Origin of the sequence: Microlunatus soli (genome assembly GCF_900105385.1) — a bacterium.
Classification (GTDB): domain Bacteria; phylum Actinomycetota; class Actinomycetes; order Propionibacteriales; family Propionibacteriaceae; genus Microlunatus; species Microlunatus soli.
Genome location: NZ_LT629772.1, coordinates 3,784,267 through 3,841,937, shown reverse-complemented (window position 1 = coordinate 3,841,937; position 57,671 = coordinate 3,784,267). Strand labels below are relative to the sequence as shown.

Genomic DNA, 57,671 nt, shown 5'->3' with positions numbered 1-57,671 from the left:
TCGCTGGCCGGCAGGCAGGAAATGATGCCGGGACGGCACAGCTTTCCGACCGGCTTCTCCCCCTTCGTCGACGACCCGACCGGTCGCCGCGAGGGGTCGCTGCTGCCCGGCATCCACGACCGGCCGCTGGTCGACGTCGGCTGCGGCGACGGCGGGGTGATGAGCTACGGCTACCGGGTCTGCCTGACGCAGGCCGCCGACCGGATCGAACCGGAGCGACGCCCGGGCTACGATCCGGCCGATTTCGAACTGGTCCGCCGACTGCTCGACCACTATCGACGGACCGGCTTCGAGCTGACCGCCGGCTGGCTGATCGGCCTGACGCCGAATCTTCCGGGCGGCAAGTGCGACGGCAACTCCCTCGGCCCGTTCTCGCTGTCGGTGCTGGACGGCAGCAACTGGAGCTATCCCGACGCCGATTCCGACCAGCGGGAGCTGATCAGACAGCACCATCTCGATCACACCCGCGACTTCCTCTACTTCCTCGGTCATGACCCGGCGGTACCGTCGCGGGTGCGCGAGGAGTTCCTGACCTGGGGGCTGCCGCCGGACGAGTTCGTCGACACCGACCATCTGCCGCATCAGCTGTATGTCCGCGAAGCCCGCCGGATGACGTCGCAGGTGCTGCTCACCCAACACGACCTCGCCACCGGGCGGCGGTGGCCCGATGTGGTGGCGCTCGGCAGCTATCACCTCGACATCCGCGAGGTGCAACGCTGTTGGCGATGGGCCTACGAACACCCGGATCCGGTGGCACACGTCTTCAACGAGGGCTACCTGTCGGTGGCCGTGCCGCCGTATCCGATCCCGTACCGGGCGATGCTCCCCGACCGGATCGACAACCTCATCGTGCCGGTCTGTCTGTCGGCCTCGCATGTTGCCTTCTCCTCGATCAGGATGGAGCCGCAGTATCAGATGCTCGGCCACGCTGCCGGTATCGCCGCCGCCTTGACCGTCGCCGATCCGACCGCCCACGGTGACGTGCATCAGGTCCGGATCGACGCCCTGCAAGAGAAACTTCACGACGACGGGCAGGTCCTCGACCTGCCGGGAAGCAGCCGGGTATGACGTGGCGAGAGATCGTTCCTGGCGTATTCGCCGTCGACGACACCTGCACCGTGTACGCGATCAGGTCCGGCGGCCCGGGCAGCACCGCGATCTGCATCGACTTCGGCTCCGGAGCCGTGCTGGACCTGCTGGCGGAGTTGCAGATCGGTGCGCTCACCCACGTCCTCATCACCCATCACCATCGCGACCAGGCCCAGGGATTGCCGCGCGCGGTCGACGCCGGGATCGAGATCTGGGTGCCGCCGGTGGAGATCGAGCTGTTCAGTGCGGCCGAAGCGTTCTGGAACGGTCGCCGCGTCGTCAACGACTATCAGATGCGCTCCGACCGGCAGACGCTGCTGTCCTCGGTCCCGGTCACCGGTACCGTTGCCGAATACCGCAGCCAGGATTTCGGCGGCATCGCCGTCCGCACCCGGCCGACGCCGGGTCACACCACCGGATCGGTCAGCTACCTGATCGAACGCGACGGACGCCGACTGGCCTTCACCGGCGATCTGATCTTCGCCCCGGGCAAGGTGTGGTCGCTGATGGCGACCCAGTGGACCTACACCGGCAACGAAGGGCCGGCGATGACCATGATCAGCGCCCTCGCCCTACAGCGAGAACAGCCCGATCTGCTGCTGCCCAGCCACGGTGTCGTGATGGACGATCCGCAACCTGCGCTCGAGCTGCTGGTCGACCGGCTGCAGGCCTACGTCGACTCCCGCCGACCCAGCGGATCGATGGACATCCGCGATCGGCTGATCGATCCGTTCCGCCGGATCACCGAGCATCTGCTGGTGAACACCAGTTCGGAGTCGCGCAGCTACGTACTGCTGTCCGAGACCGGCAACGCGTTGATCATCGACTACGGCTACGACCAGACCACCTGGTATCCGCTCGGCGGCGAACGCGCGTCGCAGCGTCCCTGGCTGGAGTCCCTTCCTGCCTTGCGATCCCGGTACGGCGTCGAGCACGTGGAGGTGGCGATGGCCACCCATTATCACGATGATCACTGCGCCGCGTTCAACCTGCTCCGCGAGGTCGAGGGGACCGCGATCTGGTTGCCCGAGAACGTCGCGCCGATCATGGCCGACCCGTTGCGCTACGACCTGCCCTGTCAGTGGTTCGAGCCGATCCCGGCCGATCGGGTGCTGCCGCTGGAGACCGCGTTCGACTGGCACGAATACACCATCACCGCGCACCCGCTGCCGGGGCACACCCGCCATGCGGCGGCGTACGAGGTCACCGTGGACGGCATCCGGGTGCTGGCCACCGGTGATCAACAGGAGGCGCTCGGCGATCGCCGCATCGGCCGCCGGCACCTGCTCAATTACGAATACCGCAACGTCACCCGCCCGGAGGACTTCGTCGCCTCGGCGGCGTTGTACCGGCGTCTGGGCAGCCAGCTGTTGATCACCGGACACTGGGCGGAACGCTGGGTCGACGAGGAGTTGCTGACCGGTCTGGCCGAGGCCGCCGAGCGGACCGTCGAGCTGCACCGGGACCTGCTGCCCGCCATCGCGGGCTGGCCGACGAACTCCGTCCTCGCCCGATTGACCCCGTATCGGAGGGAGGCCCGGCCGGGCGAACGACTGAGTTATCGAGTCGAGGTGGACAATCCGTTCGACGAACCGATCACGGCAACACTGAATCCGGCCGCCCCGCCCGGGTGGCCGGCGGAGGCGTCTACGATCCGGCTAGCGGTCGCCGCCCGGGCGACCGAGGTGACGACGATCGAGTTCACCGTGCCGGAGTCGCTGACCGGTCCACGGCAGATCCCGATCGCGGTCGACGTGCTGCTCGGACCGCTCCGGCTGGGACAGCACGCCGAGGCCGTCATCGCCGTGCACTGATTGCAGGAGATCCAGGTGAGCCCAGCCTCCGCCCGTCCGACCATCACCGACGTCGCCCAGGCTGCCGGCGCCTCCCGATCGACCACGTCGCGAGCGCTGTCCGGGACCGGCTACGTGTCGCCCGAGGTGCGGGACCGGGTGCGCAAGGCGGCCAAACGGTTGGGTTACGTGCCGGACGCGATGGCCCGCGGGTTGAAGCAACGGACCTCGACCACGATCGGGCTGCTGGTCTCGGACCTGCGGAACTCCTTCTATGCCCAGCTCGCCTCCGGCGCCTCCCAGGCCGCCCGGCAGCGTGGCTTCGCGATCATGCTCACCGACACCGGTGGGCATCGGCACGACGACGACCCGGCGGCGACGGCGACCGACGAGGTCGAGGCGGCCGACATCTTCCTCGGCCAGCGGGTGGCGGGCGTGATCGTGACCCCGGTTTCTGCGACCGTCACCCGTCATCTGACCGATCGGCAGCTGGCGGTCGTCGAGGTGGACCGCAGCTTCGGCTCGAAGGCGGCCGACGCGGTGATGGTCAGCAACGCCGACGGCGCGGGCGAGGCGACCGAGCATCTGATCGGACTCGGCCACCGGCGGATCGCGTTGATCATCGACGAGCTGGACTGGACTACCGGTCGACAGCGGCACGCCGGTTACGAGGCGGCGTTGCGGGCGGCCGGGCTGCCGGTGTCGGAGGATCTCGTGGTCGCCAGTGGTTGGAACGCCGACGACGCCCGGCGGGCGGTCAGCAAGCTGCTGCAGCGACCGGATCGGCCGACCGCGGTTTTCGCGGCGAACAACGTGATCGCCGAAGGCGCCTGGCGGGCGGCAGCCGACCTCGAGCTCGCCATCCCCGGGGAGTTGTCGTTGATCGGCTTCGACGACGCGCCCTGGATGAGCATGGTGTCGCCGCCGGTCAGCACCGTCACGCAGAATCCGTACGCCCTCGGCGAGGCAGCGGTCCGGCAGCTGCTGGAGCGGATCGCCGAACCGGACGCACCGCGGCGCCAGATCGTGCTGGGCACCGAATTGCTCGGTCGCGGCTCGACCGGTCCGGTGCCAGCCGATCACTGACGCCGAGCCGAGCGCGAATCGTTCCCAGGTCCTTTGCCCTTCTGACCACCAGGGCCCGCCGTCCACCTGCCGAACACCCGTTGACAGCACCGTTGAGCGGTGTGTTCAATGACATGGCATCGATCCCACAAACAAGGGCGTTCCGACCGTGCACAGTCCACCCGCTGCCGCCTCCGTGCTGGCACTCGATCTCGGCGGGACCAAGATCGCCACCGCACTGCTCACGCCGGACGGTGACCTGATCGGCGAACAAGTCCTCGGCACCGAACCCGAACGCGGCCCGGACGAGGTGATCAAGCGAATCTTCGAGTTGGGCCACCGATCCCTCGACGCGGCCGGTCTGAGCCGTCCCGCCGCTGTCGGCATCACCTCCGGCGGCCCGCTCGACCCGATCCGCGGCATCCTGCACGAGCCGTTGCACCTGCCGAACTGGCACGCGGTGCCGATCGGACCGCTGGCGGCAGCGGAGTTCGACGCACCGTCGACACTGGCCAACGACGGCTACGCCGCGGCCTGGGGCGAATACTGCTTCGGGGTCGGCCGCGGTGCCCGCACGCTGCTCTATCTGACGCTGTCCACCGGTGTCGGCGGTGGTGCGGTCATCGAGGGCGTCCCCTATCGCGGCGCGACCGGCAACGGCGGCGAATTCGGCCACCTCACCGTCCGGTCCGGCGGCAGGCAGTGCAGCTGCCCGCGGCGCGGCTGCCTTGAGGCCTACTGCTCGGGCACCTCGATCGCTGCCCGGGCACGCGAACTGGCCCCGGACCGGCCGACGATCACCGCGCGGGAGCTGGTCGCCCTGGCCGGGTCCGGCGTCCCGTGGGCCTTCGACCTCTGGGACGAGACGATCGCCCTGCTGGCCGACGGGCTGACCTCCTTGATCAACATCTTCGAACCCGATCGGGTCGTCCTCGGCGGCGGCGTCGCGAACGCCGGCCCGATGCTGCTCGATCCGCTGTCCGAGCTGGTCGCCGAGCTGTCGCTGTCGGCGACCGCCGGTTCCGCGATCATGATCGCCGACCGTCCGGGGCGCTCCGGCCTGCTCGGCGCCGGCTCCATCGCCCTCCGCCCCGTCCCACGACCCGATCTTCCGACACAACCCCAGGTGAGTCATGTCTGAGCATCCCGTCCTGAACGCTCCCGCGCCTCTCCCCGCCGCACTGACCGTTCCCGGCTGGGCCCGCGACCAGCTCACCGACTACATCGACGCCGGCCGGGCCGTGCAGCCGCTGCTGCCGGACGTGTTGTCCGTCGGCCGGCTGTTGTGTGACCGGTTCGCGGCCGGCCGCTCGGTCTGGACCTTCGGCAACGGCGGCAGCGCGGCCGACGCCCAGCATCTGTCCGGAGAGCTGATCGGGCACTACCGACGGGACCGGCGACCGCTGCCCTGCCTCACCCTCGGCACCGACGCGGTCGTCCTGACCTGCACGGCCAACGACTACGCCTTCGACGACGTGTTCGCCCGCCAGGTCACCGCCGTGGTGCGACCCGGCGACGTGGTGTGTGCCTTCAGCACCAGTGGCCGGTCGACCAACGTGCTCGAAGGGCTGCGCGCCGCCGGTGCTGCGCGGGCCACTACCGTGTTGTTCGGCGGCGGTGACGGCGGTCCGGCCGCCGACCTGGCCGATCACGTTCTGCTGTCCCCCGAAACCGCGACGGCGCGGATCCAGGAGGTCCACACCCTGATGATTCATCTGATCAGCGAGCAGGTCGACGCATGGGCGGCCGGAGAGCAGCTGCCGTCATGATCGACCCCGACCCAGCTCCCGGCCTGCCGGGCACACCGCCGCTGGCCGCCCCCGCCCGCACCATCCATATGATCGGGAACGCGCACCTGGACCCGGTCTGGCTGTGGCCCTGGCAGGAGGGCTATGCCGAAGCCCGCGCCACCTTCGCCTCGGCGATCGCCCGGATGGACGAATACGACGACTTCATCTTCACCTGCGACCAGATCGTCCTGCTGGCCTGGGTGAAGGAGTCCGATCCCGACCTGTTCGAACGGATCCGGACCCGGGTCGCAGAAGGACGCTGGGTGAACACCGGCGGCTGGTGGGTCGAACCGGACTGCAACGCCCCGATGGGCGAGTCGTTCGTCCGCCAAGGCCTGTACGGGCAGCGGTTCCTGCTCGCCGAGTTCGGCCGGCAGGCGACGGTCGGGATGAACGTCGATCCGTTCGGCCACAACGCGATGATCCCGGCGATCCTGCGCGGACAGGGCATCGACAGCTACACCTTCCTGCGGCCGGGACCGCACGAGGCGGACCTCTTCGACACCCCGTTCTGGTGGCAGGCACCCGACGGCTCCCGGGTGCTGGCCTCACGGATCCCGTTCGAATACTGCTCGCCCCCGGGTGAGGTGTCCGGGCAGACCGAGAAGGCACTCGGTCAGCTCGACCGGTCCCGCGACGTGCTGATGGTCTTCTACGGCGTCGGCAACCACGGCGGCGGCCCGACCAAGGCCAACATCGATTCGATCCATCGCTTCCACCGGATGGGCACCTTCGGGAAGATGATCATGAGCTCACCGCGGACCTTCTTCGACGAGGTGCTGGCCGCCGGCACCGACGATCTCCCGGTCTGGACCGCCGACCTGCAACATCACGCGGCCGGCTGCTACTCCGCACATTCCGGGATCAAGGCCTGGCAGCGTCGGGCGCAGCACGCCGTCCTCGGCGCCGAACGGTGGGCAGCGGTCGCCGAGCACCTTGCAGGACAGGACAATCCCGCGCTGGCCTATCCGCGCGACGATCTGGGCCGTGCCTGGCAGCAGGTGCTGTTCAACCAGTTCCACGACGTCCTTCCCGGCTCGGCGATCGCGTCCGGCTACGACGACGCCCGTGATCAGCTCGGCGAGGCGGTGGCGATCAGCAAGCGGATCGTCGTCCGGTCGCACAACGTGATCGCCCGACAGATCGACATCCCGATGATCGAGGGCACCCAGCCGGTCGTCGTGTTCAATCCGCATCCGTGGCCGGTGTCGGCACCACTGGAGATCAACTACGGCGGCCAGCCGCACGGTGCCCATCTCACCGACGACGCCGGGACCAAGATCATCAGCCAGCCGGTCCCGACGATGGCGACGACGAACGACCGCAACCGCGGCGCCGTGCTCTTCACAGCCGAACTGCCCGCCCTCGGCTACCGGCTCTACCGCGTCCGCTCCGGATCGCACACCCCGGACACCGACCTGTCGGCCGAGGTCGCCGACGATGGCCGGGTGATCATCGGCAACCGGACGTTGCGGGCAGAGATCGACCCGGACACCGGATGGCTGTCGTCCCTGGTCGACCTGCGGACCGGTGTCGATCTTGCGGGTCGCGGACCGCATCTGCAGCTCTGTGAGGATCCCACCGACACCTGGGGCCATCGCGTGGTGTCCTATGCCTGGCCGGGAGACACGATGCCGGTGACCCGGATCCGGCTGGTCGAGTCCGGCCCGTTGCGCGCCGCGATCCGCGTCGAACGGGCCTGGGGCCGGTCGACCATGATCGAGACCTACCGGCTCGGCGCGGACAGCGACGCACTCGAACTCAAGATCACCATCGACTGGCGGGAGCCGGCGCACCTGTTGAAGGTGCGTTTCCCGGTGGCCGTCAGCGACCCGGAGTCGACCTTCGAGATCCCGTACGCGACCCTGCGACGCCCCGTCGACGGTGCGGAGGAACCGGCCCAGTCCTGGGTCGACCTCACCGGCACCGTCGGCAAACAGCGGGCCGGCCTGGTGGTGATCAACAACGCCAAGCACGGCTATGACGCCTCGCCCGCCGGCTCGCCCGCCGCCGACTCCGATCCGAGCATCGGAATCACCGCGGTCCGCAGCCCGGTCTACGCCTGGCACGATCCCAAGGAGCTGGATCCGGACGGGATCTATGCCTACCAATCCCAAGGGGAGCAGGAATTCAGCTGCCTACTGGTCCCGCACGCCGGTGACTGGCGGACCGTCCACCCGACCCGCCGCGCGGCCGAGCTCGGCGCCCGACCGCGGGCGATGCTGGAGACCTTCCACCCCGGCCCGTTGCCGCCCCAGCAGAGCTTCGCCGAGGTGATCACCACCGGCGGTGACGGTCAAGTGATCGGCACCGCCGTCAAAGGCGCCGAGGACGGTGACCATGAGGACCGTGCGGGCGGCCCCTGCGATCTCGTCGTCCGGCTGTCGGAGACAACCGGGTCCCCGGCGCAGGCCGAGGTCCGACTGCCGATCATCGGCCGGACGATCAGCTGCGAGCTGACGCCGTACCAGCTCCGGACCTTCCGGGTGCCGGCCGACCGACGGCGCCGGATCACCGAGACCAACCTGACCGAATTGGAGGACCACAGCACCAACGCCGAGCAACCGTTCCGCTCAGGCCGCTGCTGAGCCACTCGGAATCGGCATGGTCACGTGGCCCAGATCAGGAAACAGTGGGCCGCCATCATCCCCGACAGCAGCGCCAGCCGAGCGATGGTCGGACGACGGGCCAGCAGGGGGTAGCCGACCACCACCGGGACCCAGGCGACAAGCTCGTACCAGGTGAGGCTGATCCGGGCGAAGGTGCCGGTGGTGAGGAAGATCAGGTACAGCGTGACCGAGGCGATCCAGAGCACCGTGCCGAGCCGATACGTCGCCTGCTCACCGAGGGCCACGGCGGTGGTCCGGATGCCGACCTCGTCATCGGCGGCCCGATCCATCACCGTCGTCGGCAGGTAGAGGGCAGCGATCGTCAACGTACACAACGATCCGAGTTGCCAGGGCAGGGTCCCGGGCGATCCGGCCAGCAGCCATCCGGCGACCGGAGCCAGGAACCCGACCGGCACGGCGTTGGCGATCACATCCAGCCCGGGACGGCCCTTCAGCCGCGCCGGCGGCACGCTGTACAGCCAGCCGATCACCAGCACCAGGGCAGTGCCGAGCGCGAACAGCGCGCCGAGTGTGATGGCCACCACCAACAGGTCCGCGGCGGTGACCGCCAGTGCCAGCCGAATCAGTTGTGCCTTCCCCATCCGGCGGGCGATCCGCAGGATCCTGGTGTGTCTCGGGTTGCACAGGTCGGTCCGGCCGTCGTAGGCGTCGTTGATCATGGCGACTGCGGTCCAGGTCAGCGCAAAGCTGATCAGCGCCCACCAGGTCGACGGGTCGAGCAGCGCCGCCGTCAGGCCACCGACCGGATCGGCCAGTACTCGTGCGGCCAGCAACGGTGCCATCGGGATCGGCGCGAACCACGGTCTGATGATCAGCACCAGGTCGACCAGGAGCGTGCGGACGGCATCGCGTCGACCGGCGTCCACGGTTGTGGTCATGATCGTCGTCTGCCGAGTCGCGCCATGACTCCAGGATCTCGCATCGCGGGGCCGTCCGGATCCCTCCGGAGAGTGATCTTCGTCCCTCTCGGTCAGGAACGGTCAGCCCTTCAGGCCGACGCTGGCGGCACCCTCGATGAAATAGCGCTGGCCGAAGGCGAAGATGATCATCATCGGCACAGTGACGACCAGTGAGGCGACCATCACATATTGATAGTCGCCGTGGCCACCTGCCGTCGGGCTGTACATCGTCATCGCGTAATTGATACCCAGCGGTACGGTGAACTGCTTCGGATCTCCGAGGTTGAGGTAGATGAGCGGACCGACGAAGTTGCTCCAGGACGCCTGGAACTCGAAGATCCAGACGATGATGGTGGACGGGATCGCCAACGGGAACGCGATCCGGGCGAACAGGCCGAAGAACGAACAGCCGTCCACCCGGGCCGCCTCGAACAGGTCCCGCGGCAGTGACATGTAGAACTGTCGCATCAGGAAGATGTAGAAGGCGGAGCCGAACAGGTTTGCTCCCCACAGCGGGACGGTGGTTCCGAGCCAGCCGGTCGTCTTCCAGATCAGATAGTTGGGGATCAGGGTGACCGCACCGGGCAACATCATCGATGCCACTACCAGCCCGAACAGCAGCCGCCGACCGGGAAACCGGAAGTAGGCGAAGCCGAAGGCGACCAACGCGCTGGACAGAGTGACCAGGCTCGCCGCCAACACCGCGATCATCATCGAGTTGCCGATCCAGGACAGCAGCGGCAACTGATGCCAGACCTCGACGAAGTTGTCGAACCGCCAGGTCTTCGGGATCAGCCTGTTGTCGAAGACCTCGCCGCGCGGTTTGAGGCTGGCGGCGATCAGCCACGCGAACGGATACAGGAAGAGGACGGCGAACCCGATCATCAACAGCCACCGGACGACCTGGCCGACCCGGAGCGGCAGCGCGCTAGTCATCGCGACCACCGCCGTAGAAGACCAGCCTGTTGCCGATCTTCATCTGGATCAGCGTGATGATCAGGATGATCACGAACAACAGCCAGGACATCGCTGCCGCCAGCCCGAAGTTGAACTGTTGGAACGCCTGCTGGAACAGGTAGACGCCGTAGAACAGCGCGGCGTCCGGTGCGGAACTGTTCGCGTCCCGATAGAACAGCAGGTAGGCCTGGTCGAAGACCTGCAGCGCGGCGATGGTGTTGACGATCACCAGGAAGAACAGCGTCGGTGAGATCATCGGCAGCGTCACCCGCCAGAACTGTTGCCACCGGTCGGCGCCGTCGGTCTGGGCGGCCTCGTACAGTTCCCGTGGCACATTCTGCACGGCGGCGAGCAGGATCACCATCGATCCTGCGGCGCCCCACATCGTCATCAACACGATGGAGGGTTTGACCCAGGTCGGGTCGTTCAGCCATTGCGGGCCGTCGATGCCGAAGATCGCCAGGAACTGGTTGATCGCGCCGACGTTGCCGTTCAGCAGCAGCAGGAAGACCGAGGCGGTGGCCACGTGTGGCGTCATCTTCGGCAGGTAGAAGACGGTACGGAAGAAGCCGCTGCCTTTGATCATCCCGTTCAGCAGCAACGCCAGTACCATCGCGAAGGCCAGCTCCAGTGGCACCGCCAGCACGGCGTAGGAGAAGGTGTTGATCAGTGAGGTGAGCACCTTCGGGTCGTCGAAGATCAGCTTGTAGTTGTCCACCCCGGCGGGCGTCGCGGAGTTCGTCGCCAGATCGAAGTGGGTGAACGACAGCCCGAGACTCCAGGACATCGAGAGCACCGTGAAGATCACGAAGCCGATGATCCAGGGCGAGATGAACAGGTAGCCGGCCAGCACCTCCCGCTTGTTGTACGGCTCCCGGACGGCCTTGCGCCGGCGACGACCGGACAGCGCCCGACCGACGGCAGCATCGCGGATCGTCGCTGCCACCGGCGATCAGCCCTTCTTGCCGGCGTTGGACTGGTCCCAGGCCCGCATCGCCGCCGACTGCGCCTGTGCCAGAGCCTGCTGCGGTGTCTTGTCACCGGAGAGCGCCACGATGACGGCATTGTTCAGACTGTCGGTGATCGACTGGCCGACCGCGGACGAGCCGGTCGACCGGTTCTGCGGCAGGATGTCGTAGTAGGTGTTGATCACCTGGTCGAAGTCGGCGTCCCCGCTGGGCTTCACGTACTGCTTGCGGTTCGCCTGATCGGCGACCGGTGATCCGGTGAACAGACCGGTGTTGATCGCCTTGGTCTTCGTGACTGTCTGTTGCCGCGCGTCACTTGCCTGTTGCCAGGCCTCGGGCGAGGCGACCTTGATCGCCCAGGCGCAGGCGGCCGACGGGTTCCCGCTCTTGGTCGGGATCGCCAGTGCGCTGCCGCCTGCCATCGCCAGCGTCTTGCCGTCCAGGGTCTTGATCGGGACAGCCTCGATGTCGACGTCGGACTTGTATTCGGCCAGCACATTGACATACCACTGCGCCCACACCTGGACGCCGACCTGGTCCTTGACGTACTGGTTCTTGGCTCCGAAGACGTCCATCGAGTCCAACAGGCTCTTGTTCTTGGCGTAGCCACCCTGCGCATCGGTCAGCTTCTTCAACCACGACAAAGCCTTCACGTTCTTCGGATCATCCAGGGTCGGTTTGCCGCTGCCGTCGTTGATCCGTCCGCCGAACACGGTGAACCAGGTGCTCGTCGAGCCCGGAACATCGGGGGCGAATCCGATCACGGTCGGCTTGCCACCCTCGGCCTTGGTCATCCTCTTCGCCGCCGCCACCAGTTGGTCGGGCTTGGAGGTGTCCAGCTGATCGAGTGAGACACCCGCCTTCTTCAGCACCCGCTTGTCGACCAGCAACGCCGAGGCCTGGAAGAACTGCGGCACCGCGTAGACGTGTCCCTGATAGGTCACGTCGGCGATGGTCGAGGGATAGTAGCGGTCGGTCGGCTTGACACCCCAGAGCGCGTAGCACTGGTCCATCGGCATGATCAGCTTCTTGTCCGCCAGCGTCGCGATCACATTCCGGTCCGCCTGGATCAGGTCCGGCACCTGGCCGGCGGCCGCCTGGGCGGCGAACTTCTGAGTGTCGAAGTTGGACGTGTCCATGGTGACCTTGACGCCCTTCAGCTCACCCGTGGCGTAGTCCGACCGGGACTTGCCGACCTCGTCCGACGGGTTGTAGCCGTAGGTCTTCAGGTCCCCGCTGAGGGTCTTGCTGAAGGCGGAACTGCTGGACGCCTTGCCACTGCCGCTGTTGCCGTTGGTGTTCGGACCGCATGCCACCAGGGCCGCCCCCAGGGACAACGCCGCCACCACCGCCCCGACCTGCTTCAGCCTCATCGCTGACTCTCCTCGTGTCGCCGAACGTCGACCGCATCACCGGAATGTGGGCACAATGTGCAACCGTTCCCACATCCGGGAGCATAGGTGTCATTCACGAATCCGTCACCCCCTCGCGCGTAGAAATGGGCAAAATGTGGGATCGCTGCCACATACAAGAGGCGGCGCCCGACGCAGCACGTCGCCCAAACCCTGCGACGCCCGAGGAGATCGTGGGCACGCTCGTGATAGGCAATGCACCATGGACTCAACCCCGTTGGTGGACCGGATGCGCGGCTTCGGGACCACGATCTTCGCCCAGATGTCGGCACTGGCCCTGGAGACCGACGCAGTCAATCTCGGCCAGGGATTCCCCGACACCGACGGCCCCGACGAGATCCTGGACGGCGCGGTCGCGGCCATCAAGGGCGGCCACAACCAGTACCCGCCCGGCCCGGGCATCCTGCCGCTGCGGGAGGCGATCGCCGATCACCAGCGTGCCTACTACGGGCTGGACTACGACCCGAACGGTGAGGTGCTGGTCACTGCCGGAGCGACCGAGGCGATCACCGCGTCGATCCTGGCGTTGTGCGAGCCGGGCGACGAGGTGATCGCGTTCGAGCCGACCTACGACTCCTACGCCGCCTCGATCGCGTTGGCCCACGCCGTCCTCAAGCCGGTCCGGCTGGACGGCCCCGACTTCACTCTGGACCGGGATCGACTGCTCGCCCAGGTGACCGACCGGACCAAGCTGCTGCTGATCAACTCGCCACACAATCCGACCGGTCACGTGCTCACCGAGACCGAGCTGGGCTGGATCGCCGAGCTGGCCATCGAGCGGGACCTGATCGTGATCACCGACGAGGTGTACGAGCACTTGGTCTTCGACGGAGTCCATCGCCCGCTGGCCACCTTCCCGGGGATGCGCGAGCGGACCATCCAGATCTCCTCGGCGGGCAAGACCTTCTCGGTCACCGGCTGGAAGATCGGCTGGGCCTGCTCGACGCCGGAATTGATCAGTGCCGTGACCACCACGAAGCAGTTCCTCACCTACGTCAACGGCGGCCCCTTCCAGTACGCCGTCGCCGAGGCCCTGCGGCTGCCGAAGGAGCGGATCGCCGAGGTCACGGACCGACTGCGCGCCGGTCGTGATCAACTTCGTGCCGGCCTGACGGCCGCCGGGCTGGAACCCTTCGCCTGTCAGGGCACCTATTTCCTGACCACCGATGTCGCCGAGCTCGGCTACACCGACGGCGTCGACTTCTGTCTCGAGCTGCCCAAGAAGGTCGGCGTGGTCGCCGTACCCAGCCGGGTGTTCTACCTCGACCCGGGCCCGGCGAAGACCTACGTCCGTTTCGCCTTCTGCAAACGGCCCGAACTGCTCGCCGAGGCCTCCGACCGGTTGGCGAAGCTGGCACGGTGAGCGGGGACGACGATGCCCGCGACGTCGAGCACGACGAGGGCGCCGACGAGCGGTCGGAAGACGATGACGGCGACGACGGCGCGCCGCCACGGTCGGTCCGCGATTGGCTGACCTGGCTGCGCCGGACCATCTTCGGCTGACCGCCCACTGGGACTTCGCCGGAAGATGCATTGACAGGGTCATCAGACCTCATGCAGCATGAACAACGTCGTTGCATTCTCCGCAACACGTTCCCCTCATGAAGGTGCGCAATGCTGCTCACACCCCAGCAGGTCATCGATCTCACTCCGCTCTGGGACGGTGACCGCTCCGACGACGGCCGCCCGAAGGTCCCTGATGCCGACCTCGAAGGCCTGGCCACCGCGACGCCCGAACACGCCTGGTCGATCCTGGACAGCAATGGCTATCCGCGGCAGTACGTCGGCGGCTGGATCCAGTCCAGTCCCGGCCGGTCGTTCGTCGGCCGCGCGCTGACCTGCGGCTTCGTCCCGGCCCGGCCCGATCACCACGAAGCCGTCGTCCGGGACGGCCGGCAACACGGCTTCACCGTCGGCGAGCGGCAGAACACCTGGGTGATCGAGTCCCTGACCACCGGCGACTGCCTGGTCGCCGACATCTTCGGCAAGGTGTTCAACGGGACCGTCGTCGGCGATAACCTCGGCACCGCCGTCGCGATCCGAACCGGCGTCGGCGCCGTGATCGACGGCGGCGTCCGGGACCTGTCGGGCCTTCGTGATCTTGACGCCAACTTCTACTTCCGCGACACCGACCCGTCGCCGATCCGCGAGGTGGTGCTGAACTCGATGAACTCGGTAGTCACCATCGGCGGCGCGACCGTGCTGCCCGGCGACATCGTGCTGGGCACCGAGCTCGGCGTCACGTTCATCCCACCGCACCTGGCTGCCGAGGTCGCCGCGGTCAGCAAACGCACCCAGCACCGTGACCTGTTCGGCAAGCAGCGGCTCGCCGAACGCGTTTACACCACCACCGAGATCGACGTCGGCACCTGGCCGGAGCACATCGAGGCCGACTACGCCGAGTGGTCCCGCAGCAACCCGCTCTGAGCCACTCCGTCGAAGAAGGTCAGATGAAGATCGCAGAGATCCTGCCCGGTGATCAGGCCGACAGCCCGCTGTGGCACCTGATGCGGCAGGCCGGTGTCACCGATGCCGTCGGTACGGTACCGGCCGACACCCCGCTGGAATACCTTCCGCTGCAACAATTGAAGGATCGTTACAACCGATTCGGATTTGATCTTGGTGTGATCGAGTGGCGACCGCCACTCAATCTGGCCAAGCGCGGCCTGCCGGGACGCGATGAGGAGATCGACGCGGTCTGCGCGTTGATCAAGAACATGGGCAGGCTGGATATCCCGGTCTGGTGCTATGAGTGGATGACGGACCGCAACTGGGTCCGGACCAGCACCTCGACCCGAGCCCGCGGCGACTCGTTGGTGACCGGCTTCGACCGGGCGGTGTTCGAGGCCGGCCCGAGCAGCGAGGATCCGATCGGCGAAGATCAACTCTGGGACAACCTGGAGTATTTCCTGCGCCGGGTGGTCCCGGTCGCCGAGGACGCCGGCGTCCGACTCGCCATGCATCCCGACGATCCGCCGGTCTCACCGCTGGGTGGGATCGGCCGGATCATGTCCAGCCTGGACGGCTACCGTCGACTGCTGCAGACGGTGCCGAGCCCGGTCAACGGGATCACCTTCTGCCAGGGCAACTTCCGGCTGATGACCGACGATCTCCCCGCTGCGATCACCGAGCTCGGCGCGGACGGCAAGATCTTCTTCGTGCACTTCCGGGACACAGAAGGCACCAAGGACCGCTTCGTCGAGACCTGGCACGATGCCGGCCCGACCGACATGTACGCCTGCATCGAGGCCTACCGCGACATCGGTTTCGACGGGCTGATGCGCTGCGATCACGTACCCACCATGTACGGCGAACCACTCACCGACGTCGGCTACGGCACCCTCGGCCGGCTCTATGCGGTCGGCTACATGCGCGGACTGATCGAGGCCGCGGTCAAAGACGACAAGAACAGGAACTGATCATGACCAGCGCCACCAATTCGATCACCGAACAGAACATCAACACCGCCTCCCGACCGAGCCAACTGCGGATCACCGACGTCAAGATCACCAACCTGGTCGGCGTACCGTTCCGCTCCACGATCCTGCGGGTGGAGACCAACCAGGGCATCGTCGGCTACGGCGAAGTCCGCGACGGCGCGTCTCCGGCGTACGCGTTGATGTTGAAGAGCCGGATCGTCGGTGAGAACCCGTGCAACCTGGACAAGATCTTCCGCAAGATCAAACAGTTCGGCCACCACGGCCGTCAGGGCGGCGGTGTCTGCGGCATCGAGATGGCGCTGATGGATCTGGCCGGCAAGGCCTACGGCGTCCCGGCTTATGCCCTGGTCGGTGGCCAGTTCCGTGATCGGATCCGTTGCTACGCCGACACTCCGACCGAGCTGGACCCGGAGGCCATGGGCGAGCGGCTGCTGGAACGCCGGCAGCGCGGCTACACGATGCTCAAGATGGACGTCGGGATCAACCTGCTACGGGACACGCCCGGCACACTGATCGCCCCCGACGGAGCACTGGACGGATCCGACCACCACAAGGATCTGATGCACCCGTTCACCGGCATCCAGGTGACACAGAAGGGCGTAGAACAGCTGGCGGGGTTCGTCGAACAGGTCCGTTCGATCGTCGGCTACGACATCGCGTTGGCCGCCGATCATTTCGGGCACATCGCGCTCGATTCCTGTATCCGGATCGGCCGCGCACTGGAGCCGTACACACTGGCCTGGATCGAGGACCTGATCCCCTGGCAGTTCACCGACCAGTGGCGCCAGCTCACCGAGGCGGTTGCGGTGCCGACCTGCACCGGCGAGGACATCTACCTGGCGGAGAATTTCGAGCCGCTGTTGGCCGCCGGCGCGATCCGGGTCGTGCATCCGGACCCGGCCACCTCCGGCGGCATCGCCGAGACCAAGCGGCTGGGCGATCGGGCCGAGCAGCACGGGATCGCGATGGCATTGCACCTGGCGGCCTCACCGGTCGCCACCATGGCGTCGGTGCATCTGGCCGCCGCGACCCACAACTTCCTTGCCCTGGAACACCATGCGGCCGATGTGCCGTTCTGGAACGATCTTGTCACCGGGCTGCCGAATCCGATCATCGCCGACGGCCACATCCAGGTGCCGGAAAAGCCCGGGCTGGGATTCGACGACGTCAACACCGAGCTGTTCGCCGAGCATCTCGACCCGCAGGCACCGCTGCTGTGGGCCGACACGAACGAGTGGGATGCCGAGCATTCCCATGATCGGCTGTGGAGCTGACCGAGGATGACGTCATGGCACCCTCGGGTAAGCAGACCTCGTCGCTGAAACGCGGGCTGGCGGTCCTGGAACTGGTCGCCCAGGCCGGCGAGCATGGCGTCACGGTCACCGAGGTGGCCGCCCAGCTCGGGCTGGACAAGTCGACCGGGTCGAGGATCCTGGCCACCCTGCGGGAGGCCGGCTATGTCCGGCAGGACGTCAACCGGCGGTATCTGTCGACACCGCGGTTGGGCAAGCTGGCGCATCGCCGACCGGGTGCGCAGGACGTCGCGGCACTGGCCCGGGATCGGCTGGAGCAGCTGCACGCCGCGCACGACGAGGCGATCCACCTGGCCGTGGTGAACGGCGGCGAGATGCTGTTCCTGGATTATCTGCAGACCACCAAGGCGGTCCGCACCGAGATCCCGATGATCCCCCGACCGATCCACGAGGTGGCGGTCGGCGTCGCCGTCCTGGCCGCCGTTGATCATGACGAGCGGGCGCTGCTGATGCGCGAGTCGATGGCCGCCGCCAGCGTCCGGCTCGGTCAGCCCGAACGGCTCCGGCTGTCCGAACAGATCGAGCGTGCCCAGCAACGCGGCTGGGCCAGCATCGACTCCGACGACGACATCACCCGGGTCGCGGTCGCGTTGGTCGACGCTCAGCGCCGACCGGTCGGCGCGATCTGCATGTCCGGTCCGAGCTATCGGATCGATGCCGTCCTGGATGCGATCGTCGCCGACACGACGGCCGCCGCGGCCGATATCAGCGCGGTCCTGCCGCACTGACACCGCCCGTCACGGCGTGAGCCCGAGGGCGGCCAGCACCTCGATCAGGGTGTCCGGTCCGCCGACGTTGCCGGGCACGACGACGTAGAGCACCCGCCGCCCGTCGCGGGTCTGCAACTCCCAGACCGAGACGCCGACGAGCACCTGGCCGAGCACCCGAGCCGACGTCGCTCCGAGCCCGGTGTGTGCGACCTCGGCCGAGGTGATGCCGCCCTTGGCGATGACGGCTCCGATCGGGGCGGGCTCGTGATCCGGGCCGCTGAGCTGCTCGACGGCCGTGGTCAGCGCGGCCATCACCTTTTCGCCGTGATCAAGGGTTGAGTCCTCGGCCCGGCGGACCCGGGCGCTGGTGATCACCGCCAGCAGCCCGCGCCGAAGTTGATCATCCGCGCCGGACACCGCGGCTGCGCCGGCCCGGGTCGGGTCGTCGAAGGCATTATCGGTGTCGACGACGGTCGCCGCTCCCCAGGCCTTGATCACCGGCTCCAGCTGTGCGGTCGCGCCGGCGGTGTGCGAACCGCAGACCAGCAGCGTCGGCACCGGTTGGGTCAGCAGCGGCCGGTCCAGCAGGCCGGTGCTGGTGACCCCGGCCAGAGCCGCTGCCAACGGTGCCGCGGACCGGATCACGACCCGCCGGCCGGTGGACTCGGCTGCCTCGATGGCCGCCGCGATCGCGTCGATGTCGTCCTGGCTGACCACATCGGGCAGCACGACGCTGCCCGGCTCGGCGTCGATCAACGCCTGCGCCAGCCCGCCGGACCGGACGGTTTCACGATCAACAGGCACCGGGGTCCGGTCGGACTTCTCGGCGACATAGTCGGCCAGATTGCCGGTGGAATAGCCGAACACCGGATCGTCGGCGTACTCGGTGCGGTGTGCCGGCAGCACCTCCTCGCCGATCCGGACGTAGTGGATGCCGCCCTCGGTGGTCCGGCCGCCGGCCGGGAACGCCGGCACGAAGATCATCACCGCATCGCCGTCGATGAACTGCTCGGTCTCGGCGAACACGTGGCCGCGCAGCGTCGAGTCGCCACGCAGTACGTAGCGGACCTGCTCACCGAGACGGCGACCCGCCTCCTCCCCATCGGTACGGATCCGGCGCACCAGGTCGACCGCGTCGGCCTCGTACAAGGCACGGCTGTTGGTCTGCACGTAGACGCTGTCGGACTCGCGCAGCGCCTCGGTCAGCAGGTCGGCGTCGGACTCCAGCAACACCGTCACGCCGGAGGCGGACTGGGTCCCGGTCGGGTCGTCGTCGAGAACGATGGTTTTCACCGGGCCAGTGTCTCGTGTCAGGCCTCGCTTGCCCGAGGCGGGCGGGCCAGGTCTTCGATCTCATGCACCAGCCCGGGCGCCGCGCGGACTCCGGCGACCGGATCGGCCGCCCACTCCAGGGCGTCGAAGGGGCATTCCTCGACACAGATCCCGCAGAACATGCACAGCGACCAGTCGATGGCGAAACGGTCCAGCACGTTGCTGGTCCGCTCCCGCGCGCCCGGCGGCAGATCGGGGATCGGTTCGGTGTGGGAATCGAGGCTGATGCACCAGCTCGGGCACTCCCGAGCGCAGATCATGCAGGAGGTGCAGTCGGCCTCGATCAGCTTGATCGCACCGTGCGAGCCGGTCACAGAATGCTCCTCCGGCCGAGCCGCAGCGCGCAGGGGTCAGCCAACCTGCCGCACCTCCTGTGGCCAGCCGCAGGCCTCGGCGATCTTGCCCGCCCACATCTTCGCCGCATCGTCATCGGCGACGTCGATGATGGTCAGGCCGCCCAGGAACTCCCGGTTCTCGGTGTACGGGCCCTCGGTGACGACGACCGTGCCGCTGGTCGCATCGGCGCTGAAGGCCTTGCTGAGGTCCTCCTCGACGCCGGCTGCGAACACGTAGACCCCGGCGTCCTTCATCTCCTCGACCACAGCGCCTGCCAGCGGTCCACGCTCGATGAACCACTCCTCGCTGTGCTCGCCCACCCATTCCTGGTTGAAGTAGATGATGTACTTCATCGCTTCCTCCTCCGCACCCGGCCACCGAGCGCGGACTCGGCGACCTCCTCCGATTCCGGCGCCGGTAGCGCCGGATCACGATCTCCCCACACCTCGGGCTCCGGTACGCCGGGCGGCACCATCCGCCGCCGGCTCGGAGCGCCGCCGGGCTCCTTCGTACCCGGCCAGTCGACCCCGGCCCGGGCGGCCAGCACCGTGTCCTTGCGCAGCGGCGCCCCGACGTAGTCGTCGGGTAGCAACAGCCGACGGTCGTCGCCACCGGTGAACGTGATCGCGAAGAGTTCGGCGGACTCGCGTTCGTGCCAGCCGGCGCCGGCGAAGATGTCGGCGATGCTCGTCAGCTGCGGCGCGGCCCGCGGCACCTCGGTCCGCAGCCGGATCGCGCCGCCGGGCGACAGGTCGATCAATCGGACCAGCACCGCGAAGGTGTCGGTCCGGCCGATCTGGTCGACCGCGCCGAGCCAGTCGAAGTAGCCGAAGCCCTGCTGCTCTGCCTCGGCCACCGCGCCGTGCCAGTCGGCCGGTGCGACGTCGCGCAGCAGGTCCTCGGCCGGAGCGGACGTTCCTTCGACAGGCTCAGGACCCGGGATCGGAGGCTCAGACATGGGCGCGCTCGGTGAGGTCGTCGACGATCGCGGTCAGGGCCTGCGGTGGCGGCGGGCAGCCGGGGACGTAGGCGTTCACCTCGGTCAACTGGTCGATGCCCTTGGTGACGACATAGGAGTCCCAATAGGGCCCGCCGGCCGACGCACAGGCGCCGAACGCGACCACCTTCGCCTCGGGTGCGCTGCGGCGTACCCGGTCGATGACGGTGAGCACCGGCTCGGTGAGCCGGTCGGTGACGGTGCCGGAGACCACCACGACCACGGTCGCGGCAGCGGGCAACTCCTCCGGGGTGCTGAAATCAGCCGGCCGGCGTTCGTGGGCGGCGGCCTCGAACTCCAGCGTGCAGCAGGCCAGGCCGACATCGACGACGTAGGCCGAACCGTCGCCGTACCAGTCCCAGAACTGCATTCCCACCACGACCGCCAACCCTATCCTTCCGGGAGCGCCGATTTGATGCTCAAGTTTGCTTGAGGTTTACCCTGGACACCGGGTGACCGTTCTCCGGACGAACAAGGGCCACACCGTAGGTGGCCCTTACTATGGATCGGGTTGCCACGACAACCTATGAGAAGGGTGTTGAACACCCTCCTAGCAATATCGCTCCAGGAAGGCAGCCTTGTCCGCACCAACCAAGGACCGCACCGGCGACAACGGCGAGGTCAAGACCCTCGATCGGGTCGTGATCCGGTTCGCCGGCGACTCCGGCGACGGGATGCAGCTGACCGGTGACCGGTTCACCGCCGAGACGGCGATCTTCGGCAACGACATCTCGACGCTGCCGAACTTCCCCGCCGAGATCCGGGCACCCGCCGGTACCCTTCCCGGCGTCTCCAGCTTCCAGCTGCACTTCGCCAACTACGACATCATGACGCCGGGCGACCGGCCCGACGTGCTGGTGGCGATGAATCCCGCCGCGTTGAAGGCCAACGTCGCCGACGTCGCGCGCGGCGGCGTGATCATCGCCGACACCGCCGACTTCACCAAGCGCAACCTGGCCAAGGTCGGCTATGAGTCCAATCCGCTGGAGGACGACTCGCTGTCGGACTACCAGGTGCATGCGATCGACCTGACCGGGATGACCACCGAGGCGGTCAAGGAGTTCGGGCTGACCCGCAAGGACGCCGGCCGCAGCAAGAACATGTTCGCGCTCGGGCTGCTGTCCTGGCTCTACCATCGGCCGACCGAGGGCACGGTTTCCTTCCTGGAAAGCAAGTTCGCCAAGAAGCCGGAGATCCGGGACGCCAACATCAAGGCGTTCCAGACCGGGTACGCCTTCGGTGAGACCACCGAGGTCTTCGCCTACAGCTACGAGGTCGCGCCGGCGCCGATGCCGCAGGGCACCTACCGGCAGATCACCGGCAACGCGGCGCTGGCGTACGGGTTGATCGCCGGTGCGCAGAAGGCCGGCCTGCCGCTGTTCCTGGGTGCCTACCCGATCACGCCGGCCTCCGACGTGCTGCACGAGCTGAGCAAGCACAAGCGGTTCGGTGTCACCACCTTCCAGGCCGAGGACGAGATCGCCGGCGTCGGCGCGGCGCTGGGCGCCAGCTTCGCCGGCCAGATCGGCGTCACCACCAGCTCCGGGCCGGGTGTCTCGCTGAAGATGGAGACGATCAGCCTCGGCGTGATGACCGAGTTGCCGCTGATCGTCTGCGACATCCAGCGGGCCGGCCCGTCCACCGGGATGCCGACCAAGACCGAGCAGGCCGACCTGCTGCAGGTGCTCTACGGCCGCAACGGGGAGGCACCGGTGCCGGTGCTGGCGGCCCAGTCGCCGTCGGACTGTTTCGACACCGCGGTGGAGGCGACCCGGATCGCGATCACCTACCGGACACCGGTGATCGTGTTGTCCGACGGCTACCTCGCCAACGGCGCCGAGCCGTGGAACGTGCCCGACCTGTCGGCCATCCCGCCGATCGATCCGGACTTCGCCACCGGGCCGAACGCCACCCAGGGTGAGGAGGAGATCTTCCTTCCCTACAAGCGGGATCCGGAGACCCTGGCTCGTCCGTGGGCGATCCCGGGGACGGCCGGTCTGGAGCATCGGATCGGCGGCATCGAGAAGGCCAAGGACACCGGCAACGTCTCCTACGATCCGACCAACCACGACGACATGGTGCGGATCCGGCAGGCCAAGGTGGACGGCATCGTCCGGGACATCCCCGATGTCACGGTCGACGATCCGAGCGACGCGGCCAAGGTGTTGGTACTCGGCTGGGGTTCGACCTTCGGGCCGATCACCGCTGCGGTCCGCCGGGTCCGGGCGACCGGCCGGCAGGTCGCCCAGGCCCACATCCGTCATCTGAATCCGTTCCCGGCCAACCTGGGCGAGGTGCTGCGGGCCTACGACCGGGTGATCGTGCCGGAGATGAATCTCGGCCAGTTGGCACTGCTGCTGCGCGGCAAGTACCTGGTCGACGTGCATTCCTACTCACGGGTCCGCGGACTTCCGATCTCGCTGTCGGAGCTGGCCGAGGACCTTCAGATCGAAATCGATTCTCTTGGAGACAACGCGTGAGCGTCGAGATCAAGACCACAACGAACGGCTCCAACGGTCAGGGCGGTGATCATCGGGGCGGCCTGGCCGGCGTCCCGTTGGCGCTGGAACCCCTGAACCGCAAGGACTTCACCAGTGATCAGGAAGTGCGCTGGTGCCCCGGCTGCGGCGACTACGCGGTGCTGTCGGCGTTCCAGGGATTCATGCCCGACGCCGGCATCAAGCGTGAAAACACCGTGATCATCTCCGGCATCGGGTGCTCCTCGCGATTCCCGTACTACGTCGACTCCTACGGGATGCACTCGATCCACGGTCGGGCGCCGGCGATCGCCACCGGCGTGGCCACCGCCCGGCCCGATCTTGGTGTTTGGGTGGTGACCGGCGACGGTGACGCGCTGTCGATCGGCGGCAACCACCTGATCCACGCGCTGCGCCGCAACGTCAACTTCACCATCCTGTTGTTCAACAATCGGATCTACGGACTGACCAAGGGCCAGTACTCGCCGACCAGCGAGCTGGGCAAGATCACCAAGTCCACCCCGATGGGCTCGCTGGACAACCCGTTCAACCCGATCTCGCTGGCATTGGGCGCCGAGGCGACCTTCGTCGCGCGGACGGTCGACTCCGACCGCAAGCACCTGACCGCGATGTTGACCGCCGCCGCCGAACACCGTGGGGCGTCGTTCATCGAGATCTACCAGAACTGCCCGATCTTCAACGACGACGCCTTCGCCGCGGTCAAGGAGAAGGACAGCAAGGCCGAGGCGATCATCCCGCTGACCCACGGCGAGCCGATCCTGTACGGGGTCGACAACCGGCTCGGCGTGATCCGTGATCAGCAGACCGGCGAACTCAAGGTCGCCGAGGTGGCCGAGGTCGGGCTGGAGAACATTGTCGTCCACGACGCGCACAACCAGGATCCGTCGTACGCCTTCGGGCTGTCCCGGCTGACCACGCCGGGGGTGCTGGAGCGGGCGCCGATCGGTATCTTCCGGCAGGTCGATGCGCCCGCCTACGATGATCTTGCTCGGGATCAGGTCGAGCAGGCCCAACGCGGACCGCACGATGATGACGCGCTGCAAGAGATGATCAACGGCAAGGACACCTGGACCGTAGGGTCCTGAGCTTGTCGAAGCAACGCCCTGAGCCTGTCGAAGGGGATCCTGGAACCACATCGACCTCGACAACCGCACCGGACTCCCCGGCCAACCGCGGCATCCTCTTCGGCCTCAGCGCCTACGGCATCTGGGGCCTGGTCCCGCTGTTCTGGAATCTGGTCAAGAGCGCGTCGGCGTTGGAGATCCTGGCCATGCGGATGGCGTGGTCACTGGTCTTTGCGATCATCCTGGCGTTGTTCACGCTGCCCCGTGGCTGGCTGCGGGCGATCGCCACCCGACGGAACCTGTTCATGCTGGCTGCGGCCGCCGTGCTGGTGTCGATCAACTGGGGCGTCTACATCTGGGCGACCACCAACGGTCACGTCACCGAGGCCGCCCTCGGCTACTACATCAACCCGATCTTTTCGATCTTGGTCGGCGTAGCGTTCCTGAAGGAGCAGCTGCGGCGCTATCAATGGGCCGCGGTCGGGCTCGCCGCGCTGGCGGTGATCGTGCTGACCGTCGCGTACGGCAAGCCACCATGGATCGCCCTGACACTGGCGGTCAGCTTCGGCAGTTACGGACTGTTGAAGAACCTGGTCCGCAAGGGAGCCGTCGAGACCCTCGTGATCGAGTCCGCCTTCATGTTCGCCCCGGCGGTGGCGTACGTGATCTATCTGCAGGCGACCGGCGGGCTGACCTTCGGCCACTTCGGTCTGGTGCACAGCCTGCTGCTGGCGGCCGGCGGGCTGGTGACGCTGATCCCGCTGCTGCTCTTCGCCGCCGCGGCCACCCGGATCCCACTGAGCATGATCGGGCTGCTGCAGTACATCACCCCGACCACCCAGTTCCTGCTCGGCGTGCTCTACTTCGGTGAACGGATGCCGACCGGCCGCTGGATCGGCTTCGGCCTGGTCTGGGCGGCGTTGATCATCCTGTCCACCGGGATGCTGATCACGCTCCGTCGTCGACGGCGGCAACCCACTCCGGTCGGATGATCGACATCATCACGTCGTCGATCCGCTGATCATCGAAGCGGAACGCCGCGCGACGGGTGCCCTCGACGACGAAGCCCACCTTCTCATACACCCGGACCGCCCGCGGATTGAAGGCGAAGACACCGAGCTCCAGCCGATAGAGATCGGTACTTGAGAAGGCGTGATCGACCATCAGTCGCATCGCCTCGGTGCCCAGTCCGCGGTCCCGACCCTGCGGCCCGATCAGGATCCGGATGTTGCAGCTGTCGTTGTCCGGATCGAGTTCGTTGAGCACCACCTCGCCGACAAGTCGATCATGGGCACGATCGACCAGCGCCAGATCGAGCCGGTCGGCATGATCTTGACGGGTGCCGTACCACTGCCGCAGTCGGTCGTCCGGTTCACCGGTCTCGTCGGAGCTGTGCACCGAGCCGGTCAGCCGCAGCAACTCCGGGTCGGCAAGGATCTCGGCCATGATCGGCACATCGTCGACACCGAACGGGCGCAGCACAACCCGCTCCCCGGTCAGAGTCGGCTTGTCGCGAAACGGTTCGCTGTCCATGATCACCGACGATAGCCGCCAGGATCCGAGGGATGACAACGAATATTGCCGGTCAGGGGCGACGTAACCGCAGCGCGAGCAGGGACGGGCTTCGCGTGAGGTTGTGGTAGCTGTCCGGATCGAGGTCCCGCAACGCCTCGACCGGACGCGGCTCGACCAGTTGTTCCAGCACGAAGCCGGCGGTGAGCAGTTCGGTGACGATGGTCTCGATCGACATCCGTTGATAGCGGATCGCGTGCACACCGTCGCGCATCATCAGCTGCACCCACTCCGAGGAGAAGTACGAGTCCTCGAAATGGCGCCAGTCACTGGTGGGATGCGTGGTGGACAGGATGAACCAGCCGCCCGGGCGGAGCACCCGGAACACCTCACGCAGGAAGGCCGGCCGATCCGCCAGGTGGTGCAGCACCAGAGCACACAGCACACCGTCGAACGACGCGTCGGCCGGACTGAGCGGCTCGTTCAGGTCGTGCTGCCGGATCTCTGCACGATCACCGAGCCGGGCCCGAGCATGCTCGACCAGGACTGCGCTGCCCTCCAGTCCCAACACCGACGCCCCACGCTCCACCAGCCCGACGGCATGATGTCCAGCCCCGCAGCCCGCGTCGAGGATCCGCAGCCCGTCGACGTCGCCGGCCAGCGCCGCGATCGCGGGTCTGTCGATGAGCGAATTCCAGGTGCCGTTCTCGGCGTGATCGGCGAAGTAGTCCCCGGCGGAGCCGTGATAGGCGAGATTGGCGGGCATGCTGCAACATTGTCACGAACCCGGCCAGGTCATCCAGGAGTGGGGGCGGGCAGAAAGCTCGGCCCGGTCGCCGTGGTCAAGCGCCAGATGCCGGGCAGTCCGAACTACTTCGCCGGCTCCTGAGCAGCCCAGTTGGGATCCGGCTGCGGGCATTTGTTGATCTTGATCGAAGTCCGGCGGAGGGCCCATGACTGTGCCGGTGGAGGAACGTCATACGGTCGCCGAGTTTGGTGTCAGCCCGGTGCTGGTTTGAGAAATTCTCGGGCGCCTCGTAGCTGCGTCCGCAGCCCTTGCTGGGTTTCTGTTGAGTCCAGGCGGACGTCGACCGGGCCGCGGATATTGGCGTCGGTTCGCGAGCCGTGGCGGAGCCCACTGGTGGCGGGGTCGTCGCGTTGCGCGATCAGGAGTCCGAGCTCGTATCGGCTGATGGCGTCAGCTCCAGCGAGGTGGTGGATCCCGGATCGGTTACCGACTCCAAGCTCGAGCAGAGCGGCAGCAAGGTCGTCTACGTGCACCGGGCAGCGGATGTCATCGCTGAACAGGGTTCCTGGCTGTTGTCCGGTGGCGAGTGCGTGGACAAATCGCTCGTGTGAGGATGATCCGTGCCCGATGATCAACGAAGTTCGGGCGATCACGGCTGACGGGTGGACCGCTGTGGTCGCGGTCTCGGCTGCTGCTTTGGCTGCTCCGTAGGGGGTGACCGGGTCTGGTGTTGCGGTCTCGCGGTAGTGGATGGCGTCGCCGGAGAAGACCGCATCGCTTGATACGTGCACGAGTCGGACCGATCGATCGCGGAGTGCTTGTGCGAGGTTCGCTGGTGCCACGGCGGTGCTGATCCAGTCGCCCTGCTGGAACGCGGTGTTGATGATCAGTTGCGGATCGATTCGCTCGATCAGACGTTCCGTTTGTTGCTGATCACGAAGATCGAGCTGGTGTTTCTCGGCGCCAGATATCTGGTGTGGTCGGGTTCGGTAGGTGGCGGCAACCTGGTGGCCATCCTTTGTGGCGCAGCGCACGAGCTGCCTGCCGAGGTGGCCGCTGCCGCCGACGATGAGGACCCTCATCGGCCTTGGTGTCGTCACTCGTAGCCGAGGATCGTCCGGCGCTTGTCTGCCCATCGCAGTGCCGAGGAGATGCCATCGGCGATGGAAAGTTGGCTCTGCCATCCGAGAAGCTTCCTGGCGCGATCGACGTTGGCGTAGGCACCGATGGCGTCGCCCGGGCGCGGTGCCGATTCAAGGGTCGGCACAGGCACCCCGTAGACGGACTCGAACGCTGCGATCAACTCGCGCACGGTGATTCCCTCACCGCGTCCGAGATTGATGATGGTGCTCGGCTTGCCGGCTTGGTCGAGGACGGCGTCAAACTGTTCGACGGCTGCGACGTGGGCTTGGGCGAGATCCCAGACGTGGATGTAGTCCCGGATTCCGGTTCCATCGACCGTCGGCAGGTCGGTGCCGGTGATGGTGAAGGCCGGGATCTGGCCGCGGGCTGCCAGCACCAACTGGCCGAGGACGTGGCTGGGTTCGCGGGCATAGATCCCGGTTGTCAGGTCGGGGTCGGACCCGATCGGGTTGAAATATCGCAGGATGATGGCCCGCAGCGGCGTTGCGGCTGTCATGTCCTGCAGGATCTGCTCCATCATCAGCTTGGTTCGCGCATAGGGCGACGTCGGAGCGACCGGGTCGGCCTCGCTGACCTCGAATCCGTCTGCTGGTGGGGCGTAGAGGCTGGCTGAGGATGAGAACAACACGTTGGGTTTGCCGAGTTCGACGAGTTGGTCGAACAGGGTCAATGACTTGGCCACGTTGTCGCGGTAGTACGCCGAAGGTTCGGCGACCGACTCTGGAACGACGATTCTGGCGGCCATGTGGATCGTGGCCTGGATGTCTGGATGGTCGTTGAAGACCCGGCGGAGGAGATCACAGTCGGCGATGTCACCGTGGTAGAAGGCGCGGTTGCCGACGAATGCCCGAGGTCCGGTCAGGAGCGAGTCCAGGATCACGGGCACATGTCCCGCCGCTTCTAGAGCTCGGACGGTCGTTGATCCGATGTAGCCAGCACCACCGGTCACCAGAATCTTCACGCCGCAGACCCTATCGGTAGCCCGTACACAGTTCTGCAGTACTAGGACTCCGATCGGCTCGCGAACTGCCGATGAGGCACTTGGCGCGCCCTCCGGTCACCAAGCTCTGGCCGTGAAGCCTGCTCGGTGAGGGATCCTCTGCGGACACGCCGGACTGCGCCCGGTTCACTGCCTGGGGAGGCTGCCCGGTGTCCGGCGCGACCTGCTATCGGGCGGGAATCGGCGGTGTCCGCCAATGCCGGTCAATGCACGCCTGGGGTTACGGTCATGGTGGCTGATCTTGGGTCGATCGTTGTCGTGGTCCCCAGCGGGACGGTCACGGGGTTTCGGCCGTGTCCGATCGGAAGTCCACCGAGGACAGGTACGGCGAGTTTGGCGAACCAGTCGGCCAGGACACCGGCGAGTGTCTGCCCGCCGGCGGTGGCGGTTTCGAACTCACCGAATGTGCCGACCGCGACCCCGGCGATGTTGTCGAGTTGGCCGGAGTTGGTGAGTTGGGCGAGGCAGCGGTCGACTTGGCCGAGTCCGGTGCCGCTGTTGCCTTCGATGAGAAGAATTGCCCCGTTCAGGTCGGGGAGCGCCCAGCCGACTGAGTGAGCAAGGCTGTCCAGGTTTCCGCCGACGAGGACCCCGGTGGCGGGGTTGCCGGCGGTGAGTGTTGCGGTGTAGTCGGTGGGATTGCTGCGGACCACGATTGGTTCATCGACCGTGAGCGCTCGGTGGAGGGCTTCAGCGCATTCGGTGTCGTAGTAGTCGTCGCTCCAACTGGCGGCGGGCCCGTGGAAGCCGACCGGGGCTCCTGCGCAGTGCAGGGCGAGGTGTAGGTAGGTGATGTCGCTGAATCCGACCAGGGGTTTGGGGTCTCTTCGTGCCGCCTCGAAGTCGAGCTTGGCGGCGATCCGGTAGGCACCTTTGCCTCCGCGGGTGGCGAAGATGGCCCGGATGTTGGGGTCGCGAAGTGCGTCGTTCAGATCCGCGAGCCGGTCCGGGTCGTTGCCTGCCAGGTAGCCGGCGCGGTCGAAGGCGTGTTGACCAATTTCGACCTGGAGTCCCCACTGTCGAAGAAGGGCGACGCCGCGGGCGACCAGATCCTCATCCGGTGTACTGGCAGGAGACAGGAGTCGAACACGATCGCCAGCTTGCAGCCGAGGGACAGACATGGGCTCCATAGTGTCCGAACGCCGCCCATGAACATAGCGGCGCGCGGAGGTCCGTCGGGCCCGGTCAAGGATCCTCGACCGGGCAGTCGGCCTGCACCCTGGCGCTGCGGATGGGTGCTGCCGTGCCGGGTTTCGGGTTGCTCACCGTGCCTGTCGACGGGCAGACGAGGATCTACCAGACGAGCCCGTCGAGGTAGTTATGACCGGACAGCAAGCGGACGATGCGGTCGTGGGCCGCTTTGCGATCGTCAGCATAGGGATGCTGCGCGTAGAGCGTGAGCTCTCCGAACATGTCGTAGAAGTTCAACCGTTCACGCAGATGCTCGCGCTCAAACAACTCCGGATACGCCCCGTGCAGCCATCGGGGAACCTCGGTGAGGGTGGACTCATCGAGCCCTGGTTCGTCGGGAGTCGGTGGGATCTCTCGCGCCTTCGCGCACCAGCGCAGAATGAGATCCAGCTCGACATCGGCCGGCTGAGCCAACGCCTCGGCGAAGTCGATCAGACCGGTGACCCGTCCTTGATCGACCATCAGGTTGGCTCCGTGCAAATCACCATGGACGAGGACCTGCTCGTCGGTGGCGAACAACGGCTGCCGCTCCTGGACCCAATCGGCAACATCGTCGAGCAGACGCGCGTCGTGATCAGACGCGCGACGGGCAGCCTCGACCTGCCGAAGCGTCGCACCTACCACGGGTGGGTGGAACGCGGCCCAGGGCTTCGTGCCGTCGAGGGCGGCGGCCAGCCAGGGCGGCAGCAGATCGGCCGGGACCCGAACCTGGTGCAGGGCGCGCAACGCTGAGCCCAGGCTTTCGATCATTGCTTGTCGGGTAGCCGAGTCCGCCGTGGGCCATGCTTCGTGCAGCGTTCGGCCGGGCAGACGTTCAGAGATGTACCACGGGCCGTCCGGCCCCTCGCCGTGGGCAAGGAGTCTGGCGTGTGGGACCCCACTGCCCGCCAGCAAGTTGATGACGGTTGCCTCGTGGCGGTACGCATCGCGGAACCGTCCGTCGGTGTTCAGTCGTACGACATAGTCGTCGCCGACCCACACCCGGCTGACCCAGCCGGCCTTGAGCAAGAAGCGCCCGGTGGCTGGCAGATCGGCGTCGGTCAGCGTCCTCAGCAACACTGGGTCGGTAGCCGGTTCGACGAGTGATGTTGATCCGGTGATCGCGGTGCTCCTCAGAACGACTGGCAAGAACATCAACGTACTGGCGTGATCGGAGCTGAACTATTGGTTTTGCCCGAGCGGAACTCCTGGCGCGGATCGATCGAAACCAGTTGACGGTCGATGGTCCAATCGCTCGAATGGGCCCCGTGAGCCCCCTCGCTGACCAGGCCGCCATTGACACCCCGCTCGTTCGAGAGCTGGTGGATTCTCAGTTCCCGCAGTGGGCCGCATTACCGCTGGAACCGGTCACCTCCGGTGGAAAATGCAACGCGATCTACCGACTCGGTCCTGCTCTCTCCGTGCGACTGTCGCTGTGGTCCCCGGGAGCTGATGTCGTCCACCGGGAGCAGGAGAAGCTCGCCACACTCGCGCCGTTCCTGCCCGTAGCCATCCCTGCTGTGGAGGCGATCGGCTCAGCCACCGACGCATTCCCGGGCGAGTGGTCGGTGCACCGCTGGCTGACCGGCACGCACCCCGCCCTCGACGCCCTGGTCGATCCGCACGGGCTGGCCACGGACCTCGCAACATTCGTCCAAGCGTTCCGCCGGATCGACCTGCCGGACCGGCCGCCGACCTATCCAGGCGAGCGACGCACACGCGCCCCGATGGACTCGATGGACTCTGCGACACGCGAAGCGATCGGTGGCCTGGACGGACTGATCGACACTCGCGCGGCGCTGGCCTCCTGGGAGGAGTCGCTCGCCGCGCCGTACGACGGGCACGAGGTGTGGGTGCACTCGGACCTAATGCCAAGCAACATGCTCGTGTCGCCAGAAGGCCGACTAACCGCAGTGCTCGACTTCGAAACGTCCGGCCTCGGCGACCCGGCCTGCGACCTGTTTCCCGCGTGGTACCTCCTACCTGCGAACCTCCGCGGCAACTTCCGTGCTGCCCTGGACGTGGACGACGCGTCGTGGATCCGCGGACGCGGACGCGTGCTGTCCCAGGCTTTGATCGTGTTGCAACACTCCAAGGACACCAATCCGGCGTACGCGAACAACGCACGGCACGCCATCCGCGAAGTGCTCGCGACACCACTATGACGAACTCCTGAGGCAAGGCCAGGCCGACGTTTCCCTTGCCCGATAGCCGTTCCAGCAGCGGGCCGGGGCGAACTCTGTCCCGCCGCGTTTGACGAGGATTACCGTATGCCTCGCCCGGCTCCGAAGCCCGCAAAGGGGCGACCTACGGACACATACACGCGGTTCGAGTTCTGCGTGCCACCAGTGTCAGTGGGGCAGATCCGACCCAGACCTGATTCTCGATGGCGACGCGTTTTGTCAGAGGCCGTCCGTAGAGTTCTTGTATGGAGACGGACACCGGGGTCGGGCTGGAGCGGCGGGCAGTTCTTGCCCGTGGTTCGCGCGCCGAGCGGGTCCGTATCGGCGCGGGCTGCGTCCTGTTGGAGGTGGCGGCCGACTGGGCCGCAATCAACCCCGGCGACGGCCTGATGCCGCAGGACACCCTCCTGGAGGCTGCGACGGAGCGGGCGATGGTGATCGCCGGTGAAGGGACTCCGACGGTCGCCGAGGCATCACTTGCCGAGTTGGGGTTGGAGATCCGCAGGAATCCCTGGCAGGCCGCCAGCCTTGTCGCCGACGCCCTCGATCTGCAATACCGGCTGCCGCGGACCTGGCAGCTGGTCCAACAGCATCGGGTGGAGGCGGAGCGGGCGCGACGACTGGCCTATCGGACCCGGTTGTTGACTCCCCTGCAGGCCGACCAGGTCGACGCCGAGATCGTCGTGTCGATCATGGTGGTCGGCCGGTATCGGCTGGAGAAGTTGATCGACGCCGCGATCAAGACCGCCGATCCGGAGGGGACTCAGAAGCGGGAAGAAGCAGCCGCTCGGTGGCGTGGAGTGCGGCTGGGCAGCCAGACCGAAGACGGTCTGGTCGAGGTGTTGTTCCGGGTCAATGCCGATGCCGGTCAGGCGATCTACGCGATGTGTGATCATCTGGCTGATTTGTTGATCACCCATCGCGACCACCTGCCCGGCGGTGTACCGGATCGGGGCGCAGAGTCCAAGGACGAGTGGCGGGCGGTCGCGGCAGAGGTGCTGAAGAATCCGTTCCTCGGCGCCCGGGTGCTGATCGAGCTGGATCAGCCCGATCTGTTCCAGGACCTTGTCGACAGTTTCGGACCGCTGCCCGCCGACCCTCGCCGTACCGGCGGTGGCAGCGACCGTGGCGCCGGGACGCCCGATTATCGAGACATCGACGCCGATCTCGAGCCGCAGTCCGACAGCCATGTCGATCACCACGACGGTGCAACCCCGACCCACTCGGAGCGAGCGACCTCCGACAGTCCCGACACCGCCGCTCCAAAGGCGACAGACCGGCGAGATCAGCCAGACGGTGACAAGGAGCGATTCGAGAGCCACACCGACCAGAGGTCACCAGCCGGCAGCGGCAATGCAGCTGACAGCGCCAGAGTTCAGAGCTTCCGCGATCATGGAACCGGTGATCATAGAGCCGGTGATCATAGAGCCGGTGATCATGGAGCCGGTGATCATGGAGCCGGTGATCATGGTTGCGATGATCACGACCCTGCCCATGACAATCCGCCCCGTCATGATTCCGATGATCACGACTCCGGCGATCACCGCCCCGTGGAGCACAGTCCCGTAGAGCACGGTTCTGTCGATCATGGCGCTGGCGACCATGTTCCCGGTGATCATACTTCCGGCGATGTTCGGCCCGTTGATGATGATTCGGGCGATCATGATCCCGGTCCCGGTGATCACGCTCCGGCGGGACACGGTTCTGTTGATCACACTGCTCACGATCATCAGTTCGGCGACCAAGCGCCCGACGACCACGATGCCATCGGACAGCCGGGCGACGGACCGTTTGATCAACAAAGTCGGGCAGCTGCCCGCGACGCAGCAATGGAGGCGCTGATCAGGGCGTTGGACCCGGAGCGGCTGCTGCCCCGGGTCCGGCTGAACATCCACCTCAGCTACGCCGCGCTCCGCGGCGGACACCCCGTCGCTCGGGTGGAGGAGCTCGGCCCGCAACTGGTCAGCACCGTCCGCGAGTGGTTGCGGGCGGGCGTCCGCATCGACCTGCGTCCGGTCATCGACTCCGACGGCATCCCTGCCGTGGACAGCTACGAGACACCGGCCGCGATGCGGATGGCGCTCTTCGCCCGCACTCCGGCCAGCGTCTTCCCGTACTCCAACAGCCTGCAGGGACCGATGGACGTCGACCATTCGATCCCCTATCGGCCGCCACCGGTCGGACCACCCGGCCAGACCGGGCTGCACGGACTCGGTCAACTGAACCGTCGCGAACACCGCTCGCGGACGTTCGGTCGGCTGGGCGTGCGGCAACCCGAGCCGGGCACCTTCCTCTGGCGCACCCAGACCGGACGCTTGATCATCAGCAACCCGGCCGGCACCCTCGACCTCGGCAGCGGCCGGCTCGCCCGTACACTCTGGGACGCCTGCCGAATACCCACCGCGTTGGAAACCGTCGTCCACAATCTCGTCCGAAAGCATCCTGTTCCGGTACTCGGCAGTGGTTGATCGGAAGAGGAGGAACAAGCACATGCCGGAGCCGGCTCAGCTGTCGATCGATGCTGTCGGCAACGCACTGACCGCCCTCCTCGACCGTCACGTCACGGACGTGAAGCCGCTCGGTGCCGGCGCATGGTCTCGTGCGTACGCCTTCGACGATCCATTGGGAACGGGCGAGACGGGTCAACTGGTGGCTCGGTTCGGGCGACACCTGTACGACTTCGAGGCCGATCGGGATGCGATGGCGTTCGCGAGTCCGGATCTGCCGGTGCCGAAGACGATCTTGATCGCCCCGACCGACCCGTTCGGGATCGACGGGTACGTGTCGGTCACCGAGCGAGCGAGCGGCGACTTCCCGGACCAGCGCGACGGCGACGGCTGGCGCGCGCTGGTGCCGGCGTGGTCATCGATGCTGCGGACGCTGTGGCGGCAGCAGCCGCAGACCTGGCCGGACCACCTTCGGCAACGTTTCGGCGCAGCGACCTCCTGGTCGGATCGGCTGCTGTCGGTCGCCGACGAGCCGGCCGATGCCGACGAACGCAATCGCGGCTGGAAGGCGGCACTGCAGGCCGCGCCCGGCGGCGACGCAGCGTTCGTCGAGGGGTTCGCGGTGCTCCGCGAAGTGGTCGATGCGCCGGCGATCGCCGACCTCTCCAGCACCATGCTGCACTCGGACCTGATCAACCGCAACGTGCTGGTCGACGGCGACCGGATCACCGCCGTCTTCGACTGGGGATGCGGGATCGTCGGCGACCCGCTGTACGACCTGGCCTGGTTGGACTTCTGGTCCCCCTGGCACCCGGGACTGAAGGCGTTGGACGTCCGTCAAGCGTTCGCTCCGTTGATCGACGAGCTCGGCCGCCCCGACGAGGAGATCGACCTGCGCTGGCGGGCCGGCTGCCTGCACATCGGGCTCGGGCACCTTGCCTACAACGCCAACATCGGTGATCATGACAATCTCGCCGGCACCACTCGTCGGCTGGCCGAGTACCTCTGAGCCCGGACAGTTCCGGGGTTGTGCCTCGGAGCCGGTTCCCCGGCGTCGTTCATCGAAGAACGTGGAGGAAGCATGCGAGTCCTGCGGGCTGTCATCGGCACGTTCATGATCGCCGCCCTCGGCATCGTCGCCCCGACGGTTCACGGGACGTCGACCGCGCACGCGGCCTCGACAAGACCACCTGCGCCGACGAAACCGCCTGCGCCGACCAAGGGCCCGTGTGCGTACACCCCACTCGCCGACCAGACCTACTCGACCTGGGTCGGCCTCCCGCCCGATCCGCAGCACACCCCCGATCACGGCAGCCAGCCGGTCACCCTGCAGACCGATCAGGGCGACATCCCGATCGTGCTCGACCGAGGCCTGGCGCCCTGCACGGTGCAGTCCTTCCGCTACCTCGTTCACAAGAAGTACTTCGACGACACCATCTGCCATCGACTGACCGCCTACCAGACGCCACCGGCCGCGTTGTCGGTGCTGCAGTGCGGCGATCCGTTGGGCTCCGGCTGGGGCGACCCCGGCTACAGCTTCGCCGACGAACTCGACTCCGTGCAGGCCCTGGAACCGTGGCCGGACGCACCGGACCGCCGCAACTACGCCCGCGGCACGCTGGCGATGGCCAACGCGGGCCCGGACACCAACGGCAGCCAGTTCTTCCTGGTCTATGAGGACTCCCGCCTGAAGCCCGACTACACCGTCTTCGGACACGTCACTGCCGCCGGACTGCAGACCCTGGACCGGATCGCCGCTGGCGGCATCGATCCGGGTCCGGACGGCACCCCGGAGGACGGCGCTCCGGCGATCGGCGTCACGATCGAACGGGCCAAGACCGGCCGTTGATCGGCCGCGCTCCCCGACCGGGACGCACGATCTCTTGCGGACCGGGCGAACCTGTGACAAATTTCCCTCAGACAATCCGTTGCAGGTAAATATTGTCGTTCCGGGTGAACGCCGTCGTCGAGGGAGACGCCCATGCCTGAGGTGCCCATGCCTGTGCCGCCCAGTCCGAACCGCCGTCGCTTCCTTGCCGCCGCAGCTGCGACGACTGCGGGCGTCGCGATCTCCGCCACGGCCCGACCGGCTGCGGCCGGTCAACACGGCTGGGTGAGGAGCACGCTGGCCCGGATGACCCGCGACGAGATCATCGGCCAGTTGATCATCAGCTACGTCTACGGCGCCACCGCCGACACCAGCGACGACCGCAACACCGAGTTGTACGGCGTCGCCACCCCGGCCGAGGTGGTGCAGACCTACCATCTCGGCGGCGTCATCTACTTCGCCTGGTCGGACAATCTGGCCGACCCGCAACAGATCGGCGCACTGTCCAACGACCTGCAGGCCGCGTCGCTGACCGGTGGCACCAAGGTCCGGATACCGCTGCAGATCACCACCGATCAGGAGATGGGCGTGGTGACCCGGGTCGGGCCGCCGGCCACGCAGTTCCCCGGTTCGATGGCCGTCGCCGCCACCCGCAACGAGACGTCGGCCCGGACCGCTGCCAGGATCACCGGCGCCGAGCTCAAGGCGATCGGGATCACCACCGATCACGCACCGGATGCCGACGTCAACGTCAATCCGCTCAACCCGGTGATCGGCGTCCGGTCGTTCTCCTCCGATCCGACCCTGGCCGCCGCTCTGGTGTCGGCCCAGGTCAAGGGCTATCAGGACGACGGCGGGATCATCGCCACCGTCAAACACTTTCCGGGCCACGGCGACACCGTCGACGACAGCCACACCGGGTTGCCGGTGATCCATCACAGCCGGGCGGAGTGGGAACGGATCGACCGCCCGCCGTTCGCAGCGGCGATCACCGCCGGGGTGGACATGATCATGACTGCGCACATCGTCGTGCCGTCGCTCGACCCAGCTGAGGATCCCGCGACGCTGAGCAGGCCGATCATGACCGGCATCCTGCGTCAACAGCTGGGATTCGACGGCGTGGTGATCACCGACTCGATGGCGATGGAAGGTGTCCGCGAAAAGTACGGCGATGCCGAGGCCACCGTCCGCGCTCTGGAAGCCGGTGTTGATCAACTGCTGATGGCACCGGCACCACAGGTCGCCACCCGGGCGATCAACGAGGCACTCGACTCCGGCCGACTGACCATGGCCGAGTTGCGGGCCAAGGTCGCCAGGGTCCTCAATCTCAAGTATCGCAACGGCCTGGTCGCCAACCCCACCGTCGATCTGGGCGCGATCGACCGGGTGGTCGGGACACCGGATCACCTCGCGGCCGCCGACGACATCACCGATCACACCCACACCCTGCTGGTGAACAGCGACGCGACCCTCCCGATCAGACCGAAGGAGACAAAGATCCTGGTCACCGGCTACGGCGTCACCACCGGCAAGACGCTGTCCGCCGCACTGACCGACCTCGGAGCGACGACCACCCTCCTGACGACCGGCTCCGCCCCGACGGATGCCGCGATCACGGCAGCGGCCGACGCGGCAACCGATCATGACGTGGTGGTGGTGACCAGCTACAAGATCAGGGACGGCGACAACTCCCAGATCAAGCTGATCGCTGCCCTGCAGCGGACCGGTGTCCCGGTCGTGGTGATCGCCGTCGCCGAGCCGTACGACATCGCCCACCTGCCCGACGTCACGACCTACCTGGCGACCTACTCCTACAACCCGGTGTCGATGCGTTCGGTCGTCCGGGTGATCACCGGAGCAGTCAACCCTGCCGGCAGGCTCCCGGTGGACATTCCCGCGGCGGACGGCTCCGGCGACCTGCTGTTCCGGCTCGGTGACGGCGGAGGTTTCTAGGAAAGGCACGACGGGCCGAGCAGCGCCTTCAGATCACCCTTCAGCTCAGGGTTCACGGTGACGTTCAATTCGGCCGCCAACCGGAGCAGGTAGCGCTTCTCTTTCGTCACCAGCCGGATCCGGACCTCGGTCGGCCCGGTGTGGGCGAGCAGGATGCTGCGCAGATCCTCGACGACCTCGGGGGTGCAGCGCGTCGACGGCAGCAGGATCGTCAGCGGCTCGACGTCCGTGGGCTGATCGACATCGGGCAGGGTCAACTCGTCGGCGTGGATCTCGACCGTGCTCTCCTTGACCGCGATCTTGCCGCGCACCGTGACCACGGTGTCGGTCTGCAGCACGGTGGAGACCAGGTCGTAGCTGCGCGGGAAGAGCAATACGTCAACCGAAGCCTCCAGATCCTCCACCGCGATGATCGCCCAGACGTCGCCACGCTTGGTGGTCTTCCGGGTCACCGAGGTGATCATCCCGGCAATGGTGATCATGCCGTCCCGCGGGCCGTCGTCGGCGATCAGCCGGCCGATCGACAGATCCCGTTCCCGCTCCAGCAGATGATCCAGGCCGAGCAGCGGATGATCACTGACGTACAGCCCGAGCATCTCCCGCTCCAGGCCCAGCTTGGTCCGCTTGTCCCACTCCTCCAACGCGGCAACCTCACCCTGCACCGGCGCGGCATCGGCCGGCAGCTCGCCGAACAGGTCGGACTGGCCGTTCGCCTCGTTGCGTTTGAGCTCCAGCACACCGTCGATCGCCGATTCGTAGACCGCCATCAGCCCGCGCCGGCTGTCACCGAAGGAGTCGAAGGCGCCGGCCTTGATCAACGACTCGGTGACCCGCTTGTTGGCCGCGACCAGCGGGATCCGGTCCAGATAGTCGTAGAAGCCGGTCGCCTTGCCCTTCTCCTTGCGCGCGGCGACGATCCCCTCGACGACGTTGCCGCCGACGTTGCGGATCGCGGTCAGCCCGAAGCGGATGTCGGACCCGACCGGGGTGAAGCGGGCCTCGGATTCGTTGACGTCCGGCGGCAGCACCTGGATCCCCATCCGGCGGCACTCCGACAGGTAGATCGCGATCTTGTCCTTGTCGTCCTTCACCGACTCCAACACCGCGGCCATGTACTCGCACGGATAGTGCACCTTCAGGTAGGCCGTCCAATACGACACCAGCCCGTACGCCGCCGCATGCGCCTTGCCGAAGCCGTAGTCGGCGAACGGCATCATCGCATCCCAGACCGCCTGGACCGCGGCCTCGGAGAAGCCGCGTTCTGTCATCCCGGCGGCGAACGGCTCGTACTCCGCGTCCAGTACCGCCTTCTTCTTCTTGCCCATCGCCCGACGCAGCATGTCGGCACGGCCGAGGGTGTAGCCGGCCAACTGCCGGGCCACCTCGATCACGTCCTCCTGATAGACGATCAGCCCGTAGTTGTCCTCGATCACCGGCCGCAGGGCTTCCTCGACCTCGGGATGCGGGTACGCGGTGGGCTGTTCTCCCTTGCGCCGCAGGGCGTAGTTCACATGCGAATTGATACCCATCGGCCCCGGACGGTAGAGCGCGATCGTCGCCATGATGTCCTGGATCCGTTTCGGCTCCATCAACCGCAGCAGGGATCGGGCACCGGCACCGTCCAGCTGGAAGACACCGAGAGTGTCGCCGCGGCTGAGCATCCGATAGGTCGCCTCGTCACTGGGATCACGGCCGAGCTCGTCAAGATCGACATCGATGTCCCGGTTCAACTTCACGTTCTGCACGGCATCGCCGAGAATGGTCAGGTTGCGCAGACCGAGGAAGTCCATCTTGACCAGACCGAGCGATTCACAGGTCGGATAGTCGAACTGGGTGATGATCGCGCCGTCCTGCTCCCGCCGCATCAGCGGGATGATGTCGATCAACGGGTCCGACGACATGATCACGCCGGCGGCATGCACCCCCGGTTGGCGGATCAGGCCTTCGATCCCCATCGCGGTGTCGATCACCGTCTTGTGATCGGCATCGGAATCGTAGAGCTGCCGCAACTCACCACCCTCGGAGAAGCGTTCATGATCGCGGTCGAACACCTTCGGCAGCGGAAGATCCTTGCCCATCACCGGCGGCGGCATCGCCTTGGTCAGCCGATCCCCTACCGCATACGGGAATCCCAGCACACGGGACGCATCCTTCAGCGCTTGCTTGGCCTTGATCTTGCCGTAGGTGACGATCTGCGCGACGCGCTCTGATCCGTACTTGTCGGTGACGTAGGTGATCACTTCTCCGCGGCGCCGCTCGTCGAAGTCGACGTCGAAGTCGGGCAGTGACTGCCGTTCGGGATTGAGGAAGCGTTCGAAGGTGAGTTTGTACTGCAACGGATCGAGATCGGTGATCCGCATCGCGTAGGCGCACAGCGATCCAGCTCCGGAGCCGCGGACGCCGGTCCGGATGCCGCGGTCCTTGGCCCACTGCATGAAGTCGGCCACCACCAGGTAGTAGCCCGGGAAGCCCTTGCCGATGATCACCTCCGACTCGTATTCGGCACGCTTCCTGATCTCCGGCGTGACGCCGCCCGGATAGCGTTCTACGAGTCCCTGTTCGACCTCGTGCAGGAACCAGCTGGTCTCGTCGTGTCCCTCCGGCACCGGGAACCGCGGCATGTAGCGACCCTCGCCGTGCTGGAAGTCGGACTGGCAGCGTTCGGCGATCGCCAGCGTGTTGTCGCAGGCCTCGGGCAGTTCGGAGAAGAGCTCCCGCATCTCCTGCGGCGACTTCAGGTAGTAGCCGCCACCGTCCAGCTTGAAGCGATTCGCATCGGCCATCGTCGACCCCGACTGGACACACAACAGCACCTCATGCGCGTCGGCGTCCTGGGCGTGCGCGTAGTGCAGGTCGTTGGTCGCCACCAGCGGCAGCTGCAGGTCCTTGGCCAGCCGCAGCAGATCCTCGCGGACCCGCTTCTCGATGGTCAGCCCGTGGTCCATCAGCTCGACGTAGTAGTTGCCGGCGCCGAAGATGTCGCGGAACTCGGCCGCCGACGCGACCGCCTCGTCGTACTTACCGAGCCGCAGGTAGGTCTGCACCTCACCCGACGGACAACCGGTCGTCGCGATCAGGCCGCCGGCGTACTCGGCGAGTAGTTCCCGGTCGGCGCGCGGCTTGTAGAAGAACCCTTCGGTGGACGATCTGGTGCCGAGCCGGAACAGGTTGTGCATCCCCTCGGTCGACTCCGACCACAAGGTCATATGCGTGTAGGCACCGCCGCCGGACACGTCGTCGCCGCCGCCGTCGCCCCAGCGCACCCGCTTGCGCTCACTGCGATGGGTCTTCGGCGTCAGGTACGCCTCCAGCCCGATGATCGGCTTCACCCCGGCCTTGGTCGCCGCCGCATGGAACTCGTGCGCGCCGAACAGGAAACCGTGATCGGTCAGCCCGATCGCCGGCATCTCCATCTGCTCGCAACCGGCCATCAGATCATCGATCCGGGCCGCACCGTCCAACATCGAATACTCCGAATGGACGTGCAGATGGACGAACGAATCGCTCGTCGGTCGAGCTGTCATCTCGCCTCCCAAGGACACAGCAGTGGATCGTCGACAGCGACCCAAGACCTCGAGGTCCTTTTGCCTCCTGGAGCTGATCTGCGCTGGGGGTAGATCTGCGGAGGTTGGGCGTGAGTCACGCCGTGGAGATCCGACGCTAGTCCCCGGCACCGACACTCCTCGGTTCTGCGGCTTCGCGTCGACACAGGCACAACCGAAGGTGTCGCATACGGGCAGCGAACCAGCAACGATCAGCCGTCGACAAACAACCGGTGAGCTGTCGCGCCACAACCATCTGTCGGGTCGGCTCGAACTACTGTGTCGCCATGGATTTCGACGCCGTCCGTACCTTCGTGGTGGCGGCCGACGTCGGTCAGTTCCAGCTGGCCGCGGCGGAGCTGTCGTTGAGCCAGCAGGCGGTGTCCAAGCGAATCGCCGCTTTGGAACGTCGGCTCGGCGTCCGGCTGTTCACACGGACACCGCGTGGCATTGAGCTGACCGTCGACGGGCGAGCATTCCTGCCACACGCCCGCGAGGTGGTCCGGGTCGCCGGAGTTGCCGCGGCCGCGGTACGGGCCGACACCCGTCCGTTCCGGATCGACGTCCCCAACCGCCGAGTGCTGCCCGGACGGCTGGTCCGGGACTTCCATCGATCCCATCCCGAGGTGTCGCTGGACGTCGTCGAGTTACCCGACGTCACGGCGGCGATCGCGGCGATCGCGGCCGGCACCCTGGACGTCTCGCTGCGGGCCGTTCCGCTGCCGGCTCGACGACTACCTCGCGGTGTCACCGCCACAAGGGTGCTGGACGAGCAGGTCACGGCCCTGATCGGACCGCGCCATCGGCTGGCCGCCGAGGCGGCCGTCCGCCCGACCCAGCTGGCGGATTATCCGATCTGGATGCCTGGCAACGTCGACGGTGGCGAGTGGACGATCTACTACGAGGAGTTCGCGGCGATGTTCGGACTGCGGATCGATCGACTCGACCCGACACACGGCGCGGAGCCGTTGCTGGAGGCCGTCGCGGAGTCGAGCACGCTGGTCACCGTGATCGGCGACGTGGGCAATCTGCTGTGGCCACCGGCCTACGACCTGCGCTGCCTCCGGTTGGTCCGACCGGTGCCGATCTATCCGCATTCGTTGATCGTCCGCAGGGACAATCGGCATCCGGCGGTGGATCTCCTGCGCACACAGGGATTTCCGGCCCGTCGCCAGCCGCTGGAGGGCAGCTGGGAACCCTCCTGGTCGATCATCGGCCGGCCATGACGAATCATCAATCGGCCGACACGATGTCCACCGCGTGCCGGCGGTGGGCCGCGAACAACGCGCGGGCGGTGTCGGGATCGCGAGCGCGCAGAGCCGCGGCCAGCGCCTGGTGTTCCGGCGGGATGCTGCCGAGGTAGTCCTCGGTACTCAGACCGATGCGGGTCAGCAGGAACAGGTGGACCTGACAGCGGATCGCGTCCCAACCCGCGACCAGGCGTCGGTGGCCGGTGGCGACGAAGACGGCGTCGTGGAAGGCGATGTCCTGACTGACCATGGTGTGCGGGTCCGTGGTCCCGTCCATGCCGCCGGCGGCTCGCTCGATGACGGCCAGGTCGTCGTCCGAGGCGTGCGCGATCACCTGCTGCACGGCCAGGTCTTCCAGCGCGCCGCGCAGGCTGTCCAACTCGGCAACATCCTTGGCGGACAGTGTCGTGACCACCGTCCCGCGGTGCCAGCCGGAGTGTACGAGGCCTTCGTGCTCCAACCCCCGCAGAGCCTCACGCACCGGTCCCCTGCTGACCTGCAGCACCGCGGAGAGCTCGACCTCGCGCAGCGGCGCCCCGGGCGGGTAGGCACCGGTGAAGATCGCCTCCCGGATCCGGTCGGCGACCTCGTCCGCCAGCCCACGACGACGCGCCGGAGCCATTGCGCGGTCGTCGCTGGCTTGGGTCGCCTCCATGTCGCAATGTTAACATTCACGCTAATGTCAACATTGCGACATCAGCCCGGTGCGGGTCGCCAGACGGAAGGAACTCACCCCGATGACAGTCCTCGACTCCCCGATCCCCCGTTTCCATCTCGCCGTCCCGGTCGACGACCTGGACGCCGCCCGCCGCTTCTACGGCGAGACGCTCGGCCTCCAACAGGGCCGCAGCTCCGACACCTGGGTGGACTGGAACCTGCACGGCCACCAGTTCGTCACCCACCTGGCCCCGGCCCGCGCCGAACGGATCCACAACCCCGTCGACGGCCACGACGTCCCGGTGCCGCACTTCGGGCTGGTCCTGACCGTCGAGGCCTTCGAAGAACTCGCCGACCGGCTGCGCGCCGCGGATACCGAATTCGTCATCGAGCCCTACGTGCGCTTCGCCGGTGAGACCGGCGAACAACGGACGATGTTCCTGCTCGATCCGGCCGGCAACGCGCTGGAGTTCAAGGCATTCGTCGACGACTCCCAGGTGTTCGCCGTCTGATAGCTGCTGCCGGGCCGCTCAGGGCGCGTCGATCACGACCTTGAGCCGGCCGGGTTCGGACCGGCTGGCGGTCTCGTACGCGGTCTGGGCGGCGTCGATCCCGAACCGGTGGGTGATGTAGCCGTCGGCCAGCGCCGGCCGCTCGGCCAGATAGCGGGCGGCGGCGGCCAGCGACGGCGCCCATTCGCCGGTGACACCGGTCAGCAGAGTCGCGGCCTTGCCGAAGAAGCCGCGGAACGGCAACTCATAATGATCATGGTCGGGTACGCCGAACGCGTACACCTGACCACCGGGCGCAACCGCCTCGAACGCGGCCGGCAGGGTCGCGGTCTGGTGACCGACCGCCTCGACACACACGTCGAAACGCTGCGCCGGCGGGAGCCCGGTCGCCCAGGCCTCGGCGGTCGTGGTCGCCAGCTCACCGATCCCGAACTGCTCGGCGACGGCGACGCGATCAATGGGGTCGACGCCGGTGACCTGCGCACCACGGGCCGACAGCACCGCGGCGAACAACAACCCGATCGAGCCGAGGCCGAGGACTGCGGCCCGCTTGCCGGCCACATCACCGAGCCGGTCGACGGCGTACAACACGGTGGCCAACGGCTGGATGACGACGGCGCGTTCGGCCGCCACGTCGGCCGGGACCGGCACCAGCTGGGCGGCGTCGCAGAGCGGATACTCCGCCAGCCCGGCCGCCCCACGGACGAAGCCGACCACCCGATCGCCGGTTGCGAACCGCGGCGAGCGGGACAGCGCAACGGTGCCGGTCAGTTCGTGCAGCGGCCAGCCCGGACCGACCAGATCCCGGCCGGAATGCAGTTCGGCACGATGGAATTTCGGCACATCGCTGCCGCAGATGCCGCCGGTGCCGAAGCGGACCACCACGTCCCCGTCGGCAGGGTCATCCGGTTCGGCGACCTCGATCCGTTCCAAGCGTTCGGGCCCGGACAGTCGATACGCCCACATCCGTAACTCACCTTCCGGCCACCTCGTCGTCGACACCGCCGTCCTGAGAGGTTACTCGGTCAGTTGCTGGGTGCCGACGACCCCCAGCAGCCGCAACGCGTCGCGGTCAGGCGTCCCGGGTCGGGCGGTGTAGATGATCATCCACTGGTCGCGGTCGGGATCGTGCAACGCCTCGCAGTCCAGTGTCAGCGGGCCGACGGCAGGATGGTCGATCCGCTTGATCGTCGAGTGCGACGAGCCGACATCCTGGGCCTCCCACAACGTACGGAACTCCTCGCTGTGCTGCTGCAGCCTTTCGACCAGTCCGGTCACCGCGGGATCGCTGCGATAGCGTGCCGCCGCGACGCGGAGCTGCGCGACGAGCTCGCGCCCGAAGCGGGCACGGTCCACGGGGTCGATCCGTTCGGTGCCGCCGTCGTCGGCGAAGTGCCGCCAGATCACGTTGCGGTCCGTCGCCGACGGCGCCAGGAAGTCGGGCAGCAACGCCGCGGCCATCCGGTTCCAGGCCAGCGCGTCGAACACCGCATCGCAGACCAATGCCGGGGCGTCGGTGAGTTGGTCCAACACGTGCAGGATGCCGGGACGGACCTCGCGACGCATCCAGTCCGGCCGCCGTGGTTGCACGCCGACCAGCCGGGAAGCGTAGCCGCGCTCATCGTCGGACATTCGCAACGCCCGAGCCAGTGCTTCGACGATCTGTGCGGACGGCCGTGGTCCTCGCCCCTGCTCCAACTGGATGTAGTAGCCGATCGACATCCCGGCGAGCTGCGCCACCTCCTGCCGACGAAGGCCCGGGGTCCGGCGTCGACCGGTGATCTCCAGGCCGACGTCGCCGGGACGGATCCTCTCCCGGCATCGGCGCAGGAAGGATCCCAGCTCGGTGCGATCGATAGCGTCCACGCCCGCCATCCTGCCCCCGACCCGGCGATCGCACCATGGCATCGGCGATACCACCTTGCCGATCACCAGCATCGACGCCGCTCTCCCGCGATCCGCGATATCGCCGCACGCTGGAGGACATGACTGATTCCAAGATCATCCTGATCACCGGCGCCAACAAGGGCATCGGGTACGAGACCGCCCGTGCCCTCGGCGCCGCCGGCCATACCGTGTTGATGGGCGCCCGCAACCCCGGCCGCGGCCGGACAGCCGCCGACACGCTGCGAGCCACCGGCCTCGATGTCCGCTATCTGCCACTCGACCTCACCGACGAAAAGACGATCACCGCAGCCTCCGAGCTGATCAGAGACGAGTACGGCCGTCTGGACATTCTGATCAACAACGCCGTCACCACCGTGGATCTCGGCCGGACACCGGAGGAGGTCAGCAGGGACGATCTCCGAACCGCCTACGAGACCAACGTGTTCGGACCGGTGTCCTTGATCAACAGCCTGATACCACTGCTCCGCAACGGAACCCGACCGTTGATCGGCAACGTCAGCAGCGGCCTCGGGACCTTCACCTTCCTGACCGATCCCACCTCGGAGTATGCGCAGTATCGCACCCTGTTGACCTACAACAGCTCCAAGGCAGCACTGAACGCCGTCACCGTCATCTACGCGACGCGGCTGGCCGCCGACGGGATCCGGGTGAACGCCCTCTCCCCTGGCTTCGTGGCCACCGACCTGAACAACAACACCGGCACCGACAGTCCCGCAGACGGCGGTCGACGGATCGCCGAACAGGTGCTGGCCGAGGACGAGTTGACCGGGGTGTTCCGCCGGGAGACCGGCGGCGGCTATCCCTGGTGATCGATGGCCGTCAGCAGCTCGGCCAGCGCACGGTCACCGTCGACCGGGACGAATCCGGTCGACTTGATCTTGGTCAGGTCGAGGGTGCTGTGCCGTGGCCGTGGCGCGAGCTGCTTGCCGGCGGCGTAGGCCTCGGTGCTGACCGGAGTCACCGCATCGGCCGGTCGTCCCCTGGCGGTGAAGATCATGGTGGCCAGATCGGCCCAGGAACGTGGTTCACCGTCGCTGGTGACGTTGTACACCCCGTACTCGGCCCCGGTGTCGATCAGATGCGCGATGGCCCGAGCGAGTTCTGCCGCACTGGTGAGCCGGCCCAGTTGGTCGTCCACAACGGTCGGTTCGACGCCGGCGTCGGCCAACCTGACCATCGTCGCGACGAAGTTGCCGCCGTCACCGATCACCCAACTGGTGCGCAAGATGTAGTGCCGCGGCACGCCGGCCACCAGTTGATCACCGGCGGCCTTGGTCTGGCCGTAGACGCCGAGCGGGGACGGCGGCTCGGTCTCGTCGTGGGTCGGCAGCAGTCCGTCGAAGACGTAGTCGCTCGAGACGTGCACCAGGGTCAGCCGGTGTTCGCGGGCGATCTCGGCCAACGCGCCGACCCCGGTCACGTTGACCTCCCAGGCGGCGATCCGGCCGTCGTGGGTCTCGGCCGTGTCGACGGCGGTGTAGGCGGCGGCGTTGATCACCACGTCGTAGGACCGCCAGTCGAACTTCGCCAGCGAGTCCGGATCGGACAGGTCGAGTGTCGACCGGTCGGTCACCTCGGCGTCGGGCATGATCGCTGCCAGCGCGCGACCGAGCTGGCCGTTGCCCCCGATGATCACCGTCCGTTTCGGCGCCATCGGCTGCACGTCTGCCAACGGCGGATGGGCCTTGTCCGCTTCGGAAAGCTCACACTCGGCCAGCGGGATCGGCCAGTCGATTCCGACCGTCTCGTCGGCCAGGTTGAGGAAGGTGTACTGCGACCGCGCTTCGGCACTCCAGTGTTCGTTGACCAGATAGCTGTAGGCGGTATCCGGCTGCAGGGTCTGGTAGCCGTTGGCCACGCCGCGCGGGACGAAAATCGCCGTCTCCGGGCCGAGCTCGTGGGTGTAGACGGTGCCGAACGAGTCACCGGCCCGCAGGTCGACCCAGGCGCCGAAGATCCGACCGGTGGCCAGCGCGACGTACTTGTCCCACGGCTCGGCATGCAGTCCGCGGGTGACGCCGCGGGAGGCGTTGAAGGAGATGTTGTTCTGCACCGGGGCGAAGTCCGGCAGCCCGAGCTTGATCATCTTCTCCCGCTGCCAGTTCTCCTTGAACCAGCCACGGTTGTCGCCGTGCAGCGGCAGGTTGATGATCAACAGGCCGGGAACGGGCGTGGTCTCGACGGTCGGATCGGTCATGGTGCTACTGGCCCTTGGCGGCGTAGCCGGCTTCGGTGGCCTGCTTCTGGGGTCGCCACCAGGACTCGTGCTCGCGATACCACTCGATGGTGGCCTGCAGCCCGGAGCGGAAGTCGGCAAACCGCGGCTGCCAACCGAGCTCGTCACGGAGCTTGGCGGAGTCGATCGCGTAGCGGAGGTCGTGTCCGGCCCGGTCGGTGACGTGATCATAGGCATCGGCCGGCCGACCGAGCAGCTCCAAGATCAGCTGCACCACCTCGGTGTTGTTCTTCTCGCCGTCGGCACCGATCAGGTAGGTCTCGCCGATCCGGCCGGACTCGATGATCTTCAGCACCGCCGCGCTGTGGTCCTTGGCATGGATCCAGTCTCGGACGTTCTGCCCGGCGCCGTACAGCTTGGGCCGGCCGCCGTCCAGCACGTTGGTGATCTGCCGCGGGATGAACTTCTCCACATGCTGGTAGGGACCGTAGTTGTTGGAGCAGTTGCTGATCGTCGCCGACAGCTTGAACGATCGGACCCAGGCCCGGACCAGCAGGTCGGAGCCGGCCTTGGTCGAGGAGTAGGGGCTGGACGGGTTGTACGGCGTCGCCTCGGTGAAACGCTGCGGGTCGTCCAGCTCGAGATCGCCGTACACCTCGTCGGTGGAGATGTGGTGATAGCGGACGTCATGCCGGCGGACCGCCTCCAGCAACGCGAAGGTCCCGACCAGGTTGGTCTGCACGAACGGCGACGGGTCGGACAGCGAGTTGTCGTTGTGCGACTCCGCCGCGTAATGCACCACGCAGTCATGATCGGCAACCAGCTGATCGACCAGCTCGACGTCGCAGATGTCGCCGTGCACGAAGCTGAACCGGTCGGCCGGCAGCCCCTCCAGGGACGCCTTGTTGCCGGCGTAGGTGAGCTTGTCCAGCACGGTCACCGTGGCGTCGGTGTGGGACAGCAGGTGGTGCACGAAGTTGGAGCCGATGAAGCCCGCGCCACCGGTCACCAGATAGGAAGTCACGGTCGGGAGTTTAGGCGAATCGCTCGCCCCGGGGCTCCAGTTGCAGCAGACTGGGGCGAATGCGAGGCATCATCCTGGCCGGTGGCTCCGGCACGCGGCTGCATCCGGTCACGCTGGGCGTCAGCAAGCAGCTGACTCCGGTCTACGACAAACCGATGATCTACTATCCGCTGTCCACGCTGATCCTCGCCGGCATCCGCGACATCCTGGTGATCACCACACCCCACGACGCGGACAGCTTCCATCGGCTGCTCGGCGACGGATCGCAGTTCGGCGTCTCGATCGGCTACGCCGTGCAGGCCGAGCCGAACGGCCTGGCCCAGGCGTTCGTGATCGGCAAGGACTTCGTCGGTGATCAGCCGGTCGCTCTGGTGCTCGGCGACAACATCTTCTACGGGCCCGGTCTGGGCACCCAGCTGCGACGCTTTGCCACCGTCGACGGTGGCGCCGTGTTCGCCTACTGGGTCACCGACCCGGAACGCTACGGCGTGGTCGAGTTCGATGATCAGCAGCAGGCGATCTCGCTGGAGGAGAAACCGGTCGCACCGCGGTCGCACTACGCCGTTCCGGGGCTGTATTTCTACGACAACGACGTGCTGGAGATCGCCACCGAGCTGAAGCCGTCGGCGCGGGGTGAGTACGAGATCACCGACGTCAACCGGCACTACCTGGACCTGGGCAAGTTGCAGGTCGGGGTGCTGCCGCGGGGCACCGCCTGGCTGGACACCGGCACCTTCGACTCACTGAACGATGCCGGCAACTTCGTCCGCACCCTGGAGGCCCGGCAGGGTCTCAAGGTCGGCGCTCCGGAGGAGGTCGCCTGGAGACAGGGTTTCCTCACCGACGCCGAGCTCGCCGACCGAGCCGCGGCGTTGGCGAAGTCCGGCTACGGGGCCTACCTGAAGGAGATCCTGCAACGCGGCAAGGGCACCTGACCGCCGGTTCGCGGGTCAGCGGCTGACGGCGTACCGATCGATCTGGGCCAGCTCGCCCTCGTCCAGCTCGAGGTTGTCCAACGCCTTCAGGTTCTCCTGCACCTGCTGGACGCTGGAGGCGCCGATGATCGTCGAGGTGACGGTCGGCCGTCGCAGCACCCAGACCAGGGCGAGCTGGGCCAACGTCTGACCGCGTCGTGCCGCGATCTCGGCCAGTGCGTCGACCCGCTCCACGACGGCCGGGTCGTTGGCTGCGGTGTCGTTGACGCTCTGCCTCCGGGACGGTACCGCGGTGCCGTTGCCGCGGGCCTTGCTGGTGAAGCGATCGGTGAGCAGCCCCTGGGCCAGCGAGCTGAAGGCGATCGCCCCCATCCCGGCCTCGTCCAGCGCGTCGGTCAGCCCGTCCTCGATCCACCGGTTGAACATCGAGTACGACGGCTGGTGGATGACCAGCGGTGTGCCGAGCGCGTCGGCGATCCGCTTCGCCTCCCGGGTCTGATCGGCTGAGTAGGAGGAGATTCCGGCGAACCGTGCCTTGCCGGAGCGGACCGCGGTATCCAAGGCACCGACCGTCTCCTCCAACGGGGTGTCGGGGTCGAACCGATGACTGTAGAAGATGTCGACATAGTCCAGATTCATCCGGCGGAGCGACTCGTCCAGGCTGTTCAGCAGGTAGGTCCGGCCGCCCATCTGACCATAGGGTCCGGGCCACATGTCGTAGCCGGCCTTGCTGGAGATGATCAGCTCATGCCGGTACGGCGCCAGATCCTTGATCATCATCCGGCCGAAGTTCTCCTCCGCCGAACCGAACGGCGGGCCGTAATTGTTGGCCAGATCGATGTGGCTGATGCCGTGATCGAAGGCGTACCGGACGATGTCGCGCTGGGTCGCGAACGGCCGGTCGTCGCCGAAGTTCTGCCACAGGCCGAGGGCGATCGGCGGCAGCAGCAGGCCGGAGTTCCCGACCCGCCGGTAGTCAGTGCCGACATAGCGGTCGGGTGCCGCCAGATACGGATCGTGGGTTGCGGGAACGGGAGCGTCGAAACGTGGCATGACGGGCATCGTAGGTGTCGCCGTGGTTGTCCGGGTGCCCGTTCCCGTCAGGTGGTCCGGGAACTCAGCCGGGTTCAGGATTCCGAAACCGACCGCCAGTTGTCGACCGCGGACTCGTCCACGGCGTACCGATCGATCTCGGCGAGTTCGGCGTCATCGAAGTTCAGGTTGTCCAGTGCCTTCAGGTTCTCCGCCAGCTGCTGCACGCTCGATGCACCGACCAGGGTGGAGCTGACGGTCGGCCGCCGCAGCACCCAGGCCAGCGCCAGCTGGGCCAGCGACTGTCCCCGCCGCTGGGCGATCGCGGCCAGCGCGTCGATCCGTTCGATCACCCTCGGATCCTGGGCAGCATCGTTACTGAAACTCGGCCGGGACGATCCCTGCGTGCCCCGCGCCGCACTGGTGAAGCGGTCGGTGAGCATCCCCTGGGCCAGCGCGGTGAACGCGATCGCCCCCATCCCGAGCTCGTCCAACGCGTCGGTCAAGCCGCCTTCGATCCACCGGTTGACCATCGAGTACGACGGCTGGTGGATGACCAGCGGCGTGCCGAGCGCATCGGCGATCCGCTTCGCCTCCCGGGTCCGGTCGGCGGAATAGGAGGAGATGCCGACGAACCGTGCCTTGCCGGAACGGACCGCGGTATCCAAGGCACCGACCGTCTCCTCCAACGGCGTGTCGGGGTCGAAGCGGTGGCTGTAGAAGATGTCGACGTAGTCCAGATTCATCCTGCGCAGTGACTCGTCCAGGCTGTTCAGCAGGTAGGTCCGCCCGCCCAGCTGCCCGTACGGTCCCGGCCACATGTCCCAGCCGGCCTTGCTGGAGATGATCATCTCGTGCCGATACGGGCCGAAGTCCTTGATCATCATCCGGCCGAAGTTCTCCTCCGCCGACCCGTACGGCGGACCGTAGTTGTTGGCCAGGTCGAAGTGGCTGATGCCGTGGTCGAAGGCGTACCGGAGGATCTCACGCTGGGTCGCGAACGGCTTGTCGTCGCCGAAGTTGTACCAGAGCCCGAGCGAGATCGGCGGCAGCAGCAGCCCCGATCGGCCGACCGGCCGGTAGTCGGTGCCGACGTAGCGGTCGGTCGCGGCCAGATACGGATCGTGGGTGCCGGGAACAGCGTTGTCGAAGCGAGCCATGCCCGGCATCGTACGACCTCGCCGTGGCTCCTTGTAGCATCGATTCGTGACCGAAGCTGCCCAGACCCATCAGCCCGTTCCCGCTCTCGACCTCTCCGGCGTCGACGCCGACGTCCGTCCACAGGACGACCTGTTCGGCCACGTCAACGGCGGCTGGCTGAAGTCGGCGGAGATCCCCGACGACCAACCGATGACCGGCTCGTTCATCAAGCTCCGGGACGAGGCGGAGAAGGCGGTCAACGACATCATCACCGGCCTGTCCGGCGACGATCCGGGCACCCTCGACCCGACCAGTGACGACGGCAAGATCGCGATGCTGTACGCCAGCTTCGTCGACACCGACGCCGTCGAGGCCGTCGGCGCCGAGCCGATCAGGCCGCTGTTGGCCGAGGTGCAGCAGGTGGCGACCACCGACGATCTGGTCCGGCTGCTCGGCCGCTTCGCCCGGACCGGCGTGTCCGGACTGTTCGACTTCGACAGCGACGCCGATCCCGGCGACCCGAAGAAGATGATCATGTTTGCCGCCCAGTCCGGGATCGGGCTGCCCGACGAGTCGTTCTACCGCGAGGACGAGTACGCCGAGATCCGCGCCGGCTATCTCGAGCACGTGACCAAGAGTTTCGAGTTGGCCGGTTTTCCCGACGCGGCGGAGCAGGCCGGGTTGGCCGTCCAGCTGGAGACCGACATCGCCGCCCTGCACTGGGATCGGGTCAAGCGCCGCGACATGCGCGCCACCTACAACCCGATGACGCTGGAGGAGCTGGACGGGTCGGCACCGGGCCTGGGGCTGCGGACCTTCCTGGAGACCGCCGCCATCGACGAATCGGCCTTCGCGACCGTGATCGTGCAGGAGCCGTCGTTCTTCGCCGAGGCGGCGAAGTTGATCGCCACCGAACGGCTGGCCGGTTGGAAGTCCTGGGCGGCCTGGAAGATCATCAGCAACTTCTCGCCGTACCTGTCCAGCGAGTTCGTCGATGAACGCTTCCGCTTCTACGGCACGGTGCTGAACGGCATCCCGACCAACAAGGAACGCTGGAAGCGAGGCGTCGCCCTGGTCGAGGGAGCGCTTGGCGAGGCGGTCGGCAAGATCTATGTCGATCGGCACTTTTCCTCGGTCGCCAAGGAACGGATGGACGTCCTGGTCGCCAACCTGATCGCTGCCTACTCCGAATCGATCAGCGAGCTGGACTGGATGACCGACGAGACCCGGGCCAAGGCGCTGGACAAGCTGGCCAAGTTCCGTCCGAAGATCGGCTTCCCGGCCAAGTGGCGGGACTACTCGGCGTTGGAGATCAAGCCGGGCGACCTGATCGGCAACGTGATCCGGGCTCACCAGTTCGAGCTGGACTGGGTGCTGAGCAAGATCGGCAAGCCGGTCGACCCGGACGAGTGGTTCATGACCCCGCAGACGGTGAACGCCTACTACCACCCGCTGCGCAACGAGATCGTCTTCCCGGCAGCGATCCTGCAGCCGCCGTTCTTCAACGAGGACGCCGACGATGCCGTCAACTACGGCGGCATCGGTGCGGTGATCGGTCACGAGATCGGCCACGGCTTCGACGATCAAGGATCCACCTGTGACGGTGACGGCCGGTTGATCAACTGGTGGACCGACGACGACCGCGACGCCTTCGAGCAGCGCACCAAGGCGTTGATCGCACAGTACGACGCCCTGGAACCCGAGCAGACGCCCGGCCACCACGTGAACGGTGCGCTGACCATCGGGGAGAACATCGGCGATCTGGGTGGGCTGTCGATCGCCTACCGGGCATACAAGATCTCCCTGCAGGGCAAGCAGGTTGAGCCGGTCGACGGGCTGACCGACGACCAGCGGCTGTTCTTCAGCTACGCCGCGATCTGGCAGACCAAGATCAGGACCGAAGCCGTGATCCAGCGGCTGGCCACCGATCCGCACTCCCCTGCCGAGTTCCGCTGCAATCAGATCGTGCGCAACATCGGCCAGTTCTACGAAGCGTTCGAGGTGACCGAGGACGATGCCCTCTGGCTGGCCGAGGACCAGCGAGTCAAGATCTGGTAGTGCGATCCGGTTCGGTCTCGCGGGCGGTGGTCCGCATCGCGAGGCCGACGACGATCGCCGCCAGCAGCAGCACCAGGCCGCCGGCCAGGCCGGCGTAGCGGAGTCCGTCGGTGAACGCCGTTCGGGCGGCTTCCAGCAGAGCACTGCGGAGGCCGTCCGGTAGGCCGGCTGCCGCGTGCACCGCACCACCCAGTGATTCGCGGGCGGCGTCGGCCACCGCTGCCGGCACACCGGCCGGAGCGGTGAAGCCGCGATACACCGAGGTGACCACGGAGCCGATCAGCGCGATGCCGAGCGCACCGCCCAGCTCGTACGCGGTCTCCGAGACTCCACTGGCGGCGCCGGCCTGCTCGGCCGGGGCGCTGGTCAGGATCAGGTCGGCGGTCAGGGTGAAGGTCAGACCGGCGCCGGAGCCGACGATCAACATCAGCAGGCCGAGCACCGGATAGGCCGTGTGCGGGCCGACGAAGATCAACGCCGCCATCGGCAGACTCAGCGCGATCAGCCCGACAGTGATGCCGACCCGGACGCCGATCAGCCGACCGACCCGGCCGGCCAGCAGCCCGAAGACGATCGCGCCGACCACCGACGGCAGCTCGGCCAGCCCGGCCAGCAGCGGCCGATATCCCTGCACCAGCTGGAAATACTGGGACAGGAAGAACACCAGGCCGGACAGGCCGAGGATCGCCAGCAGATCGGCCAGCACCGCCGCGCTGAACGACCGATTGGCAAACAGGCTGAGGTCGAGCAGAGGGTTCTCCAGCCGTCGCTGCCGACGCAGATAGACCGCGAGTGCGGCGACCCCGACGACCGCTGCGAGCAGGATGTCGAGTCGTGGACCGACGGCGAAGAGTTCCTTGATCGCGTACACCACGCCGAACATGCCGACCAGCGACAGCAGCACGCTGGGCAGGTCCCAGGCGCCGGCCCGGGTGGCCTTGGACTCGGGCAGCAGCCGGATGCCGGCGATCACCAGCACCACCATCACCGGCACGTTGATCAAGAACACCGATCCCCACCAGAAGTGTTCCAGCAGCGCTCCGCCGAGGATCGGGCCGATCGCCATCCCGGCGGACGACATCGCACCCCAGACGCCGATCGCGACGGTGCGCTCGGCCGGGTCGGAGAAGATGTTGCGGATCAGCGCCAACGTGGACGGCATCAGGGTGGCGCCGGCGACACCGAGCAACGCACGCGCCGCGATCATCACCTCAGCGGTCGGCGCGTGGGCGTTCAGGATGGAGATCAGCCCGAAGGCCGAGGCGCCGATCAGCAGCAGCTTCTTGCGACCGATCCGGTCGCCGAGGCTGCCCATCGACACCAGCAGACCGGCGATCACGAAGCCGTAGCTGTCCCCGATCCAGAGCAGTTGGACGCCGGTCGGCTCCAGATCCTCGCTGAGGAACGGGGTGGCGATGGCGAGCACGGTGGCGTCGACGGCGATCAACAGGACCGCCAGCGCCAGCACCGAGAGCGCGATCCACCGGCGGCCGCGGGTCAGCTCGGGGACTCCTGTTGTCGAGGTCGTCACGAGCCCTCCTGACGGCGGACACCGTCCAGCAGCAGGTCGACGATCATGGTCGGGAACTCGGCCTGGCCGACCAGACCGGTGTGGATGCACCAGGCCGCCGAGCTGATCAGGCCGTAGACGGCTTCGGCCAACCAGACCGGATTCTGGTCGATCCGGAAGTCACCGTCTCGCTGACCGCGGCGGAACAGGTCCTGGACCCGATGGTCGATCCGATCCCAGCCCGGATTGGGGTCGCTGCGATCCCACAGCTGGGCCTGGGACATCAGGAACGCCAGCAGACCGGCCGACGGTGCGACCGCGTCGGCCAACCGTCGCAGCGCGTCCGCTGCGCGGTCGTCGTCCAGCCTGGCCGCGTCCAGCGCGGCCTCGATCTCACGGATGCCGAGGTCCTCCAGGGCATCGATCAGTACGTCGCGATTGGCGAACTGCCGATGCAGCGTTGCCCGGCTGATCCCCGCCGACCGCGCGATCTCGTCGGTGCCGGCGCCCGGATGCCGGGCCAGCAGCTCGGCCGCGGATCGCAGCGTGGCTTGGTGCTTGATCTCGGGACTCACGAGACGAAAGCGTACCAAATGAGACGAATTCGTCTCAATCTGATGATCGGGCATCGGCTCACCGGATCATCCGGTGAGGCCCATCCGTCTGCCGAGGGGTTCGGGGCCGAAGGCCTGACTCACACCCCAGACGCTGCCCCGTCCGCCGACCTCCCGGCCCTCAGCCCACGACTCTTCGATCAGACGTCAGCAGCACGCCATCTCACTCGATCACTAGGCCATACAGATACAGCCGGTATCTTCCATGATTGTCGCTGAGACAGGAGTAGGAGCTGTATCCGACATAGTAGCCCGGGCCGGAGAGCCACCTCTTGTAATCATTGACCCAATATCGGCCAGACTTGTCACACGATATCGCAGTCGTATGGGTCTCGAACGATCGCCATGCGGCCGCTGAAGCGTCGGGCGCGTTTGCCAACGTAATCCCAGACGCCGCAACCAATGCCGCAGCGCCAGACACAATCAATCGCGCAGCACCCTTACTATTCCTCTTCATGTACCCAGACCTTTCATTGATTATGCGCGATCAAAACGGCGCCCTCATCGCACTTCGACTACAAGGTGATAGCGCGATGATATGTACATGCACCAGTAACCGACGCAATTGTCATGCGTGGCAACAAGTCCTCGGCCTGTTTGATCACACCCTAGGGCAGACTCAAATCTCTTCCCTGTGTCGTACATTGTGGAAGCCGAAGCTGCGGGAGCCGACAGAACCAGCGACACTGCCGCAACCACCACCCCGGCAACAACTTTCGGGAACGCTCGATGCATGAAATCCCATCTCCTCGTGCGCGCGATGCTGAATTTCGGCACCGCCGTGTGCAACACACAATCTGTGATCGCTCACGCTGAAATATTCGAGCTCAGCGAGACTCGACCAACCCAATACGTCGCACATTACGCACGATACAGATACAGATCCGAAGTCAAGAGGTAGACTATTTGAGTCTAGTTGCGAATTTGATAGTTGGAGATCCAACTCCGACCGTTTGGAGCGCACCTGCAATGCCTTGTATCGCTTCGAGCGAGTCGAGTCAATGACTGCCCGCGCTGTAGTTGGGCGTGGATGCAG

Annotated in this window: 50 protein-coding genes (1 of these 50 running past the window's edge); 25 read left to right on the top strand and 25 right to left on the bottom strand. The window is 66.8% G+C overall.

Translation table 11 applies throughout. The features are described from left to right. The 6 genes from BLU38_RS17610 to BLU38_RS17585 all read left to right on the top strand — a co-directional run. On the top strand, positions 1-1,068 hold the 3' portion of the coding sequence (locus BLU38_RS17610) for an FAD-dependent oxidoreductase (protein WP_091526806.1). 486 nt of this gene lie to the left of the window's left edge; the window shows 1,068 of its 1,554 coding nt (coding positions 487-1,554); the start codon falls outside the window, past its left edge; the stop codon is at positions 1,066-1,068. Next, positions 1,065-2,903 (top strand): MBL fold metallo-hydrolase, encoded by a 1,839-nt coding sequence (locus BLU38_RS17605; RefSeq protein ID WP_091526805.1) that lies wholly within the window; start codon positions 1,065-1,067, stop codon positions 2,901-2,903. The genes BLU38_RS17610 and BLU38_RS17605 overlap by 4 nt, the downstream gene beginning before the upstream one ends. 15 nt (positions 2,904-2,918) lie before the next feature. After that, on the top strand, positions 2,919-3,968 hold the full coding sequence (locus BLU38_RS17600) for a LacI family DNA-binding transcriptional regulator (protein WP_197679758.1): 1,050 nt from the start codon (positions 2,919-2,921) through the stop codon (positions 3,966-3,968). 148 nt (positions 3,969-4,116) lie between these two features. Next, on the top strand, positions 4,117-5,088 hold the full coding sequence (locus BLU38_RS17595; protein WP_197679757.1) for an ROK family protein: 972 nt from the start codon (positions 4,117-4,119) through the stop codon (positions 5,086-5,088). Continuing rightward, positions 5,081-5,716 carry a D-sedoheptulose-7-phosphate isomerase gene (locus tag BLU38_RS17590; protein ID WP_091526803.1) on the top strand — a complete coding sequence of 212 codons (636 nt, stop codon included), beginning with the start codon at positions 5,081-5,083 and terminating at the stop codon, positions 5,714-5,716. The genes BLU38_RS17595 and BLU38_RS17590 overlap by 8 nt, the downstream gene beginning before the upstream one ends. Further along, positions 5,713-8,325 carry an alpha-mannosidase gene (locus BLU38_RS17585; protein ID WP_197679756.1) on the top strand — a complete coding sequence of 871 codons (2,613 nt, stop codon included), beginning with the start codon at positions 5,713-5,715 and terminating at the stop codon, positions 8,323-8,325. The genes BLU38_RS17590 and BLU38_RS17585 overlap by 4 nt, the downstream gene beginning before the upstream one ends. A gap of 20 nt (positions 8,326-8,345) precedes the next feature. On the opposite strand, the gene BLU38_RS17580 is transcribed toward BLU38_RS17585, so the two are convergent. The 4 genes from BLU38_RS17580 to BLU38_RS17565 all read right to left on the bottom strand — a co-directional run bounded on the left by BLU38_RS17580 (position 8,346) and on the right by BLU38_RS17565 (position 12,564). Next, positions 8,346-9,245: a UbiA family prenyltransferase gene (locus tag BLU38_RS17580; protein WP_091526801.1), complete on the bottom strand. Its 900-nt coding sequence runs from the start codon at positions 9,243-9,245 to the stop codon at positions 8,346-8,348. A 102-nt stretch (positions 9,246-9,347) separates the two neighbouring features. Continuing rightward, a complete protein-coding gene (locus BLU38_RS17575; protein ID WP_231919899.1) occupies positions 9,348-10,202 on the bottom strand; it encodes a carbohydrate ABC transporter permease in 855 nt (284 codons plus the stop codon). After that, the gene (locus BLU38_RS17570; RefSeq protein ID WP_197679755.1) at positions 10,195-11,169 is read right to left on the bottom strand and encodes a carbohydrate ABC transporter permease; all 975 of its coding nucleotides are present in this window, start codon (positions 11,167-11,169) and stop codon (positions 10,195-10,197) included. Before BLU38_RS17570 ends, BLU38_RS17575 begins: the two co-directional genes overlap by 8 nt. A 6-nt stretch (positions 11,170-11,175) precedes the next feature. Further along, a complete protein-coding gene (locus BLU38_RS17565) occupies positions 11,176-12,564 on the bottom strand; it encodes an ABC transporter substrate-binding protein (RefSeq protein WP_091526800.1) in 1,389 nt (462 codons plus the stop codon). 241 nt (positions 12,565-12,805) lie between these two features. Between BLU38_RS17565 and BLU38_RS17560 the strand changes: the two genes are divergently transcribed. The 6 genes from BLU38_RS17560 to BLU38_RS17540 all read left to right on the top strand — a co-directional run bounded on the left by BLU38_RS17560 (position 12,806) and on the right by BLU38_RS17540 (position 18,084). Beyond that, complete coding sequence (locus tag BLU38_RS17560) at positions 12,806-13,966, top strand: pyridoxal phosphate-dependent aminotransferase (RefSeq protein WP_091526799.1); 1,161 nt, start codon at positions 12,806-12,808, stop codon at positions 13,964-13,966. Beyond that, on the top strand, positions 13,963-14,106 hold the full coding sequence (locus BLU38_RS30950; RefSeq protein ID WP_157683532.1) for a hypothetical protein: 144 nt from the start codon (positions 13,963-13,965) through the stop codon (positions 14,104-14,106). The genes BLU38_RS17560 and BLU38_RS30950 overlap by 4 nt, the downstream gene beginning before the upstream one ends. A 111-nt stretch (positions 14,107-14,217) precedes the next feature. Continuing rightward, on the top strand, positions 14,218-15,030 hold the full coding sequence (locus tag BLU38_RS17555; RefSeq protein ID WP_091526798.1) for an RraA family protein: 813 nt from the start codon (positions 14,218-14,220) through the stop codon (positions 15,028-15,030). A gap of 23 nt (positions 15,031-15,053) precedes the next feature. Further along, positions 15,054-16,022 carry a mannonate dehydratase gene (locus BLU38_RS17550; protein ID WP_091532661.1) on the top strand — a complete coding sequence of 323 codons (969 nt, stop codon included), beginning with the start codon at positions 15,054-15,056 and terminating at the stop codon, positions 16,020-16,022. 2 nt (positions 16,023-16,024) lie between these two features. Next, the gene (locus tag BLU38_RS17545; RefSeq protein ID WP_091526797.1) at positions 16,025-17,317 is read left to right on the top strand and encodes a mandelate racemase/muconate lactonizing enzyme family protein; all 1,293 of its coding nucleotides are present in this window, start codon (positions 16,025-16,027) and stop codon (positions 17,315-17,317) included. A 14-nt stretch (positions 17,318-17,331) separates the two neighbouring features. Continuing rightward, positions 17,332-18,084, top strand: coding sequence for an IclR family transcriptional regulator (locus BLU38_RS17540; RefSeq protein WP_157683531.1), 753 nt, complete (start codon positions 17,332-17,334; stop codon positions 18,082-18,084). A gap of 9 nt (positions 18,085-18,093) precedes the next feature. Here BLU38_RS17540 and BLU38_RS17535 read toward each other — a convergent pair whose 3' ends face one another. The 5 genes from BLU38_RS17535 to BLU38_RS17515 are packed head-to-tail and all read right to left on the bottom strand — an operon-like array spanning position 18,094 to position 21,101. Then, positions 18,094-19,359, bottom strand: coding sequence for a four-carbon acid sugar kinase family protein (locus BLU38_RS17535; protein ID WP_091526795.1), 1,266 nt, complete (start codon positions 19,357-19,359; stop codon positions 18,094-18,096). A gap of 17 nt (positions 19,360-19,376) precedes the next feature. Beyond that, a complete protein-coding gene (locus BLU38_RS17530) occupies positions 19,377-19,712 on the bottom strand; it encodes a 4Fe-4S binding protein (protein WP_269458121.1) in 336 nt (111 codons plus the stop codon). Between the two features lie 36 nt (positions 19,713-19,748). Beyond that, positions 19,749-20,087 (bottom strand): YciI family protein, encoded by a 339-nt coding sequence (locus BLU38_RS17525; protein ID WP_091526794.1) that lies wholly within the window; start codon positions 20,085-20,087, stop codon positions 19,749-19,751. Further along, positions 20,084-20,692, bottom strand: coding sequence for an NADH-quinone oxidoreductase subunit C (locus BLU38_RS17520; RefSeq protein ID WP_091526793.1), 609 nt, complete (start codon positions 20,690-20,692; stop codon positions 20,084-20,086). The genes BLU38_RS17525 and BLU38_RS17520 overlap by 4 nt, the downstream gene beginning before the upstream one ends. After that, on the bottom strand, positions 20,685-21,101 hold the full coding sequence (locus BLU38_RS17515; RefSeq protein WP_091526792.1) for an NADH-quinone oxidoreductase subunit B family protein: 417 nt from the start codon (positions 21,099-21,101) through the stop codon (positions 20,685-20,687). The genes BLU38_RS17520 and BLU38_RS17515 overlap by 8 nt, the downstream gene beginning before the upstream one ends. Positions 21,102-21,309: 208 nt before the next feature. Between BLU38_RS17515 and BLU38_RS17510 the strand changes: the two genes are divergently transcribed. The 3 genes from BLU38_RS17510 to rarD are packed head-to-tail and all read left to right on the top strand — an operon-like array spanning position 21,310 to position 25,285. Further along, a complete protein-coding gene (locus BLU38_RS17510; protein WP_231919898.1) occupies positions 21,310-23,211 on the top strand; it encodes a 2-oxoacid:acceptor oxidoreductase subunit alpha in 1,902 nt (633 codons plus the stop codon). Between the two features lie 8 nt (positions 23,212-23,219). Beyond that, on the top strand, positions 23,220-24,314 hold the full coding sequence (locus BLU38_RS17505; RefSeq protein WP_091532655.1) for a 2-oxoacid:ferredoxin oxidoreductase subunit beta: 1,095 nt from the start codon (positions 23,220-23,222) through the stop codon (positions 24,312-24,314). Between the two features lie 2 nt (positions 24,315-24,316). Next, on the top strand, positions 24,317-25,285 hold the full coding sequence (gene rarD / locus BLU38_RS17500; RefSeq protein ID WP_091526791.1) for an EamA family transporter RarD: 969 nt from the start codon (positions 24,317-24,319) through the stop codon (positions 25,283-25,285). Here the strand turns inward: rarD and BLU38_RS17495 are convergent. From BLU38_RS17495 to BLU38_RS17470, 6 genes are all read right to left on the bottom strand, one after another. Beyond that, positions 25,242-25,826: a GNAT family N-acetyltransferase gene (locus BLU38_RS17495; protein WP_091532654.1), complete on the bottom strand. Its 585-nt coding sequence runs from the start codon at positions 25,824-25,826 to the stop codon at positions 25,242-25,244. The genes rarD and BLU38_RS17495 overlap by 44 nt on opposite strands. A 52-nt stretch (positions 25,827-25,878) precedes the next feature. Further along, positions 25,879-26,571 (bottom strand): class I SAM-dependent methyltransferase, encoded by a 693-nt coding sequence (locus tag BLU38_RS17490; RefSeq protein WP_091526790.1) that lies wholly within the window; start codon positions 26,569-26,571, stop codon positions 25,879-25,881. A gap of 233 nt (positions 26,572-26,804) precedes the next feature. Further along, positions 26,805-27,635 carry an SDR family oxidoreductase gene (locus BLU38_RS17485; protein WP_091526789.1) on the bottom strand — a complete coding sequence of 277 codons (831 nt, stop codon included), beginning with the start codon at positions 27,633-27,635 and terminating at the stop codon, positions 26,805-26,807. Positions 27,636-27,649: 14 nt separating this feature from the next. After that, positions 27,650-28,657 carry a UDP-glucose 4-epimerase GalE gene (gene galE / locus BLU38_RS17480; RefSeq protein WP_091526788.1) on the bottom strand — a complete coding sequence of 336 codons (1,008 nt, stop codon included), beginning with the start codon at positions 28,655-28,657 and terminating at the stop codon, positions 27,650-27,652. A gap of 242 nt (positions 28,658-28,899) precedes the next feature. Beyond that, on the bottom strand, positions 28,900-29,817 hold the full coding sequence (locus BLU38_RS17475) for a S66 peptidase family protein (protein WP_197679754.1): 918 nt from the start codon (positions 29,815-29,817) through the stop codon (positions 28,900-28,902). Between the two features lie 172 nt (positions 29,818-29,989). Continuing rightward, complete coding sequence (locus tag BLU38_RS17470) at positions 29,990-31,015, bottom strand: phosphotransferase family protein (RefSeq protein ID WP_231919897.1); 1,026 nt, start codon at positions 31,013-31,015, stop codon at positions 29,990-29,992. 119 nt (positions 31,016-31,134) lie between these two features. Between BLU38_RS17470 and BLU38_RS17465 the strand changes: the two genes are divergently transcribed. The 5 genes from BLU38_RS17465 (at position 31,135) to BLU38_RS17445 (ending at position 38,277) form a co-directional block, all read left to right on the top strand. Continuing rightward, positions 31,135-32,031: an aminoglycoside phosphotransferase family protein gene (locus BLU38_RS17465; RefSeq protein ID WP_231919896.1), complete on the top strand. Its 897-nt coding sequence runs from the start codon at positions 31,135-31,137 to the stop codon at positions 32,029-32,031. A 263-nt stretch (positions 32,032-32,294) separates the two neighbouring features. Continuing rightward, the gene (locus tag BLU38_RS17460; RefSeq protein ID WP_091526784.1) at positions 32,295-34,517 is read left to right on the top strand and encodes a DUF222 domain-containing protein; all 2,223 of its coding nucleotides are present in this window, start codon (positions 32,295-32,297) and stop codon (positions 34,515-34,517) included. 22 nt (positions 34,518-34,539) lie between these two features. Beyond that, positions 34,540-35,505, top strand: coding sequence for a phosphotransferase family protein (locus BLU38_RS17455; RefSeq protein WP_091526783.1), 966 nt, complete (start codon positions 34,540-34,542; stop codon positions 35,503-35,505). 72 nt (positions 35,506-35,577) lie between these two features. Beyond that, a complete protein-coding gene (locus BLU38_RS17450) occupies positions 35,578-36,345 on the top strand; it encodes a peptidylprolyl isomerase (protein ID WP_231919895.1) in 768 nt (255 codons plus the stop codon). 132 nt (positions 36,346-36,477) lie between these two features. Next, positions 36,478-38,277, top strand: a complete 1,800-nt coding sequence (locus BLU38_RS17445) for a glycoside hydrolase family 3 protein (RefSeq protein ID WP_231919894.1) — start codon at positions 36,478-36,480, stop codon at positions 38,275-38,277. Here the strand turns inward: BLU38_RS17445 and dnaE are convergent. Beyond that, entirely contained in the window at positions 38,274-41,801 is a 3,528-nt protein-coding gene (gene dnaE / locus BLU38_RS17440) for a DNA polymerase III subunit alpha (RefSeq protein ID WP_091526781.1), read from the bottom strand. The two genes, BLU38_RS17445 and dnaE, sit on opposite strands and share 4 nt — an antisense overlap. Positions 41,802-42,106: 305 nt before the next feature. Between dnaE and BLU38_RS17435 the strand changes: the two genes are divergently transcribed. Beyond that, on the top strand, positions 42,107-43,045 hold the full coding sequence (locus tag BLU38_RS17435) for a LysR family transcriptional regulator (RefSeq protein ID WP_091526780.1): 939 nt from the start codon (positions 42,107-42,109) through the stop codon (positions 43,043-43,045). A gap of 7 nt (positions 43,046-43,052) precedes the next feature. On the opposite strand, the gene BLU38_RS17430 is transcribed toward BLU38_RS17435, so the two are convergent. Then, positions 43,053-43,724, bottom strand: a complete 672-nt coding sequence (locus BLU38_RS17430) for a GntR family transcriptional regulator (RefSeq protein ID WP_197679753.1) — start codon at positions 43,722-43,724, stop codon at positions 43,053-43,055. An 82-nt stretch (positions 43,725-43,806) separates the two neighbouring features. Between BLU38_RS17430 and BLU38_RS17425 the strand changes: the two genes are divergently transcribed. Then, complete coding sequence (locus BLU38_RS17425; protein ID WP_091532648.1) at positions 43,807-44,238, top strand: VOC family protein; 432 nt, start codon at positions 43,807-43,809, stop codon at positions 44,236-44,238. A gap of 18 nt (positions 44,239-44,256) precedes the next feature. Here BLU38_RS17425 and BLU38_RS17420 read toward each other — a convergent pair whose 3' ends face one another. Both BLU38_RS17420 and BLU38_RS17415 read right to left on the bottom strand, forming a co-directional pair. Next, entirely contained in the window at positions 44,257-45,204 is a 948-nt protein-coding gene (locus BLU38_RS17420; protein ID WP_091526779.1) for a zinc-binding dehydrogenase, read from the bottom strand. A 51-nt stretch (positions 45,205-45,255) separates the two neighbouring features. Continuing rightward, complete coding sequence (locus BLU38_RS17415) at positions 45,256-46,104, bottom strand: helix-turn-helix transcriptional regulator (RefSeq protein ID WP_091532646.1); 849 nt, start codon at positions 46,102-46,104, stop codon at positions 45,256-45,258. Between the two features lie 119 nt (positions 46,105-46,223). Here BLU38_RS17415 and BLU38_RS17410 point away from each other — a divergent pair, with 119 nt between their 5' ends. Further along, complete coding sequence (locus tag BLU38_RS17410) at positions 46,224-46,955, top strand: SDR family NAD(P)-dependent oxidoreductase (protein WP_091526778.1); 732 nt, start codon at positions 46,224-46,226, stop codon at positions 46,953-46,955. On the opposite strand, the gene BLU38_RS17405 is transcribed toward BLU38_RS17410, so the two are convergent. Continuing rightward, positions 46,943-48,343: a sugar nucleotide-binding protein gene (locus BLU38_RS17405; RefSeq protein WP_091526777.1), complete on the bottom strand. Its 1,401-nt coding sequence runs from the start codon at positions 48,341-48,343 to the stop codon at positions 46,943-46,945. The two genes, BLU38_RS17410 and BLU38_RS17405, sit on opposite strands and share 13 nt — an antisense overlap. 4 nt (positions 48,344-48,347) lie before the next feature. Further along, positions 48,348-49,346 carry a dTDP-glucose 4,6-dehydratase gene (gene rfbB, locus BLU38_RS17400; RefSeq protein WP_091526776.1) on the bottom strand — a complete coding sequence of 333 codons (999 nt, stop codon included), beginning with the start codon at positions 49,344-49,346 and terminating at the stop codon, positions 48,348-48,350. A gap of 59 nt (positions 49,347-49,405) precedes the next feature. Between rfbB and rfbA the strand changes: the two genes are divergently transcribed. Beyond that, positions 49,406-50,281 carry a glucose-1-phosphate thymidylyltransferase RfbA gene (rfbA, locus tag BLU38_RS17395; RefSeq protein WP_091526775.1) on the top strand — a complete coding sequence of 292 codons (876 nt, stop codon included), beginning with the start codon at positions 49,406-49,408 and terminating at the stop codon, positions 50,279-50,281. A gap of 15 nt (positions 50,282-50,296) precedes the next feature. On the opposite strand, the gene BLU38_RS17390 is transcribed toward rfbA, so the two are convergent. Further along, positions 50,297-51,334, bottom strand: coding sequence for an aldo/keto reductase (locus BLU38_RS17390; protein WP_091526774.1), 1,038 nt, complete (start codon positions 51,332-51,334; stop codon positions 50,297-50,299). 74 nt (positions 51,335-51,408) lie between these two features. Continuing rightward, complete coding sequence (locus BLU38_RS17385; RefSeq protein WP_091532643.1) at positions 51,409-52,473, bottom strand: aldo/keto reductase; 1,065 nt, start codon at positions 52,471-52,473, stop codon at positions 51,409-51,411. Positions 52,474-52,519: 46 nt separating this feature from the next. On the opposite strand from BLU38_RS17385, the gene BLU38_RS17380 reads away from it, so the two are divergent. Next, positions 52,520-54,511 carry a M13 family metallopeptidase gene (locus BLU38_RS17380; RefSeq protein ID WP_091526773.1) on the top strand — a complete coding sequence of 664 codons (1,992 nt, stop codon included), beginning with the start codon at positions 52,520-52,522 and terminating at the stop codon, positions 54,509-54,511. Here the strand turns inward: BLU38_RS17380 and BLU38_RS17375 are convergent. Further along, complete coding sequence (locus BLU38_RS17375) at positions 54,498-56,042, bottom strand: MFS transporter (RefSeq protein WP_091526772.1); 1,545 nt, start codon at positions 56,040-56,042, stop codon at positions 54,498-54,500. The two genes, BLU38_RS17380 and BLU38_RS17375, sit on opposite strands and share 14 nt — an antisense overlap. Next, positions 56,039-56,596, bottom strand: a complete 558-nt coding sequence (locus BLU38_RS17370; RefSeq protein ID WP_197679752.1) for a TetR/AcrR family transcriptional regulator — start codon at positions 56,594-56,596, stop codon at positions 56,039-56,041. The genes BLU38_RS17375 and BLU38_RS17370 overlap by 4 nt, the downstream gene beginning before the upstream one ends. Positions 56,597-57,671: the final 1,075 nt, after the last annotated feature.

Excerpts from the sequence above, each read along its gene's own strand:
- BLU38_RS17445 (WP_231919894.1), top strand. The coding sequence starts at position 36,478 with ATGCCTGAGGTGCCCATGCCTGTGCCGCCCAGTCCGAACCGCCGTCGC.
- rfbA (WP_091526775.1), top strand. The coding sequence starts at position 49,406 with ATGCGAGGCATCATCCTGGCCGGTGGCTCCGGCACGCGGCTGCATCCG.
- BLU38_RS17485 (WP_091526789.1), bottom strand. The coding sequence starts at position 27,635 with ATGAGGGTCCTCATCGTCGGCGGCAGCGGCCACCTCGGCAGGCAGCTC.
- BLU38_RS17390 (WP_091526774.1), bottom strand. The coding sequence starts at position 51,334 with ATGCCACGTTTCGACGCTCCCGTTCCCGCAACCCACGATCCGTATCTG.
- BLU38_RS17450 (WP_231919895.1), top strand. The coding sequence starts at position 35,578 with ATGCGAGTCCTGCGGGCTGTCATCGGCACGTTCATGATCGCCGCCCTC.
- BLU38_RS17405 (WP_091526777.1), bottom strand. The coding sequence starts at position 48,343 with ATGACCGATCCGACCGTCGAGACCACGCCCGTTCCCGGCCTGTTGATC.
- BLU38_RS17540 (WP_157683531.1), top strand. The coding sequence starts at position 17,332 with ATGGCACCCTCGGGTAAGCAGACCTCGTCGCTGAAACGCGGGCTGGCG.
- BLU38_RS17590 (WP_091526803.1), top strand. The coding sequence starts at position 5,081 with ATGTCTGAGCATCCCGTCCTGAACGCTCCCGCGCCTCTCCCCGCCGCA.
- BLU38_RS17515 (WP_091526792.1), bottom strand. The coding sequence starts at position 21,101 with ATGCAGTTCTGGGACTGGTACGGCGACGGTTCGGCCTACGTCGTCGAT.
- BLU38_RS17560 (WP_091526799.1), top strand. The coding sequence starts at position 12,806 with ATGGACTCAACCCCGTTGGTGGACCGGATGCGCGGCTTCGGGACCACG.
- BLU38_RS17475 (WP_197679754.1), bottom strand. The coding sequence starts at position 29,817 with ATGTCTGTCCCTCGGCTGCAAGCTGGCGATCGTGTTCGACTCCTGTCT.
- BLU38_RS17410 (WP_091526778.1), top strand. The coding sequence starts at position 46,224 with ATGACTGATTCCAAGATCATCCTGATCACCGGCGCCAACAAGGGCATC.
- BLU38_RS17490 (WP_091526790.1), bottom strand. The coding sequence starts at position 26,571 with ATGCCCGCCAATCTCGCCTATCACGGCTCCGCCGGGGACTACTTCGCC.
- BLU38_RS17545 (WP_091526797.1), top strand. The coding sequence starts at position 16,025 with ATGACCAGCGCCACCAATTCGATCACCGAACAGAACATCAACACCGCC.
- BLU38_RS17525 (WP_091526794.1), bottom strand. The coding sequence starts at position 20,087 with ATGAAGTACATCATCTACTTCAACCAGGAATGGGTGGGCGAGCACAGC.
- BLU38_RS17460 (WP_091526784.1), top strand. The coding sequence starts at position 32,295 with ATGGAGACGGACACCGGGGTCGGGCTGGAGCGGCGGGCAGTTCTTGCC.
- BLU38_RS17555 (WP_091526798.1), top strand. The coding sequence starts at position 14,218 with ATGCTGCTCACACCCCAGCAGGTCATCGATCTCACTCCGCTCTGGGAC.
- BLU38_RS17385 (WP_091532643.1), bottom strand. The coding sequence starts at position 52,473 with ATGGCTCGCTTCGACAACGCTGTTCCCGGCACCCACGATCCGTATCTG.
- BLU38_RS17435 (WP_091526780.1), top strand. The coding sequence starts at position 42,107 with ATGGATTTCGACGCCGTCCGTACCTTCGTGGTGGCGGCCGACGTCGGT.
- BLU38_RS17520 (WP_091526793.1), bottom strand. The coding sequence starts at position 20,692 with ATGTCTGAGCCTCCGATCCCGGGTCCTGAGCCTGTCGAAGGAACGTCC.
- BLU38_RS17550 (WP_091532661.1), top strand. The coding sequence starts at position 15,054 with ATGAAGATCGCAGAGATCCTGCCCGGTGATCAGGCCGACAGCCCGCTG.
- BLU38_RS17575 (WP_231919899.1), bottom strand. The coding sequence starts at position 10,202 with ATGACTAGCGCGCTGCCGCTCCGGGTCGGCCAGGTCGTCCGGTGGCTG.
- dnaE (WP_091526781.1), bottom strand. The coding sequence starts at position 41,801 with ATGACAGCTCGACCGACGAGCGATTCGTTCGTCCATCTGCACGTCCAT.
- BLU38_RS17585 (WP_197679756.1), top strand. The coding sequence starts at position 5,713 with ATGATCGACCCCGACCCAGCTCCCGGCCTGCCGGGCACACCGCCGCTG.
- BLU38_RS17565 (WP_091526800.1), bottom strand. The coding sequence starts at position 12,564 with ATGAGGCTGAAGCAGGTCGGGGCGGTGGTGGCGGCGTTGTCCCTGGGG.
- BLU38_RS17420 (WP_091526779.1), bottom strand. The coding sequence starts at position 45,204 with ATGTGGGCGTATCGACTGTCCGGGCCCGAACGCTTGGAACGGATCGAG.
- BLU38_RS17495 (WP_091532654.1), bottom strand. The coding sequence starts at position 25,826 with ATGGACAGCGAACCGTTTCGCGACAAGCCGACTCTGACCGGGGAGCGG.
- BLU38_RS17605 (WP_091526805.1), top strand. The coding sequence starts at position 1,065 with ATGACGTGGCGAGAGATCGTTCCTGGCGTATTCGCCGTCGACGACACC.
- BLU38_RS17425 (WP_091532648.1), top strand. The coding sequence starts at position 43,807 with ATGACAGTCCTCGACTCCCCGATCCCCCGTTTCCATCTCGCCGTCCCG.
- BLU38_RS17580 (WP_091526801.1), bottom strand. The coding sequence starts at position 9,245 with ATGACCACAACCGTGGACGCCGGTCGACGCGATGCCGTCCGCACGCTC.
- BLU38_RS17430 (WP_197679753.1), bottom strand. The coding sequence starts at position 43,724 with ATGGAGGCGACCCAAGCCAGCGACGACCGCGCAATGGCTCCGGCGCGT.
- BLU38_RS17455 (WP_091526783.1), top strand. The coding sequence starts at position 34,540 with ATGCCGGAGCCGGCTCAGCTGTCGATCGATGCTGTCGGCAACGCACTG.